A 57,671-nucleotide genomic window follows, 5' to 3' on the forward strand; every position below is an offset into this window, starting at 1 on the left:
GTCGGCTATTTCAGCTTTGGATACATCGCGTGGATTTTCTTCAGCTGGTTTTTCCTCTACATGGCGCAGGTGCGCGGATTCGATCTGCATACGAGCGCGATGTTCACGATGCTGCCGTTTATCTCGATGACGGTATGCTGTCTGGCGGGCGGCCTGATCAGCGATCTGCTGCGTGAGAAATATGGATTACGCGCCGGCCGGAATGCTCTGGCCTCTGGAGCCATGCTGCTGACGGCAGTTTTTCTGCTGCTGGGTTCGCAGGCGCGCAGTCCTGAGCTTGCGGCGTTTATTCTCGCGGGTGGCGCGGGTGCGCTATATCTTTCACAGAGCTCGTTCTGGTCGGTGTCTGTAGATATTGCGGGCAATAGCTCGGGCGTGTTTTCGAGCATGGTAAATATGGGCGGCCAGATCGGCGGTGCGGTGACGGCTTCACTGACGCCGTGGATCGCGCAGCGGTTCGGCTGGACGACTTCGTTCGGATTATCGGCTGCGCTGGCGGTAGTCGGCGCGCTGTGCTGGATGACGGTGCATCCGGAGCGGCCGCTGGAGGTTTAATGAGGTCTGGTTGTCGCCGCAACACGGAGCAACGAACGAAGCGCAGGTGGGCGCAACCGGGAGTATGGCTCGTCATTGCATGCATGAATGTGACGGTGGTATGCGGCGTCGCTCGGCAGGCATGGGGAATTCCAAGAGCAAATCTCTCGCTTTCGGAGTATCAGAAGCAGGAATGGCAGGTAGAGGACGGCCTGCCAGCGAACAATGTCCGAGCGATTGCACAGCGCGCGGACGGATCGCTGGTGATAGCTACGTCAGCGGGCATTTCGTCTTTCGATGGCATTCATTTTCGCGCGGAGCCTATAGATGGAGCAGCAGCCGGCGATCCTGATCGCGACAATGAAGCGGTCAACGCTGTTTTGCCGGTTGGCGCTGACGAGATGTGGATCGGTACGGATGGCCGGGGCGTACTGCATCAGACAGCCTCAGGCACCGTGAACGTCAGCGAAGCTGCAGGAAGATATCACGAACGCATTCGTAATTTGTATCGTGATACGCACGGAGTGGTCTGGATCGCGACGCAGAATGGTGTGGAGCGTTTTGCGAACGGCAAACTGGAAGCTGTCAATGCCGGGGGGATGATCATTGGATCGATTGTCGCACCGTTTGCGGAAGGCAGCGATGGCGGCATGTTCTTTGTCACTTCGTCTGGACTGTATCGATGGAAGCATGGGGAGGTCGCACCGTACCTACTACACGAGATACAGAACGAGCCTGCTATTGCGCTCTATCGCGATGTGCAGGGGAATGTGTGGGTGGGCACATCGCATCATGTTGTGGAATTGACTCTGAAAAAGGCATTGCAGGAAAGCAGAGGCGGTCGTGAATATGACGAGGCTGTGAAAGCCTCAGTGCCGGATTCAGTGTCTGTCATGATTGGCGATGCCATGGGCAATCTCTGGATCGGCACACGACGTGCAGGCTTGTGGCGTCTTTCGAAGGAGGGACTGCAAGGTTGGAGTACGCATGACGGATTGGCAGACGATGCAATTCGTTCTCTGTTTCTTGATGACGAGCAGAACTTGTGGGTGGGAATGCTCTCGGGAGGATTGAGCCGATGGCGTAAGGGAGCTTTGGCTCCGTATGGCGATCCGGAAGGAATGCACGCTACCTACACTGCAAACGTGCTGGCCGACAGCCATGGCGACTTGTGGCTTGGCACATGGGACAAGGGATTGTTTCGCCGTCATGATGGACGGTTGATCCCTACGAGTCCGCCGGGCATGCCGATCTCGACGCCAATTCGCGCACTGGCTGAGGATCGCAAGCATCAGGTATGGGTGGGTACCTGGTACGACGGTATCTATCGCTACGACGGCAGCACATTTCACCACTATCACCTATCTAATGAATCGCCGGGTAACGCCGTGAGCGCGATTCTGACGGCAAAAGATGGCGGCCTGTGGATTGGCACTTACACGGGACTGCTCTATTTTGCGAAGGGCGAACCTTCCCGGTATGGCGGTGTTCTGTTTCTGGATTCGCAGCTCGTCACATGCCTGTTGGAGGATCGTGATGGATCTGTGCTGGTGGGTACCAACGCAGGACTTTATCGCGTGCGTAATGGCAAGACCCAGACAATCGACGGATTGGATCACGCGTATATTCTTTCGCTGACGATCGATAGCGGAGGTTATGTATGGGTCGGTACGAAGCGCGGCGGTTTAATGGCAATGGTCGGAGATCACGTCACAGCTGTGCCAGCAGGTGCCGGGTTTCCTGAGTTTCAGGTAAACACTGCAATCGAGGATAAGGATGCGCATCTCTGGTTCGGCACATCCCGGGGCATTGTGCGTGTTGCAGCAGCGGATCTGCATGCGGTGATGGAGGGCAGACGCAACACCCTGTCGGCAGTGATTCTGGACAAGGCCGATGGCATGCGATCAAGCGAGTGCAGCGGGCCTTCGTTGCCACTTGCGGCGCGTATGCCGGACGATACGCTGTGGTTTGCAACAACCAAAGGGTTTGTACATACGACCGATGCAGCAGAGATGCTCGGTGGTTCGCAGCCCGCAGCACGAATCATGGGCTGGACGCCCATGATTGATCCGAACTCTGCTGAGCTGGTTCCGACGACGTCGAAGAAGCTTGTGGATCTGGAGGCAGGCCATAGCGATCTGCTGCTCTTTTTTCACGCCAAGCTGCTTTCGAATCCTTCGCATCTGGAATTCCGCTATAGGCTGACGGGATACGACTCGTCCTGGACCACAACGCGGGCGCATGTGGCGCGATACAGGCATTTGCCGCCGGGGAACTATACGTTTGAAGTGCAGGCGCGCCGGAGTGGGGAAGACTGGTCGACACCTGTGGCGACGATCGCGGTAAAGCAATCGCCATTTATCTATCAGACCTGGTATTTTTACGCACTTCTGTTCTTGATTGCGGTGGCGGTGGTGATACAGATATTCCGCAGGCGGCTGCAGTTGATGAAAGGGCGCATGGGTATCGTGCTCGAAGAGCGGAGCCGCATTGCGCGAGAATGTCACGACACACTGATGGCGGGCTTTGCTGCAGTGTCGTGGCAGCTTGAGGCGACAGCAAAGTTGTTTCGCGATAGCAAGTCGGAAAGCACGCCGGCAGCGCAATCGTGCGCATTGGCACGAAGTATGGTGTCGCATTGTCAGGCCGAGGCCAGGCGCATTATCTGGGATTTGCGTGACACGGACGAAGTGACGAATGTGTTGTCGCATGCGCTGGCGCGCACGCTGTCGGCCAACGTGGCTCCGGAAACGATTGAAACGACGTTTGAAGTGGATGGAGATGAGCTTCCGCTGGCGCCTGGCTGCGTTCATCACCTGGTGTGCATCGGGCAGGAGGCCGTGTCGAACGCGATCAAGCATGCTGAAGCCCGGCATATTGCGATTCAACTGAGGTATGACGATGATGCCCTGGCGCTTTCAATCCGCGACGATGGGCGGGGTTTTCAACGCGGAGATGCGAAGGAAGGAAACAGCAAGCATTTCGGTATTTCTGTGATGGAGGAGCGAGCCCGCAAGGTTGGCGGCATGCTTCGTTTGCAGACTATGCCGGGTGTCGGCACAGAGGTAACTGTAGATGTGCCGTTCAATCCGCTGCTGCAGCCGCTGCGACGGGACCAGGAGCATCATGTTATTCGCTGGATTGGTATATGAAACAGATACGTGTTTTGTTGATTGAGGATCATTTTCTGGCCCGGATGGCCTTACATTCCGTTCTGTCGGGGCACGCACAGATTGAGATTGTGGGAGAGGCCAGCGATGGAGAGGCTGGGGTGGCTATGTATCGCAAGCTCAAGCCGGACGTTGCTGTGGTTGACCTGCGGCTGCCGCGCATCAGTGGATTTGATGTGATCGCGATGCTGAAGCGAGAGTTTTCGAACGCGCGCATGGTGGTGCTCTCGAATTATCACGGTAGCGAAGATATCTATCGCGCAGTACAGAATGGCGCGATGGCATACCTGACAAAAGATGCGAGCGGGGAAGAGCTGCTAAACGCGATCCAGAATGTACATAGAGGGCTACGGTATCTGCCGCACGTCGCATTGGACAGGCTGGCTGAGCGCATGCCTGCCGTCGAACTTACGCCGCGCGAGACAGAGGTGCTTTCGTGCATCACGAAGGGATTCAGCAATCGCGAGATAGCAGATGAGTTGGGGATTGCCGAGAAGACAGTGCGCATTCATGTGAGCGCGGTACTCGACAAGATGGGCGCGCGCGATCGTACGCAGGCTACGATTTTTGCCTTGCAGCGCGGGTTGGTACATCTAGACTGATCCGTTTTGAGTGTTCGGAAGATAAACGTTTTATCGACTGGCTCTGATTTCGCGGATCATCTCTCGACGTCTTCTCCTCGTCGCGGAAGTTATAGGATCTTCTTGCTTTAAGCGTGTTGGCGCGGCGTCTTAAAAACTCAGACACTGGGCTCCCGTATTTTTGCGCCTTCTTATGCCGGTAGGGCATTTGTCCTAGAAAAAGAACCGTCACCAGACCGATGACAGGTTTTTCATCTCGTAATCCAATCGTGACATTCAAGAAACATGTGCGTGCGCTGCCGCGTAATCGTCGCAGCGTAGTTCCGGTGTTCGATCGCGATAGCGCAAGAACTCCCTGGATGGCCAGGATTGTTAGGAGACCTCCCGTGAAGAAAGTATTCGTTTGTTGTCTCGCCCTCTTGCTGAGCCCGATGTTCCTGCGTTCTCAGGTGGCGAACAATACATCGCTGGTCGGCACTGTTACCGACTCGGCTGGAAGTGCGATCAGTAACGGACATGTGATCGCCGTGGAAGAAAGCACCAAGGTAAAGTCCGAGGCGCAAACCAATGGCGAAGGCTACTACGCAATTACGTATATTCTGCCGGGTACGTATGACGTCACAGTGGAAATGCAGGGCTTCAAAAAGCTGACGAAGACTGGCGTGGTAGTGCCGAACAATGAAGCAGTCCGGACTGATTTTGCGATGCAGGTTGGATCGGTTGATGCAACGGTTACGGTGAGCGCGAATACGCCTCCGATGTCTACGGATGATGCGACGCTGGGCGAAACGATTGCGTCCGATCAGGTGCAGGATCTTCCGGTTCAGGGGCATAACGCGCTGGAGGAAGCAGCCTTGACCTCCAATGTCATTATCGGAAGCAAAACGAGCTACTCCGGCAATCCTCCAGGCGTGGATTTTATCGGTGCTGGGCAGCGCGAGACGCAGAATGAGCAGACGCTCGATGGCGTCACGATCATGAACAACCTGGGCAATGTGACGGCTACGCGCCCCAGTGCAGACATGGTTTCGGAAGTTCAGATGCAGAGTGGAAACTACACGGCTCAGTACGGCGCCTATCTTGGCGTGCACGTGAACCTGGTAAGTAAGAACGGCACAAACCAACTTCACGGCACTGCGTACGACTACATCAAGAACACAGCTTTCGATTCGCACAACTTTTTCGATACGCCGGTCCAGGCGAAAACACCGCAGAACTATAACCAATACGGCGTTACGGTCGGCGGCCCCTTATGGATTCCGAAGGTTTATAATGGGCACGACAAGACCTTCTTCTTCGGCGCATACGAAAAAATCAACCAAAAGGTGACAACCGCAGGAACGACTACCGTGCTGACTCCTGCCATGGAAGGAAACGGGACGGCATATCCGGGAGAAGGTGACTTCTCAGCGCTAGGATCTTGGAATTTCGGCACTGATACTTGTGCGCCTCCCCCAGGGGCGCCGGCAACCCAAACCACGGGGATATGTATTAAAGATCCGAATACAGGTGCGTACTACGTTAACAACGTAATACCGGCGAGCGAACTGTCCACGGGCACCGCGGCCATAGCAAAGCTTTATGAAACAATGGTTCCGCAACCCAACGTTTCGGGGGTCAACAACAACATCTTCAACGTGCCCTTTGCCAATACGCTCTTTGTTCGGCAGACGCTGGAGCGCGTAGACGAAAACATCGGAGAGAAGATCAAGATTTTTGGGCGCTTCCACTGGCAGGACATGACGTATGCCAACGGAAACGAAGTTCCTGTCAGTGCTGGATATGGTCCGACCCATAGCCGTAATTACGCCTTCGGATACACGCATATAATCACGCCGAATTTGATCAATGACGCCCGCATCGGCGTGAACACATTTTTGACCGACGCAGTGAATTACTGGTATGAAAACGGGATCAAAGGTGCCGGCACGGCTCTAGGCATTCCTGGATTCAACTACGACACCACTCAGGGCCAGCCCGGCGTTCCCAACGTTCAGGTCACTTCCGCAAGCGGAATGAACATCGGAAACAATGGAACTAACTGGTTCCAGGATGATCGCGCCATCGATGCATACGACCAGATCAGTTACACGCATGGCAGACACAGCATCATGGGCGGCATCGAATTCCGAAAGCTGGAAACGGGACGCATCGCAACCAATGAGTCCCTGGGCGAGTTCACCTTCAATGGAACGGTCACTGGTTATGGCGCCGCCGATTTTGTTCTTGGCCTACCGAATAGCGTACAGACGCCTCCTGACAGCATCAAGGGCTCGGTGGCAGAGTGGCGCGACGGCTTCTTTGCACTGGACAACTGGCAGGTGACTCCGAAGCTGACCGTCAACTACGGACTGCGCTATGATCTGCCTACGGTTCCGTACAGTTTGAACGGTTACACGCGCATCATGAGCGAAGACCAGACGGAACTGCTTCCCACCTCCTCGGCCAATTCAGCTGCGTCATGGGTTCCAGTCCCTGGCCTCAAGTTAGGTAGCGCTACTCACGACAACTGGGGACCGCGTCTCGGCTTTGCTTACCGGCCCTTCGAAAAGACGGTGGTGCGCGGTGGCGGCGGCTTCTTCTACAACGCCAACCAACTCAATAGCTTTACTTTGCTGACCAGCAATAACTATCCGTTTGGAGCAGTCTTTACTTTTAGCGACGCCCAAGGCACTCCAGGGAATCCATTGTCATTTACCAATCCCACGCCAGGCGCAGCAACAGCATCCGCAGTTACGGGAACCTGCGACCCGAAGTGCACCTATGGAAGCGCAGTAACCTACGATCCAAGAAACAAGACCCAGCGCAGTTATCAATGGAATGTTTCAGTCGGAGAGGAGTTATGGAAAGGAGCAGCAATCGAAGGGCAGTATGTAGGCTCTCATTCTCTGGATCTCGACATCAGCCAATACGACAACGAGCCTAACGAAATCACGCTCGGCACAGTCTTCAGTCAGCCGACCAAGGTGAATGTCAACAGCGCACAGGGGAGCTGCGGACAGGCAAATTGCCTTGTACGACCCAATCAGCTCTTCGGATCGATTCGTGATTTGAGAGATATTGCCTACTCTCACTACAACGGATTGAACGTAATCCTGCGGCAACGGATGTCCAATGGATTCTCTGGGCAATTCAGCTACACGTGGTCGCATGATCTGGATGTTTCAAGCGACTCAAACGGCGGCGGTACTGCCACGGATCCTTATGACATCTCCTACGATTACGGCAATTCAAACTGGGATATCCGGCATCGCTTCGTGGGTGTGTTCTCGTACACTTTGCCGCCTGTCACAGGTGTAAGCCGTCTGGTGCAGGAAGCGATCGGCGGATGGCAGATCAATGACGTTCTCAATCTACAGACAGGAATGCCATTTAACGTCACGCTTGGATACAACAGTGCAGGCTTAAGTACAGGCACGGAACGTCCAAGCTGGGTGCACAAGCCATTCTCAACCTGTAATCAGAAGAATGAACTCATTGCAGGTGCAGCGGCGAGTTGCATTGACAGCGATGCGTACATATTGCCGGTCGCTCAGCAGACAGTTACCCCAACTGGCACTATCTACAACTATGCCTATGGCAACGTGGCGAGGAACTACCTGCATGGACCGGGGTTCACATACGACAACTTCTCAATCTTCAAGAATTTTCCTATCGCGGAAAGAGCCAAATTTCAACTCCGCCTGGAGGCGGCCAATGTATTCAACCATCCGAGCGCTTCCAATCCAAATGCAACTCTGAGTGCGGCATCCGTTAACAGCACAGCCATCAGTTCGAGCAACTTTGGAACAATCACCAGCGTACAGACGATTCCTGGAGAACTGACTGGCGCTCGCGTGGTCTCATTTGCGGGCAAGTTCATCTTCTAGTGCACTATCCTTCCTCGCGGCCGGGAGAAATTCCGGCCGCGGTCTTTTCTCATTGCTCGAAAGAAGTGTTCCGGCATCTGGATGATGCGTTACATTGCAAGAGTTATGAAAAATAACCCTTCACTTCCAATGCGATTTCTCTTGAAGAGTTTAAGAATTCCCCGCGTGCGGCAGTCAGGAATCACCTTGCTTACGACAATCGTGGTCGTTGCTATTGCTCATCTGCTGTTTGCCAATGAGCCGCGTACAGCTGCGGAATATGCATCGGATCCAGCGGCATTGATCGAGGCCTACAAGCATGTGGAGGCTGCTTCGGTATCGGATGCGATCGAGCAGTTTTATCACGAGAAGCATTACATGTCGCATCGCATGCAATCTGTGTTTCCGACGAAGTTTGCCGGGACGGCGCTCACTGTGAAGTTGGTGAAGCAGGAGAATCACGATCCGGATGCGCTCTCAGGGATGCTGAGCGCGATCGATTCTGGCAGTTCCGGATCGGTGTATGTGATGCAGGTGGAGGATGGTGCGGATATCGCCGGCATGGGAGGCCTGATGGGCACTGCGATGGCTGCGCGTGGATTTTCAGGAGCTGTGATTGATGGCGGTGTGCGGGATATCCCGCAACTGAAGCGGATTGGATTTCCGGTGTATGCGACTGGGCCGGTGCCTTCGACTTCAGTGGGTCACTATCGCTTTGGCGGAAGCAATGTTCCGATTGATTGCGATGGAGTGAAGGTAAATCCGAACGATATTATTGTGGCGGATCAGGATGGTGTGGTTGTGGTTCCACGAGAACATGCAGCGGATGTGCTGGTGCGCGCACAGCAACTAGATAACAGCGAGCACTCCATGTATCCGTTTATCGAGAAGTACCGTTCTATCGTTGAAGCCGTGAAGAAGTTTGGAAGAATATAGAGCTGCAAAGATTAGATTGGGAAGGTGGCGCGCAGGATGCTTGCGCAAGGAGGCTTGAGGCGTGGGTATGTTTGGGAATGGTGAGCAAAGCCCGTTAACGCGCAGACGGTTTCTAGGCTGGTCGCAAGGACTGATGGCGGCGGTGAGTGCGGCGCCATGGATGAGCGCGCGCGCGGAGACAGAGCCTGAGCATCCTGCTGAGAACGAGGACTACTACGACAAGCTGGGCATCGACAAGATCATCAATGCTGCTGGAACATACACGTATTTGACGGCTGCTGTGATGCCGCCTGAGGTGCAACGGGCTGTGGCGAAAGCGGCGCTGCATCCGGTTGTATTGAAAGATCTACAGAAGGCTTCGGGTGAGTATCTGGCAAAGAAGCTTCGTTGTGAGGCAGCGTTGGTGTCCTCTGGAGCGTCTGCAGCGCTGACGCTGGCGACAGCCGCCTGCGTTGCCTCGGCGAATAATTTGAAGCCCGAGCAAATTCCGCAGGAAGTGGGCGGGATGAAGAACGAGGTCATCGTTCAGAAGGCACACCGATACGAGTATGACCACGCGATGCAGTTGTGCGGAGTGCGCATTGTGGAAGTGGTGACGGTGGAGGACTATCGCAACGCGTTCACGCGGAAGACAGTCATGACGAACTTCTTCAATGCCGCTGAGGCGGGAGAGATCGATCGCAAGACATGGCTTAATATTGCGCATCAGCACGGGGTGCCTTGTCATCTGGATGCGGCGGCGGATATGCCTCCGGTGGAGAATCTGTGGAAGTACACGGAGATGGGATTTGATCTGGTGTGCTTCTCGGGCGGTAAGGGAATTCGCGGACCGCAGAATGCGGGGCTTCTTCTGGGGAGGAAGAAGCTGATCGATCTTGCGGTACAAAATGACAATCCAAACTCCGATGCGGTCGGCCGCGGCATGAAGGTGGCGAAAGAGCAGATTGTCGGTATGGTGGCTGCAGTGGACTGGCTGCTCAGCCGCGATGAAGCGGCAGATCAGGCTGAATATCGGCGACGGGCTGATGTGATTGCCGCAGCGGTGAAAAATGTGCCGACGATGAAGAGTGAAATCTTTGTACCTGAAATTGCAAATCATGTTCCACATCTGATCCTGGCATACGATCCGGCAGTGGTGGGCATTAGTCCGACGGAAGTGCAGAAGAAGTTGCAGGCAGAAAAGCCTCGAATCGAACTGAATCCTGCGACAGGTTCGACAGGACGTCTGGGAACGCACTCGAATGAGAATACGATTGTGGTGGGCACGTGGATGCTGCAGCCGGGTGAGGCGGAGATTGTTGGCCGCAGGCTGCGAGAAGTATTGACGCATCCCCGAGCGTAGATAATTTGGCGAGATCAACTCGAACCGGCATAAGGAGCCATAGGATGCAGAAGCAATCGCGCAGAAATCTTTTGAAGAATGCAGCAACGGCAGCGGTAGCAGTAACGGGCGTGGCAATGGCAAGCAGTGCGGCTGAGGCACAGGTAACTGGAGCTTTGGAGAAAAAGTCTTATCCTGCTACTCCGAATGCGGATAACAAGAAGGGTGAGCCGCCTCTGTTTTCGAGCGTGGTCTCTTACGGCAATCTTGTATTTCTGGCTGGCGTTGGCGCGCACTTCCAGGGAACAATCGAAGAGCACACGAAGCATGTACTGGATGAGCTGGAGCAGAACCTGATTCGTGCGGGGTCGTCGATGGATAAGGTGCTGAAGGTGAACGTATATCTGAATGACATCAAGGACTGGGAACGGATGAACACGGTTTACAAGGGCCGCTGGGGTGCGGTTCCGCCAGTTCGAACGACGGTGGCTCCAGCGGGAGGTATTCCGGGCAATTCATTGGTAGAAATCGAACTGATCGCTTACAAGTAGGTACTAAAAAGTAGATCGGGGCAGGCCCTCCGCTCAAGCCTGGCGGCAGGATGACGCAACGCACGTTGATTCATACGAGAGAAAATCGGGAGAAATATGTCAAAGATTGGCGCCAGGCTATGGTCGCGCAGGCAGTTGTTGAAGAGTTCAGGAGTCATCTCCGCCGTGGGGGCCGCGGCGACGCTTGCACCGGGGACGGCGAGCGCGGCCGTAAATTCTGCGGAAGGCAGCGGCGTGCTGAGGCATCAGGGAACGGATGCGCATAATCTTTTCACTGAGATTGGTGTGCGGCCTCTCTTGAATGCGCGCGGTACGTACACCATCATCAGCGGGTCGCGCTCGCTGCCGGAAGTGAAGCAGGCGATGTACGACGCGTCGTTTTATTTTGTTCATCTGGACGAGATGATGGATGGCATCGGCAAAGAGCTGGGCCGACTAACGGGAGCCGAGTGGGGGATTGCGACGACAGGATGCGAAGCTGCCATCGCGCTGGCGACGGTAGCGTGCATCGCGGGAACGAATATCGAAAAATGCCAGGCACTTCCTTACATCGAACAGAAAAAGGAAGTCATCATTCCCCATCATTCCCGCAATCCGTATGACATGGGCATTCGCATGACGGGCGCGGAACTGGTGGAAGTAGCGTCGGAGGAAGAACTGCGAAGCAAGATATCCGACAGAACAGCGATGATTTACATTCTTTCGAGCCCCGCGGCGGAGAAGGGACCGCTGGGCATTCCAAATATCTGCTCGATTGCGAAAGAGAAGGGGATCCCGGTATTTGTGGACGCGGCTGCGGAGGAGCCTCTGTCGCCGAACATTCATATTCAGCATGGCGCGACGCTGGTGGGATACTCGGGCGGCAAGTGCATGCGCGGGCCTCAATCATCGGGCATGCTGATTGGGCAGAAGGATCTGTGTCAGTCAGCGTACTATCAGGCCGCTCCGCATCATTGTTATGGCCGCGCTTACAAATGCAGCAAAGAAGAGGCGATGGGGCTGCTGGCTGCGGTTCGACAGTGGTATAAACGCGACCACGAAGCCGAGCAGAAGATGTGGCTTTCGTGGCTTCAGCATATCGAGGGGAGTGTGAAAGGCTTGCCGTCGGTGAAGACCGAGTACGAGCAGCCAGAGGATCTATCGAACCGCGCGCCTACGTTGAAGATCAGCTGGGATGCGAATCAGCTGAAGATTACAGGCACGGAACTGGTGGCGAAGCTGGATGCGGGTACGCCGCGCATTCTTGTGCTTGGTGGCGGTGGAGTGCGGCCGAACAGGATGGAGAGTTCGATCGGGATCATGCCGTACATGATGGATCCAGGCGAAGACAAGATTGTGGCCGATGCAATTTATGAGGGGCTCACGAAGCCAGGACATTATGAGAGTCCTGTGGTTCCGAGTGGAGAGCCTGCAGAACTTGAGGGCAAGTGGGCTGTGACGATTCACTATTTGCGAGGGAAAGGCGAGCAGCAGTTCACTCTTTCGCGGTCGGGGAATGAAATAACCGGCAAGCATGATGGCGAGATCTACCACGCCGATTTGAAAGGCATGGTGCATGCGACGCAGGTGGAACTGCACAGTGTGATGGCTGTGAGCGGCAACGTGATTCCGTGGACCTTCAAGGGTGAGGTGCAAGGAAATTCGATGTCGGGATCGGTGCACATGGGCGAGTACGGGGAAGCGAAGTGGGAAGCCACGCGCGTTTGATCGAGTGACAGTGAGTTCTCGCTGACAAACGAAAACCGGCAGATAAGGCGCTTGCAGGTAACGAGGGGCGCGGAACAAGCGCGATACATGAGGTGTTTTGCGCTTTTTGAGGAGCAGTATGAGTATCTTTATCTTCAGGAACAATCGTCTTCGTCTGGCAATGGCGGCATTTGCATTGCTTGCGCTGACAGCGGTAAACGCGGGCGCCCAGGAAGGTACAGCGCCGAGACCAGCAAATTTGCCCTCGTACGATCTCATCCTGCAGGGTGGCCATGTGCTGGATAACAAGAACCACGTCGATGGCATTTTTGACGTTGCTATTAAAGACGGCAAAATTGCCAAGGTGGCGCCACATATTGCTTCTTCTGACGCATTGAAGACGGTGGATGCGAAAGGGCTGTATGTGACGCCGGGGCTGATCGACATCCACGTGCATGTGTACAACGGCACTGGCGAGCGCAACTCGTACGCCGGTGATTTAAGCGTGCCTCCGGATGGGTTTACATTCCGCGTAGGCGTGACTACGGTGGTGGATGCGGGCTGCTCTGGATGGAAGAACTTTGAAGACTTCAAGCAGCGCATCATCGATCGCTCGAAGACACGCGTCTTTGCACTGTTAAACATTGTTGGATCGGGCATGCGCGGGCCGAAGTTTGAGAACAACACGGCTGACATGGATGGCGAAGCGACGGCTGCGATGGCGTTGAAATATCCGGATACGGTCGTGGGTATCAAAACCGCGCATTATGCCGGGCCGGATTGGACGCCGGTGGAGCAGGCAGTGATTGCAGGGACGAAGGCCAATATTCCGGTGATGGTGGACTTTGGGGAAAATCATCCGGATACGCGGCCACTCTATGACCTGCTGACGAAAAAATTGCGGCCCGGCGACATCTACACGCACATGTATTCGGGACTGCGGAATGAGCAGGACCCAGATACGCTGGGGCCAAGCAAGGCGTTCATCGAGGGCCGCAAACGCGGCATCTATTTCGATGTGGGACATGGTGGCGGCAGTTTCAAGTGGTCACTGGCGGTGCCGATGATCAAGGATGGATTTATTCCTGATTCGATCTCGACCGACCTGCATGTGGGCAGCATGAACAGCGCCATGAAGGATGAGCTGAATACGGCGGACAAGATTCTCGCGTTGGGCGTGCCTTTGAAAGAAGTGGTTACAGAGATGACGTCGCATCCAGCGAAGGAGATCAAGCATGAGGAGCTGGGAAATCTTTCGGAGGGAGCGATTGCCGACGTTGCGGTGCTGCGTGTGGAGAAGGGCAACTTCGGGTTTACTGACATGGTGAACCTGCGTCACGAGGGATCAGAGAGACTGATCTGCGAACTGACAATCAAGGGTGGTAAGGTGGTCTATGATCTGAACGGGATCAGCTCCGACGCGTGGAATCAGCCACCAGGTAAATGGGCCAGCGAAGCGTGGCGCTATACATCGTTTGTGCCTACGCCGCATCGAAATCATGCAGCCGAAGAGGCTCACTGAGCACACGTAGCTATAAGGCAATCGCGCCGACTGGCTGCCGGCAGGGCTGGCGTGGCAGTATTGAGCCCATGAGTGATTTCATAACGGCTCGTCACGCGAATCTGGCTTCGCTCGCGAGTGTGGCCACCGGTGCGATTCTACTGACGGTTGCAAGTCCCTTGCTCGCTGGGCCGGGGCCGATCGCGAACACCGCTTTCGACGAATATGCGCAACAAGTAGAAGGCCGGTTGGTGATAGAGCATCGAGCGGCTACGACGTTTTTGGTTGTGAATACAGGTGACGAAGAAGCTCGGCTTCGTCACGGAGAAATGGTCGTAGAACGTCTCACTCCATCAAAAGAAATCCCCGATGCAATGCTGAATGATTGGCGTGGCACAGCCTTTGTTTCGGGCGCTACGGTGGCGGATTTCGAGCGGGTGATGCGCGACCTGGATGCCTATACAAAAACTTTCGCGCCCGAAGTTTTGCGTAGCCAGATGCTCTCGGCAAGTGGCGATGGGATGCGCACACGTATGCGTGTGCGGCAGCATCACGTAATCACTGTAGTGATGGATACCGATTACGATGTGCGCTTTGGCAGGCTCGACTCCAGACACGGCGATTGCGCGTCCACCAGTACGCGCATCGCTGAGATCGATTCGCCTGGAACCGCGAAAGAACGCGAACTGTCTTCAGGCGAAGAGCACGGTTTTCTATGGAGGCTTAACTCCTACTGGAGCTACGAGGAGCGTGATGGCGGGCTCTACATGCAAATCGAAGCGATATCGCTGACGCGCGCCGTACCACACGGCCTGGGCTGGGTGGTCGGGCCGTATGTGGACAGCATTCCACGCGAGTCGCTCGAGTTTACCCTGCAAGCCATGCGAACAGCGCTGAGTCGTCCGCATGGCAAAGTGTGACAATTCCGCTCGTGGGGATGGCCGTTGCCTTGAGCCTTTGTGCAAAGGCTTTGCGATTTGCGGCGATCAACGTGCAAGAGCCAAAGCCTTTCCCGGCTGTATGATGCGTGCAATGCACTTTGCTGTTTTTTGAGGAGCCTCGGATGCCTGGTTTAAAACGTTGCATGTCGATCCTGTTGTCTACAGCTCTCGCGTTGGGCGCCATCACGGCTGTTGCCCAGACGGGCGAAACTATTTCTCTCTCAGTAGATGCGACAAAAACACCGCAGAAGCTGCTGCGCGCTGAGGAGACGTTGCCTGTAAAGCCAGGTCCACTGACGCTGTATTACCCAAAGTGGATCCCGGGGGAACATGGACCGGATGGGCCGATTTCGAGCCTAACCGGATTGAAGTTCGAAGCCGATGGAAGAGTGATTCCGTGGATGCGTGATACGCTCGATGTATTCGCTTTTCACCTCGACGTACCCGCAGGCGTAACAACGCTGCACGCTTCGTATGACTACATTGAGCCCGAGGGCGGTTCGGCAACCGATACGCTTCTAGTACTTGAGTGGAACGAGGTGACTCTCTATCCAGATGGAGCTACGTCGGACAAGCTGATGTATGAGGCATCGCTGAAGCTGCCTGAAGGCTGGAAATTCGGCAGCTCTCTCTCGGTTGCAAGCTCGGCTGGCAATGAGACGCGATTCAAGCCGATCTCGTTCGAGCTGCTGGTAGATTCACCGGTGATCTCGGGCCAGTATTATCACGTGATTGATCTTACGCCGCCGGGTGAGCCGATTCATCACGAGCTCGATCTTGCCGCCGACAGTGAGGCTGCTCTCAACATCAGTCCGGAAGTGCAAAAGGGGCTCACGAATGTGGTGGCCGAGTCCGGCAAGCTGTTCGGGGCGCGGCACTATCGCGACTATCACTTTCTGCTGGCATTGAGCGATCATGTAGCGCATTTCGGTCTGGAACATCATGAGTCGAACGACAGCCGCCTGCCCGAGCGCGTGCTGATCTCACCGGGCGCAGCGTTTATGGTGGGCAGTCTTTTGCCACATGAATTTGTGCACTCGTGGAATGGCAAGTTCCGGCGTCCTGAGGATCTGACGACGCCCGATTTTGAAAAGCCGATGCAGGACGATCTGCTTTGGGGCTACGAAGGACTCACGGATTATCTTGGGCCGATGCTGGCCGCGCGGAGCGGGCTGTGGACGCCAGAGCAATATCGCGAATATCTCGCCAGCATCGCAGCTTCGCTTGGACCAGGAAGGCCAGGGCGCACATGGCGGCCGCTGCAGGATACAGCAACCGGCCTGCCGATGAGTGGCGGACGCGGTTGGCTCAATTGGCGGCGCAGCTCTGATTACTACGATGAAGGCGATCTGTTGTGGCTTGAAGTGGCGACGATCATCCATGACAGTACGCACGGCGAGAAATCAATCGACGACTTCTGTCATGCGTTTCATGGCGGAGCCAACAACGGTCCTGAAGTCAAGACCTACACCTTCGAGCAGCTTGTACAGTCGTTGAATGCAGTGGCTCCTTATAACTGGGCAGCGTTCCTGCGCAAGCGCCTGGATTCCACTTCATTCGAGGCGCCGATCGGCGGTATCGAGAACGGCGGCTGGAAGCTGGTGTACAACAGCCAACCGATCAAGCTTCCGGGGCGTAGAGGTGGCGCTGGTGATGCTTATTCGATAGGTCTCCAGATCGGTGAGGACGGCACAATTACAGATTCAATGGTCGGAGGGCCCGCTTTCGACGCTGGGATTACTTCAGGGATGAAGCTAGTTGGCGTGAATGGACGCGTCTACAAGCATGATCTGCTGGAAGATGCGATCAAGATCGGTGGATCGATGGATCTGATGGTAGTGATCGACGACTACTACCACACATTCACGGTGAAGTACGAGGGTGGCGAGCGGTATCCGCATCTGGAACGCAACGACAGTAAGACTGATTACCTGGATGAGCTAATCATGGCCAGGGTCTCGATGTAACAATCTGGGTATCACAAAACGCGAGCACAGCCCGGACTTTAAGCGGATTCCGGCCCTCAGTGTTCTACTTCGGCTCCGCGACGCTAGCGGGGACCAGCCGAGAGTCAGAGCGAAAGACATGATAGTCGACGAAGTTCGTCTCGTTCATGAAGGTTTTGATGATGCTGTCGGGCATCGCGGTATGATCCGACTCGGCATGAGTGGATGCCCTGCCGCTTAGGACTTCGGGGGCGTCAGCTTGCGAATCGAGATATGCGGCAGGGACCACTGCCACGGCGATGGTTACGCTACGAAGCGGGCAGATGTAGCGCGTGCCGCCGATGGTGACGGAACCGTAGTCGATGAGCATATCGGCGCGTTCGAGCGGGTGGGAGGGCTTGAGGCGAGGTTGTATGGTCAGGCGAAGGACGGAACCCGTGGCGGGGTCGATCGAGATTTCACCTCCGTATTCGGAGATCTGGCGATAGATTTCCGACCCCATTCCCAGATCGACGCAGCAGAACTGGACCTCATAGTGCGATTTTTCGCGTGGCACGGAGTAGTGGAAGACTGCGATGGAGCCAGACTGTTCGGTTTCCCAGTGATCCCAGGTGAGAGTGCTGTTGAGCGCATCCTTGAGCACGATACCGAGAAGTGGGCCGAATTCGCCCGAGGTATTCAGGCTGCCTCCAGTTGCGGCGGATAGCTCGCGGGTCTTGGCGCCAATGCTCGCGTCCACTACCTCACGGTCGCTGCGGAAAAACACTGTCGATGAGGATTCCCCGACGGCATGAACGGGCTGGTAGTTGTAAAAAGTACCATTGTCCTGCGATGGGGGAGAATCGGCAAACGAGCTAACTTTGCGTGTCGCAAAGAAATTGGGCAACTCGGCCAGTGTGACGGAAACGTAGTGGGAAACGGCCGCAATCCATTGCTGCTGAGCCGCTTCGCTGGGAGGTGGTTCCTGAGGCAGATCTCCGGCCGGAAGCGGTTGGAAGACGGACTCGTCGGAAAGGATGCGAAGTGCGCCCTTTGATTCATTCCCGCTGATCATAGCGTTGAGGCGTGCGAATGTCGCATCGTCGAGGCGTTCGGTGAGCTCCAGGCTAGTAAGGCGGCGGGCTAGCGCTGAGTCGGATCGAGACTGGGAAGAAGCCAGCAGCAGCTGCAACTGGCCGATAGTCATTTTGTTTTTGCCACCGAGGCTGTGTCGGGGCTTCTGTGGCTTTCGGGCTGAGTTGGTAGGAGTCGTTGGCGTGGAACTGGATCCGAGGGGTGGCGCCACCGAAAGATTAGCGGAGATGGTGGATGTGGTAGGGGTTGCAGTAGCAGAGCTCCCGGTGGCAGCGGGAGTAGCCGCAGCCGAAGTTCCCGTGGCAGGCTGCGCTGGGACCGACAGCGATCCGGAGGTTGCGAGGACCTCTGCGCGAGTTGGTTTGCTGTGCGCGATGGTAGCGGTGTAGTACCCGCTCCGCGCTTGGATCGTATACCCCTTTTTCTTGTCCGCGAACGCGACCTTGATGGTGTGAAAGCTGCCCTTATCTTTTACATCCTTTGGTGAGAAAGCAAGAATGTACCGCGGCGGAGGCGTCGTGAAAGCAGAAAGGCCAGATTGAAGGTCGTTATCGTTGTGAAAGAACTGACCGCCTGTGCCCTGAGCCAGTTCAGCCATCACATCATCGCCGGCAAACTCCTTTTGCGCATCCAGAGTGTGTCTGGCCTGAGCCGCACGTGTATCGGCTAGCGCGGTCGAGGAGTCGGAGGCATCTGTCTCCCGGACCATGGAGAAAAGTCCTTTTGGATTCAGCGAGTTGATGACGATCTGAGAACGAAGGCTGGTCTCGATAACATGGTCTAGCTTGAGTTGTTCACTTTGAGAAAGGAAGCCTGGCGACACGAAGACTATGGATCGTGTCCCCGGAGCCTGTGAGATGTAAGAAACGATACCGGCGAGCTGCTCGAGATTGCCAAGCGCTAGCATCTTGGATCGCTCAGAGATCTGCTGGGCAAGCCCTCGAATCAGTAACAATGCTTCAGGTGAAGGGGCCGTTACTCTGCCCCCTTGCGTCACTGATTGGCTGATGTGCGAGCAGACAGCATACTCGGTCAAGGCGGTGCGCCAGGCATCACTATCGAGATCGTTGGTCTCGAGCAGCTGGAATGCCTCGAAGTCGGACAGGTCGGGGCATCCGCGGGCCCGTGAAGACGCGAGACTGTTGGATTGGAGCCGCAGTAAGGCAGTGTGAAGCTGGGCGGTGTCGGCTGTAAAGCTTGAAAGCATCTCTTTGGAGTTGAAGATCGCGATACGTTCTTCCGGAGGAATACCGGATGCGATGAGCGAAGAGAGTGCATCGCGTGCGTGAATCAGGTCGGCGGCAGGCGTATTGAGGTCATCGAAGTAGATGGCCACAAATCGCGGGTGTGGCGTGGCTGCCATTGAAGCGACAGTAGAAGGAGCCGTCGTCTGAGCAGAGGATGGCGTTGACGTGGCTGGGGATGCCTCTTCCTCAAATTGCGAAATGGTTTGCTGTTTGCCCTGATCGGAAAGCTTGAAGTCATTGCGAGTGAGACCTGTGACCGGACGCCCCTGTTTGTCGCGGACGACAACCGGAACCACGACAAGATTGCTGTCACTCTGAAAGTGGTATTCACCACTGGATTGTTGCGGTGTCTGCGCTTGAGCGATCGCTAAAGAGCAGAAGCAAAGCGGCAATGATACGAGGAGGTGAAGATGCTTAAAGGAGCCCGGAAAAATTAAAAGACGCGACATAGAGCAGCACCCGAACGCAGGAAGTGTAGCACTCGCATCAGAATTCCGGGCAAGCATTTGGCTGGTTCGATTCGCTCCGGGCGAAGTGAGACTACCAAGCGTTACACTCAAAGTATGGTCTTCGTTCTGGATAACTACGACTCGTTTACCTACAACCTTGTGCAGTACCTGGGGGAACTGGGTGCGGAGATACTGGTGCGCCGGAACGATGAGCTGACAGTGGATGAGGTAGAAGCGCTGAGGCCGGAGCGGATTCTGCTGTCGCCGGGCCCGTGTACGCCGTCGGACGCGGGGATTCTGGTGCCGCTCATTGAGCGCATGGCCGGGAAAGCTCCGATTCTCGGCGTTTGTCTCGGGCATCAGGCGATCGGCCAGGCTTTTGGCGGCAAGGTAGTGCGCGCGGCTGAGCTGATGCACGGCAAGACGAGCGCAGTGGAGCATGACGGCAAGGGCATTTTCGCCGGTCTGCCGACGCCGCTGACCTGCACGCGGTATCATTCGCTGATCGTGGCCGAAGAGGGATTGCCGAAGGATTTGGAGATCACAGCGCGGTCGGGCGCACATGAAGAAGAGGGATCGATCATCATGGGACTGCGCCATCGCTCTCTGCCGGTTGAAGGAGTGCAGTTTCATCCGGAGAGCGTGCTGACCGAAGGCGGCCGTCAGATGATCCGGAATTTTCTGGAGATGTAAGCCGGATGCGAGAACGCGGAGTTCGACGGACTTGGGCTAGGGGTTGGTCGATTGCGCGTTTTGGGTTTGCGGCGTGCTTGGCACTCGGCATTACCGGGGCGAGCCGGGGGCAGGAAGTGGCATCTCCCAAGCCGCCGGACACTCCTGCGGCGACACCTGAGACGCCCATTCCTGCTATCCCCGCCGCACCGGGCAAGGTCGATACATCGACGCCAATTGCAATCATTCCCAACGACAGCAAAGATCCGGCTTCGGCAGTGGAGATTCGTGGCGGCGTGGATATTTATCAGGGCAAAGCTGCGATTGAGTCGAGCGGAACGATCACGGCGGGCGAGAAGACGGTCGCGATTACGTTGCCGAGCCGCGGTCAGCTCCTACTGTGCGGTGCCAGCAAAGTTAGCCTGTCGATGGACAGCGAGCATCCGAGCAACGATCGTTCGGGGCTGATGATGGCGCTGGATCATGGTGCGCTCGAAGCCAACATGCGCACGGGTGAGAACTCAGACATAGTGCTGACGCCTGATTTTCGCATCCTGATCAGCGGTCCTGGCGTCGCAGCGGTGCGGGTACGCCTGGGTGCGGACGGTGACACCTGCGTGGACAATCATGGCGCGGATGCTCCGTATGTCACTGTGAATGGCTTATTCGATGGTGGCGTCTATCGCGTCCAAGCAGATCAACATGTGACGTTCCAGCACGGTAGCTTGAAGCAGGTAGTGGACAACGAGAAAGAGCCGTGCGGTTGCCCGGTGGAGACACCGGAAACTCTGGCCGCAGGCAATGCTTTCCCGGTCGCGCAGAGCGCAGGGCTGACAGGAGCTCCGCCGCCGCGTGAGAATCCGGCAGCGCCTGGGGTAGTGGGGCCGCAGGCGAATGCTACGTTGAACTACGACGGAGCAAAGCCGAAAGAGCCCGAAGCTAAGGTCGAGGTTGCGAAGCCAATTACGCCGGTGGTGACAGCGCCCGCACCCTCTACTCAAGAGAAGAAGCAGAAGGCAAAATCACACAATCTATTTGTGAAGATCGGGCACATGTTCCGCAATATCTTTGGCGGATAGAAAATTATCCGATTGCAGGAACGGCTATTTCTCTCGCAACACGGTTTCGTCCCGATACCTTGGCGCGATAGAGCGCGCGGTCGGCTCGCTGAATGAGTGCGTCAACATCGTCTGAAATCGCATCACTGAAAGTCGCGCATCCGATGCTGCAAGCGACGGGAATCTTATCTGGACCAAACTCAACAGGTGTTTGGGAAATCGCATCGCAGATTCGCTCGCCTGCCCGGACCGCGCCATCGATATTCGTCTCGGGCAACACGAGAAGGAACTCTTCCCCACCGTATCTGCCGACTGCATCCAGTGGACGGACGCTTGCACGCAACCTCGCCGCGACAATCCGCAAGACCTCGTCTCCCGCGGGATGACCGAAGGTATCGTTGATGGTTTTGAAGTGGTCGATGTCGATTATCAGAATGGAAGTGGACGATCCCGATGCGACGCGCAATTGCTCCGCAGCTATGATCTCGAGGATCGCACCGCGATTCCACGCGTGAGTAAGGACATCGATGCGCGCTTTCATTTCGAGTTCTTCGTTCGATAGCGCCAGAGCAGTTTGCGCCTCGGAAAGCGCTGCAACGTGCAGTTCACGTTCGGCAAGCTCAGCCAGATCGGACAAAGCTTCGAGATGTTCGGTGTCGAAATCACGAGGGCTGGTATCGCCGATGCAGAGGACGCCAACACGTTCATCCTCAAAGTGCAGCGGTACCCCGGCGTAGAAAACCCACGTATCCGCGTAGGAGCTGTCATGAACCCGCGGATCTCTGCGGGCATCAAGCACGATGCAGACTCCTTCATCAAGCACCGTGTAGTGGCAGTACGAGTCTTTCCGCAACCCCTCAATACCGTCGAAGCCCTGGACGCTCTTAAGCCAAGCCAGCTTTTCGCCTACGATATCGATGCAGGCCATGGGCACATTGAACATACGTTTGGCGAGCCGTGTGATCTTGTCAAAGCGCTCCTCTGCCGGCGTACCGAGCAGGCGTAGCTTTTGAACCGCAGCGAGGCGTCTTATTTCACCGGGGGAGATGGGGGCTGCTGGCATTTCTTCCTCTATCAACAGCGCAATATCTTCAAACTATCCATGGTGTTCGGGGCTAGTCACGGCCTGAACGCCAAATCCGACAATGAAATAGCGCGCGAAAGTCTTGTGCACCAATCTTCTCTACATAGCGGTTCTTTTGAAAATATCCATTTCCCGCTGAAGGTTTCCGGAAAGGTGACACACCTATCCGTATACCGATGGTAGCAATACTTTCATAGTGAAATCGTAAATATCCGCGAGAACAAGCGATCGTCAAACTTCGGGGCCGACGCCGTTTCAGGTGTGTACTTCGTACCTCTAAGCACCGCGGGCGCGGTCGATAGCCCGCAGGACAGCCTGAGCTTTGTTGAGGCATTCTTGGTGTTCCGATGCGGGGTCGGAATCGGCGACGATGCCGGCTCCAGCCTGGATGTGGCCTTTGCCGTTTTCGGCAACCAGCGAGCGGATGGTGATGCAGGAGTCGAGGTTGCCGGAGAAATCGGCATAGAGTACACAGCCGCCGTAAACACCACGACGTGAGGGCTCAAGCTCTTCGATAATCTCCATGGCGCGGACCTTCGGAGCGCCGCTCAGCGTGCCGGCAGGGAAGCAGGCTCGCAGGGCATCGACTGCCGTGAGCTCAGGCCGTAACTTGCCCTCAATGCGGCTGACCATGTGCATCACGTGGCTGTAGCGCTCGACAAACATGAGGCGATCGACCTTGACGCTGCCGTATTCGCTGACGCGACCAACGTCGTTACGGCCCAGATCGACGAGCATGACGTGCTCCGCGCGCTCCTTGGCGTCGGCCATCATCTCGACTTCGAGAGCGCGGTCAGCGGCTTCGTCGGCGCTTCGCTTGCGGGTGCCAGCGATGGGGCGATACTCGATCTTCTGGCCATCGAGCGTGCGGGTTACGCGAACCAGCATCTCGGGTGAGGAGCCAGCGATCTCCAACGGAGATGCCTTGGCGGAAGACTTCTTGCTCCTGGGGCTCGCAGTGGTGTCGTCGGGTGTCGTTCGCAGATAGAACATGTAGGGCGATGGATTGACGATGCGCAGGGCGCGGTAGACGGCGAAGGGGTCAATTTTCGCTTTGGAACCGGTCTTCGGATCGAGATCGACATCGATGCGCTGCGAGAGCACGGCCTGGAAGATGTCGCCTGCGCGGATGTACTCGCGGGTACGCTCGACAGCCGCCATGTAGTCTTTCTTTTTCGTGCGGTAGTTGAGCTTGAGCTTGCCTTTGCTCTTGGGTTTGGGCAGCTTGGGCAGAGGCTTTGCGAGGCTCTTTTCCAGGCGGGCCAGGCGCTTCACCGCGCCGTCATAAGCGGCGGAAGCGGGCTGCAGTGTGACATCCGCGGTGACAACGAGGTGAATTTCCTTGCGCACGTGATCGAAAGCGAGCACCTCGTCGAAGAAGAGCAGGCAGGCGTCGGGAACCTGCAGTTCATCGGCTGCGGTTGCAGGTAGGCGCTCGATCTGGCGAACGGCATCGTAGCTGAGGAAGCCGACAGCTCCAGCGGTGAACGGCGGCAGACCCGGAACGCGCGCCGGCGTATGGCCGCTGAGCGCGTCGCGCAGCGTGGCGAAGATATCGCCCTCGACGCTGACGGTTTTCTTGCCTTCAGTAATGGTAAGGCTGCGTCCGCGCGCGGTGATGCGTTTATACGGATTGAGGCCAATGAAGGTGTAGCGGCCGATCTGTTCGCCGTTTTCGACCGATTCGAGCAGGAAGCATTCGGGGCTTTCCCAAGCGGCGCGCAGGAATGCCGAGACCGGGGTTTCAAGGTCTGCGGTGAGGGTGCGGAAGACAGGGACAAGGGTGTGGTCCTTGGCTAGCGACAGGAAATCCTTGCGGCTGGGTTGGATCTGCTCTGGCATGACAGATCAGTTTAAATGGTGAGACTTGCAGTAATGCTCAGTGTCAGATCGGGAACTGGGCCGCTATTGACACTCGGGCACAACAAGTGACCTCCACCAATTCTTGCCGAGCGAATCATCGGTTATGTGCGAGTCAGCCCAATCGTAATAGAGCCCTTGTCGCATCTCAATCCGAACCGCATATCCAACAATCGTAGATCTGCGAACTGGCCAAACGGCCACATCGAAATGGTGAAATCCGTATTCACCTTCAAGTTGATACTGAGCGAACGAGACGAGCTGTTTCAATGCCGGGTCATTCGTCGGATCAAGGCTCTCAAAACTAATCACGCCTATTGCATTTCCCTCTCGCTCGTTTAATTTGCCTGTGTAAGCGAGCGTGCATGCAAGTCTCATATTTCGCTTAGAGGCGGGCCAACGACTCATCACGTGAGAGCCAGCAGTTCGCTGCATTTCCCGAAGCTTTTTGGCAATATCATTCGCTACTCGATTAGCTTGCTTTTTCTCTGTTGAAGATAGCGTGTCGTGTTGCACCGCAATCTGCGCGATTATTTTGGGCGACAACGAGAATAGAAGCGGGCATACGATAAAAAGTAATTTCGGAATCTTTAAGATGTTTTGTTGTATAGCCATCTACCAGCTCGGTTTCACAGTTCGTAGTCATAATTTACGTGCCGATGTAGCAAGTTTTCAACCGAATAGCGAGCCGTGTCTAAGAGATGGTGTCTTGTTTTGTTAGGCTGGGTCGATGAGGACAACCATTCAGTTTGCGTGTCTCCTTGCGATTGCAGTTTTCTCTTCATCGACTGGTTTGGTCTGCTTTGCGCAGAGTGGCTCAAAGCCAGTTACCGCAAGTGAAGCCATCGACCAGATCATCAAAGCCACTGGCGCAGAGCCTCCACCAAACACGGTGGACACAATCAAGGAAGGCGACCCGGCCACGGTGGTGACAGGCATTGTGACCACGTTTTCGCCGACGATGGAAGTTTTGCGCAAGGCAGTGGCCGACGGCGACAACCTGATCGTTTCGCATGAGCCTACCTTCTATAACCATCTCGACGAGCGCACGCTGTTTGTCGATGATCCGGTGTACAAGGAGAAGCTGGCTTATATCCGCGAACATCACCTTGTCATCTGGAGGTTCCATGACACGTGGCATCGACGGCGCCCTGATGGTATCGCCGAGGGCTTCGTGGATCAGTTGGGGTGGAAGAAGTACGAGAACCCCGGTCCTGCTGGTGATGCGGGGTTCTTCTTCACCGTGCCTCCCACGACCGTGAAGAGCCTCGCAGCCGACCTGAAACGAAAGCTGCATGCAAGTGTCGTGCGAGTGGTAGGCGATCCAAACCTTATGGTGAGCAAGATTGCGTATGCGCCGGGTGCCGCGGGTGAGGCAACCCAGGTGAAGGCTCTCGAACGTGACGATGTTGAAGTACTGCTGGTTGGCGAGATTCCTGAGTGGGAGACGATCCTCTACGCTCGCGACGCATCGCAGCAGGGGCGCAAGAAAGTGCTGGTTCTTCTCGGTCATGTAACTTCAGAAGAACCCGGTATGGAAAACTGCGCGAAGTGGCTGAAGACAATCTTCCCTGGAATGCGAGTCGATTTCATTCCCGCAGGCGAACCGTACTGGCCGGCTGGCAGTGAGCAGTGAACGGTAGTTAGTGGCCAGGGGTCAGTGAAGGGCTGATGTGTTGCAGTGCAGTCTTTGCAGCGTAATAGCCGCACATGCCATGCACTCCACCGCCGGGAGGTGTACTGGCGCTGCACAGATAGAGGCCTTTCAGGGGCGTGCGATATTGCCAGATGGTAGGCCGGAAAAGCAGCTGCGAAGGTGTTATTGCTCCGCCCGAGACGTCGCCGCCAATAAGGTTGGGATTCCAGGCTTCGAGTTGTGCCGGCGTGCTGATTCTGCGGGCGAGGATGCAGTCGCGGAAGCCGGGAGCGAATCGCTCGATCTGCGACTCGATCGCGTCCTGCATGTCTTCGTCAAAGCCGTTTGGAACATGGCAGTAGCCCCACGCGACATGGCGACCTTCCGGGGCTCGCGTGGGATCGAAGAGACTGGGTTGCGTGACCAGGACAAATGGCTGTTGAGACGCTCGGCCTTTCCATGGAGCGCTTTCGGCTGCAGTGATCTCTTCGAGGGTTCCTCCGACGTGAACAGTGGCTGCGCGCAGGCATTCGCGGGCCTTCCAGGGGATCGATTCCGAGAGAGCCCAGTCGATTTTGAATGCTCCAGGGCCAGGGCGGAAGCGTTTGAGCTGATGGATGTGCGCCGCTGGAAGCAGGTCGCCAGCCAATTCAACCAATTGGCGCGGGGCAACGTCGCACAGGACGAGATCGAAATTGCCGTTGAGTTCGGCAAGTGACCCGACACGATGACCTGTTACGATCTTGCCGCCAAGAGATTCAAGATAAGCCGCCAGCGCAATGCTGATGGATTGCGCTCCTCCGGCGGCCGCGGGCCAGCCGGTTGTGTGAGCGGCCGCTCCGAAGACGAGGGCAATCGCCGAAGTGAATGGATGACTGAGGGGCAGAACGGCATGGGAGGCATTGCCAGCGAGAAGGGCGCGTGCCCGCGCACCGCGGAAACGCGAGCGAGCGAGAACAGAAACCGGCAGCGCGCCATCTGTGCCGAAGCGTGCCAGCAGCAATGGATGCTTCGGCACATGCAGCAATGGCCCGAAGGCTTCGCTGAAGAGTTCCGGCCATTGACGAATGAAGGGCTGCATCAATCGCGCATACGCAGCGGAGTCTGCAGGATCGAGGTTCGCAGCGGTGGCGGCCGGATCGTGCTCCAGAATGACTGCGGTGCCATCATCCAGCGGATGGGCCATTGCTGCGTCGGGTTGAACCCAGCGCAGACCAAACTGCTCCAGTGGCAGGGAATTGAAAAAGGGGCTAGCGACGCCCATCGGAAAGATGGAGGCGCCAAGATCGTGACGGAAGCCTGGGAGGGTAATTTCTGCGGTGGAACAGGCACCGCCGATGGTATCTAGTGCTTCGTAAACGGTGACTTCCACACCAGCTCGCGCAAGCGTAACGGCGGCGCTGAGGCCGTTGGGTCCGCTCCCGATGATGGCTGCCCTGGGCATGGCTACAAGATTAGATGAACTAGAGTTGAAACGCAGCAAACAAGCACTGCACGAATAATTACGGAATCTTTGCGTAGATGCCGATTCATCTTTCGGATACTGAAGGGGTTGAACGAGATGGTTCCGTACCGGAAGGTGGGATACGGGAACGACCAATGTGGGGTTGACTGACCTGTTTCGGGCGACCTAGACTCAATCCGGTTTGGCTTGGAGTAAGCGGTTCCCAGGCAGGACAGGTGCAACATTGCGGTTTTTCTGTTTTCGGGATCGGTGGCGCGGATACAGCGTTGGGCCGGTACGAGGGTCGGGAGACAGGCGCAGTGCCACATCACCGAACCGCCGTACTGTCCGGCTGATTGCAGCGGACTCTCAAACGGCCAGAGAAGGCCGATGAGATTGCTGGAAGGGCAGCGCGTCAAATCAGGTATGCCGGGGTTGAAATCCTTAGGCATCTTCCCCGCCGACAGGCGAGGAGCGCGCACGGACTTGGAGACTAATCGAATGGCAACAGCTATTTCGCTCGAGCAGGAAATCAATCCTTGGGAAGCTCAGAGCGCTCGATTTGATTTTGCAGCACGCAAGTTGAACCTCGATCCTGGAATCTGGAAGGTTCTCAGTTCTCCTTCGCGCGAGATTATCGTACATTTCCCCGTACAGATGGATGATGGACGGTTTGAAGTGTTCACCGGCTACCGGGTGCAGCACTCGCAGGCGCGCGGACCGGGTAAGGGCGGCATTCGTTACTCTCCGGACGTCACATTGGACGAAGTGCGAGCACTGGCAAGCTGGATGACGTGGAAGTGTGCGGTGGTGAATATTCCTTTTGGCGGCGCGAAGGGCGGAGTGATCTGCGATCCGCGTAAGCTGAGCCAGGGAGAGCTGGAGCGCATCACACGGCGGTACACGTCGGAGATCATTGATTTCATCGGGCCTGAAAAAGATGTGCCCGCGCCAGACGTGAATACCAACGAGCAGACCATGGCATGGATCATGGATACCTACTCGATGCACATGCGGCAGACGGTAACGAGTGTCGTTACAGGCAAGCCGATCAACATAGGCGGCTCGCGCGGGCGTACCGAAGCGACCGGACGCGGCGTGATGGTGATGTGCAATGAGAGCCTGCGCTATCTCAAGATGCCCCGCGAAGGATGCAGGGTGGTGATTCAGGGCTTCGGCAACGTAGGTTCCAATGCTGCGCGGCTTCTCTTCGAGAATGGCTACAAGATTGTCGGTATCGCCGAGTATGACGGCGGACTCTACAACCCGACGGGCATCGATATTCACCAATTGCTCGGCTACAAGGAGCGCAACGGCACTGTGCTAGGCTTCCGCAATGCTGAAGCCATGCCCAGCGAAGAGGTACTTCTGAACGAGTGCGAAATCCTGATTCCGGCAGCGACGGAAAATGTCATTACCAGCCGTAACGCCGATCGCATTCAGGCAAAGATTCTCATTGAGGGCGCCAATGGTCCAACAACTGCGGTTGCCGACGAAATCCTCGCAGAAAAACGCATCTTTGTCGTGCCGGATATCCTTGCCAACTCAGGAGGAGTGACAGCGAGTTACTTCGAGTGGGTGCAGGATCGCCAGGGATACTTCTGGAAGGAAGCGATTGTCATCGAACAATTGGAGACGATCCTGCGTGATGCGTTCGAAGATGTTGTCCGCTACTCAGAGGCACATAACGTCAACAACCGCATCGCCGCGTATATGCTTGCGATCGATCGAGTTGCTTTCACCATCAAACAGCGTGGCATCTACGCTTGAGCGGCAAATTTCTTTGCGCCTCGGAAGAGCAATGCCGTATCATCCGCGTTTGAGTGCGGCAAGGATCCCGTCTATTGGCTGTAGTCGCAAACCAGCAAAGTGAGATCGTCATCCCGCGTAGGTGACCATCGCTGGACCGCCGCAAGCAAATGATCCGCGGCTGCCGCGGGCGAGAGCGCGGTGGTCTGCTGCAACGCGGAAGAGAGCCGGGAAAAGCCAAAGAGTTCACCGTGCGCGTCAGCGTTTTCAACCAAGCCATCCGTATAGAGCAGGATGCGGTCGCCGGGCTGCAGCGTGTGCTTCGCCGTAGTGAAGGAAGCTTGCGGGTGCGCGGCAAGTATAAGTCCGTTCTCTGCAATCTCGGTAACTTGCCCATTGCGCAACAGCATCATCGGTGGATGACCTGCAGCGGAGTAATGCAGGCTGCCGGAGTCGGCATCGAGATGGAGGCAAGCAGCGGTGACATATTGATCACGGGTGTGACCGCAGAGCGCGGCATTCATCGCGGTTAGAATGCGGCCGGGTTCGGCTGCATGTTCGCGTTGCGAGAGCGCGGCCATTTTTACCATGGATGCGATGAGCGCGGCGGCAACGCCGTGTCCGGTGACATCGGCGATGAAGAGCGCAGCTTCGCGTTCGCCGGTCACAAGAAAATCGTAGAAATCACCAGCGACCGCCAGCATCGGAACATACCGGGCAGCGACGCGGAACGCGCCAGTTTCGGGGAACGCTTCGGGCAAAATCGAGAGCTGAATGCGGCGCGCAAGGTCGAGTTCCTGTTGCAAGGCGTTCAACTCTTCTTCCTGCTGGAAGGTCCGCCGCGCGGCTACGTAGCCTAGAGAGATAAGGAAGGCGGCAAATCCGTAGGGCTCGATCTTGGTCGGAATCCAGTTATCCGCGATGTTGTCCCAGAGCGCCGTTACAACGAAACAGAGCAGGCCAATGTACACCGCAGTGGATTCAGTGGTTTTGGCGGGCGGCTGCAAAATGGATCGCAGCAGAACGACGACCAGTGCAAGGATCACCAGCACATCATTGATCCGTTCGAAGATATGCAGCGGACCGAAGAGGAAGGTTCCGATGGTCAGCAGAAAGAAGCAAATGCTAAGGAACCAGACGGAAAATTTGCCCGGCTTGCCCAGGAATCCGGCGATGTAGAAGAAGATGAAGGCGGGAACGGGAACCAGGTAGTTGGAGGCGGCGCGTAGGGTGTGGAAGAAAACATTACCGTGCAGCGAGATGCGGAGGACCTCGGAGTTCAACCACAGCCTCTGCCCATAGAGGTACGCAAAGAGAGCGAGGCAGATGAGCAGCCCGTCCCAACGGCGGCGTAGAACGCAAAAGCCCATGGCGATGAGTGCAACGGTAGCGAAGGCCGCGCCCAGAAAAAGATAAGGCTCGTCGTAACGAAAAGCGGCCAGCACCTGATTTGTGGTCAGTTGTCCCTCGACAAGCATCATTCGGACGATGGTACAGGATGGAACATCGCAGAGCGGAATCGCGACGAAGTTTAGTCCACCTCAACTCGCCAAAAGTCGAGGCCGCCTGACTTCATGAGCTGTGCCTTGCCATCGACAACATGATGAAACTCGACTGTATCCGGCATCCATGGGACATCCGAGACACGGAACAGCCGGTCGCCAAGCGGCACAAGCGGAGTGCCGTCAAGCATAAGCCGCCCATTTAGTACGTATACACGCGCATCGCCACCCCATGCACTGTCGCTGCGATAGTGCCCAGCAAACGCGTCAGCAAACGGCAGTGTTGCGTAAACGCGCGGACCATCCCAATCCTTGTTCACGTAAAGATCCGACCCATACGCCACCTGCACAACGAGCGGCAGCGGAGCTGTGCCCTCACCCTCCCCGGCGTCATTGTGCTTGCGACCAAAGGCAAACATGTATTTGGAGTAAACCCCCGGAATCGTTGAGATGAACTGATCCCCACCCTGGTGCTGCAACGGAATCGTCTTCCCTTCAGCGACAAGGGAGAGCCGCTTGCCTTGTACCGCAAAGCTGAGCTGTTTGCCGGCAGGCGTCGAAAAGCTGCCGGCATAATCCGCTGCGTTTTCCGCTTCCAATGGATCGGGAATGTCAGCTGCATCCGGCAATGGCTTTGATTCCTGCTGTGCTCTCAGAAGCTGCACCGCGTACTCAGTAACAGCGGTGGGACGATAGCCCTGCATCGCATTGATCGAGGCGAATGCGGCTACCCCTCCATCCAGATCTACATGAATCGACGACGCAAAGGCCACCATGCCGCCCGTGTGACGCAGAATCTTATGCCCATCCAGCGTATCAACGGCAATGCCGTAGCCATACGATGCGGTTGGGCTGAAATCGTCGGCCTTAATGTAGGGCGTGGAGAAGAGCGTGAAGCTTTCTTCTGACGCGATGCGGCCACCGGCGTGCTTGCCATGGTTGAGTAGCATACGCGTGTAGGTCGCCATATCGCCGGGCGTCGATGCGATGCAGCCGGCCGTGTCGTCCATAACCAGCCATGGAGCCGCAGTCAGCCTGCCTTGTCGCGGATAGACCTCATCATCCCAGAAAGGCTCGTAGCCGACAGCGAAGCGGTCGCGATCAGCCGTCGTGACGATCGGACGCGTATCGTGCATGCCAAGCGGCTTCAGGATGCGTTCCGTGACACATTCACGCCACGACCGGCGATCCAGCGTGGCAGCAAGCTTGCCCAGAATGTCGAATCCGGCATTGCAATAGTGAAAGTGCTCTCCTGGCGTAAATCCTTGCGCCAGCCGTGCTGCTGGGTCGCTGGAGAAGATGCTCTGGTTATCCGGTAGTCCTGACGTGTGCGTTAGCAGATGATGTGGAGTAATCACACCAAACGGCTCAGTGATAGGCAGCCACGGCAGGTAAGCCAGGATGGGCTTTTGCAACTCCAGCTTTCCCTCGTCGCGCATCTGCATCAGAACCAGCGCAACAAACGACTTGGTAATGGAGCCGATCTGAAACAGATGATCTGTCGTGACCGGCGTCTTCCTGTCGGTGTCCGCAAAGCCATATCCAACAGTGCGCAGCGTCGCCTCCGCACTGGTCAGGCCGAGTGTAAGTCCCGGCGCGTTCATAGCCGGCATGTATCGGGCAATGTACGCATCGAGCTTCGCGTCCAGTGGCGAGCCCGCGTCCGGCATGGGCATGGTCGCGCGCGCAGTTGGTGTCCAGAAGGGGGTAGTGTTCACAGCGGCAGCGGCAAGCACACTGCGTGAGAGGAAGTTGCGTCGGGTCAACGAGTTCATGGCCATCCGAGTGGGCTGAGTCTACCATGATGAAGTTGATACAGATGAGTGAATTGCGCCTCGTTGACGAATTCAGCGTCGAACGAACTTCAACATTGTTCGAGCCTGTATTCCGCTTATGGTACCGATACCGTAGATGTCCTTGACGGCTCGACCCAGCTAAAGTCGATGCGCATATAATGCGTTAAAAGGCCCGGATGCCGGTATCTGGCTGCGCCTTTTATTCTTCATGAATCTCAATCTGCCCAATGCGATCACGCTGAGCCGGATATTGATGATTCCGCTTTTTCTGTGGATACTGTCTCCCTATTTTTCATGGCACGATGTGAGCGGGTCACAGGAACTGGCGGCATCGCTGCTCTTCATCTTGGCTTCTATTACCGATGGCGTCGATGGATATCTGGCGCGCAAGCGCGGCCAGATCACTACCATGGGCATCTTGCTCGATCCGCTGGCAGACAAGATTATGGTCACGGCAGCTTTCATCCAACTCGTGGCATACAACTCAGAGGTCGTGAAGGTGTGGATCGCCGTGGTGATCATTGGCCGCGAGTTCTTGATCTCGGGCCTGCGTTCGATTGCTGCCTCTGAGGGATTCACGATTCAAGCCAGCGATCTCGGCAAACTCAAAACCGTGATCCAGATCGTCGCCGTGGTTTCCGCTATTCTCGCCCATCGCTGGTTCCAGTGGGAGTTCGGTCCGGTCATCATTCCCGTCAAGTGGACCGCGATAACTGCCATCTACTTTGCGACGTTGGTTTCGATAATTTCAGCCGTCGACTACTTCATCGGCTTCTGGAAAAAGATCGACCATGCGGCGGCGGATCGCCGCAAATCCCTTATCATGGCCCGCAAGGGTGGCCGCAGTATTTCTCCGGCAGAGTAGACCGGTTTAGGTGGTCAGGTTCAGCACATACAAAGTTCAGAGCACAAAAGCCCCGGTCAGACCGGGGCTTTTGTGCGTTGTGAAGCAGATTAGACCGTAGCCAACACGACCTCTGCCGGAACGGCCTCACGCAGTGGAGCGGTTGCCGTAGCAGCCGTAGCGGGGGCATGCGCTGGCGCGTGGACGCCGCGGGTGAGGCGATGAACGAAGTGATACGGTGGCCACGGTCCAGAGAGCTGCATCTGGCACTCACGCATCATGACGCTCGTGGAGGCAAACTTGTTCTGATAGCGCTCCACACATTTGCGATCGATCAGGTGGGCGATATCCAGAAGCATTTTGCCGCTCTCTGTCATGCGGCAGCTGACTTCTTCATCCAGAGGTGCGAACATCCGGTGCATCTGGAAAGTCACGGCACGGGCGCGTGTCTGTCGTTCGCGCTGGCGCGCCGCATTCTCACGCAAGTTGGAGAGATATTCCTTGCCTACGCCTTCCAAAGGCAGATGACGCTCCAGATCCTTGCCGCAGCACGCGTCCACATGGATCTTGAGGTGCATCTCTGTCTTGCCGTGCAACCGCTCCAGATTGCCCATGAACAGGCGCTGGTTCGAGCGGATGGATTTGCGGAGGGTTTCATCGTCCTGAAAAATCGTTCCAAACCGGAACGGCAGAACAGTCGATTGTTTGAAGCAGTCGGCGATCACACGTGCGTGATCCACGCCAGCCTTCTGGCTTAGCTGGTCTTTGGGGCTATGTTCGCTGACGATAATGGCTAGATCACTGGCTGGGTAAAGAAAGACCTGATTGCCGCCGACTCCAAGTACGGATTCGAGGGGGATTGGTTTGCGATGTCTGGCTAATTCTGGAAAAGCTTGTTTTTCTCCGATGCAATAGGCATACCATGCCATAACGTGCGCGCTCCTGAGACGGCGGCTGTTTTGCGCCGTCTTGCGTTTTCTGTTTACATCGTCGGCTCAATTTACGAAGCCATGCGGACCTGCATGACTTGGTGAGCAGTCTGGTTCCGCTGTTTCGTCAGGAACTGAACTGTTGCGAATAGTAGTCGCTCAAAAATACGACTGGCAATGACTCACTTAAGGAAAACCGGTTTCGGAAGCATAAAATCGTAACAAATGTTTATATTGCGGTATAAACATTTGCTTACATGGAAAAATCGTCGACACAGGGAAAATAATGCCTGAAAAAGGGAAACCGTTACAGCCTGCGTTCCGATCCAAGAAGAACGTAGGCGTGTAGAGCGCGAGGGAGAGGAGATTTTTGCGCCACTCGATCAAACCCGGCGCATAGAAGATCGGGGCGATTCGGGCTGCACAGCGCTCCCGAAGGTCTGATTGAAGCCAGACTGCGGTTTAGCGCAGGATGTGCTGAATCTGGAAGATCAGGTAGACATTGACTACCAGTGAGAGAACCAGCAGCACCACAACAGCGACAACAAAGGTAGTAATCTTATTGCCGACCGCGCGGAGATCCTCTGCCAACTCCTGCTGTTCTAATGTGTTACGGTCAGTAGCCTCGCGAACGCGCTCGAGCTGGTCTTCCACTTTCTTCATCGATACAACTTGCTCTTGAACCTGCGCCTTCAACTCCCGGTGGCTCGTCCGAACCTCGCTAATCGCACGCTCGACAGGTTCCAGATCGACATGAACCTGCGGCGGAGGAGCCGGCTGCGGATGATGAGAGACAACCGGCGCCAGCAACGAAGTGACTGCGGTAACGAAATTGCCATCTAGCAGCGGCAGCAACTTTTGTGCGACCGGTATAGCCGATTTGACCGCATTGATGGCGCGTAAAATGCCCGATTTAGGCGAATTGGGGTCGTTGGGATCCATGGCAGCCTCCGAGCCGATTGGTGCGGCGGATGGCGGCACGCTCCACTGCGGCGGGGTTGAGGAGGATGCCGAGGGTCGTGGTTCGGATCCGGTGGGGGAAACCGGGTTTGGGACGCTCGAAGCTGGCGGAACGTTTTCCCAGGGAGAGAAAGAAGATGCGGCTGGCTGCGTTGAAGATGGCACTTGTGATGGTGCAGGCGCTGAAGGCTGGGCAGAAAATGGCCGGAATGCAGATCCGGTGTATGGCGGGCCGGACGATGGACCGGCTGGCTGCTGTATAGGTGTTTGCGGAACCGAGGCAGGCGTTGCCGCGGGAGCCGGATCGGGAACAGGCTCGTATGGTGGAATGATGCGCCCGTTGGATGATGTGGAGTTCGTGGAAGCGCCGGGGCCCTGATACGGACGCAGGCGCGGATCGGGCGCTGGATCGCTCAGTGCCTGAACGCGCTGGCCTAATTCTCCCAAGCCCAAATGTTGTGAATCCGCCATTACAAACCTTTCCACTTCAATATATAGGCAATGGTGGTTACCGAATAGCTTCCATGGACCACCCCCTCACAGCCGGGACCTGCATGCACAACTCCGGTTGATTTCTAATGGCGGCGAATTTGCATGTGAGCCTGTATTTAGCGGCAACGCTCTAGTGTTTCGAGGCAGCCGGATGCTCGTTTGCACCGTGGGGGTGTTGCAGGGCATAGAGCACCACGCGCAGCATGTCAGCCTCGGGAGCAGGTTTGCCCGTCCACAATTCAAACTGTCTCGCGCCCTGGTGAACAAACATTTCCACTCCCTGGATCGTAGCGATGCGGCGTTCGCGCGCGAGTTTGAGTAGCGGAGTATCCAGTGGGTTGTACACCAGATCGAAGACCAGCCGCGCTTTCCACGCTTCCGGCTCCAGAGGCAGCGGGTGAGGATTACCGTGCATCCCGCACGGAGTGGCGTTGATCAGAACATCGAATTCAGAAGCCGCGATTTCAAGCCGGCTGATCACTTGCACAGGAATCGGCAATGAGCCATTCAGCGGAGCCGAGGCCGACGCGGCAAGCTCCTTGGCCGCCGCCTCTTTTCTGCTCCACAGAAATACCTGCGCACCCTTTTCCGCTAGTCCGTAGACGGCAGCCCGCGCCGCGCCACCGGCACCGAGTACCAGAACGCGGGCGTTGCGCAAAGACATGCGCTTTTCCAGTGGACGAACGATTCCAGCCACGTCCGTATTGAATCCGTAAAAGCGTCCGTCCGCTCCCGTCCGGATCGTATTGCATGCTCCCAGGCGTGCCGTCAGCGGATCGACATTTGCCAGGTAAGGCAGGATCGCGTGCTTATGCGGCATCGTGATGCTCAGGCCGCTCAATGGCAGTTGCCGCGCGATATTGAGCAAATCCTCGATCGACTCTGTTTTCAACGGTAGATAAACGGCGTTCAGCCGCTCCCGATGAAAGGCAGTATTCTGCATCAGCGGCGAGAGCGAATGCGCCACCGGATTGCCCGCGACTCCGTAAATCCGCGTCGCCTGGTCAAGCTGCTCAATGTTGAAAAGCTCCTTGAGCGTCCGCGCGTTGATTTGCCCTGGAGCGGTCTCGACGCCTTCCGACGCCGCGGCATACGTGAAAGCCGACCCGGCTCTCAGGCTCAGAATCCTGCTGATGATCCCGAATTCACCCATGGAAATGCCTACAATTTGCACATCCGCAGAGCACCGCTTCATCCACTGCAATAGCTTGACGCTGTGTGTCAGCGAGTGAGCGGTATTTACCACTTTGACGTAGTCCGGCTCAAACCGTTGAATGCGGGCAAGCACCGCATCAGGATCGACCGCATTCTCAAAGTCATGGAAACTGATTAATAACGCCGCGTCGCTGTTGCGAAGCGTATCCAGCTCAAATGCCGAGGCTTCCTCCGCGGCTTCAATCTCGAGATCGAGAATGCCAAATCCGGCCTCCGAAGCTGCGGCCAGCACGTTCAGTTCATCCAGTTGTGTCCCGCCAAATTTGCCGCCATGCTGTTTGCGGCGGCAGGTTGCCATGGCAACGATCTCTCGATGCTCGGCCAGAAATTTGCCAATTTCCTTAACGGCAGCAGCGGGCTTGTCCAGATAATCCAGCCGGAACTCGAGAAACTGCGAGTCCGCCAGAGCTATTTGAGCGCGCGAGAGCATTTCCCGCACCGTGGACGCCTGCACGGCGATACAGATACGTCCAGCCCGGGAGCGAAGGTAAGAGGCAGCGGAGATGGAGGAAGAAAAAGGCATGTCGCAATTGCGGCATCTTAAAACGCCCAAGCCCGCAAAGCAAGCTCCAAAGGAACGAGGTAAGTGGTTCTGTACCGTGGACTTCCCGGTTCCGCTCGGATGCAGCATAGCGGAAACCGAAAACCTATCGCATTTGCAGCCGGATTCAGTAAAAATCAAAGCTGTAGACAATCTACATCCGCTAGAAGTAGAGTGCCTACAGCATTACATGCCATTCGTAACGCTATCGGTGTCTTTTCTGAGATTTGCGGGGGCAGGCATGAAATTCCGGAAACCCGGATTCGAGCGGCGCAAGGAAGAGTTGCAAGAAGAGATCCAGGCGCATCTGCAGATGGACGTTGCTGCACGGATGGAGCGGGGAGCAACGCGTGAGGAAGCCGAAGCGGCATCGCGGCGGGAGTTTGGCAATGCAGCCCTCGTTCGGGATGTAACCCACGGCGTCTGGCGCTGGAACCAGATCGAGCGGCTGCTCAGCGATCTCCGCTACATCCTCCGCGTCCTTCGCCGCTCGCCAGCTTTTTCGCTGGCAGTTATCCTCACCCTCGCTGTCGGGATCGGTGCCGCCTGCGCCATGTTCACCGTCGTGGATCGGGTGTTGCTGCGCCATCTGCCCTACGAGAACCCTCAGCAGCTCATCCAGATTCGTGAGTCAACATGGAACGCCGCTCCCTGGCTCGATATCCAACAATGGCAGGATCGAGCCCGTGCCGTCCGCAGCGTTGCCTATTACGACTACATGTCGAAGACCACCACCTTCCTCGACACCGGAGCCGGCACCGCCCACGTGCGAGCACCCGCTGTCAGCGGCAATCTCTTCCCCACGTTGGGAGTCCATCCAGCCCTTGGCCGCGAATTCCGCGAAGACAAAAAGACAGGCGCGGTTGATCTTCAGGACGCGCATAGCGTTATGCTGAGCGACGCCGTTTGGCATGCGGCGTTCGGTGGCGACGCAGCAATCCTGGGCAAGACAATCCGGCTGAGCGGCGAGAGCCTCACCGTCATCGGTGTCATGCCGCGTGGCTTTGCCTTTCCCATGAACGTCGATCTGCCGCTGGTATGGCGTCCGCTGGTTCTTGGCAGCGCAGACCAGACGCGTGTTCACAATCAATCCCCGAACTATGAAGTCATAGCCCGGCTGCAACCGGGTGCAACGCTCAGTCAGGCGAACGCAGAGCTGAAAGCAATCCAGATCGACGTTGCAAAGTCCTACACCAACGAGGACGACCGCGAAGGCGTGAAAAGCATCTCCGCCGAGCGCTATGGCGATACGCTGGTCGATGCCCAGGTAAAGAAAGCTTTGGGAGCACTCATGGCTGCCTCCGCGCTCCTATGGCTGATCGCCTGTGTCAATGTCACCAGCCTGATGCTCGTGCGCGCCACAAGCCGCCAGCGTGAGATGGCCGTGCGCGGAGCGCTCGGCGCCAGCCGCGTTCAGATCATGCAGCAATTGCTTATCGAAGGATTGTTGCTGAGTGGTTGCGGCTCGTTGCTTGGCCTCGGTCTTGCCGCCGCCATGTTGAAGATCTTCGAGCACGCACTGGTAACGCAGTTCAAGATATTCGAGCACCTCACGCCCAATTTGCCTGTGCTCGCAGTTCTGCTGGTGTTCACTATCGCCAGCGCGGCATTGATCGCAATCTGGCCAGCAATCGGCGCAGGACGCAGGCCCATCGAGCAGGCGCTGCGGCAGGGTGCGCCACAGCAAGGCACAGGCCGCGTGCAGCAGCGAATGCGCCAATCGCTTGTGATGGCAGAGATAGCCATGTCGCTCACGCTGCTGGTAGGGTGCGGGCTTCTCCTTAAGACAATCTACGCTCTCCAGCATGTTCCCCTTGGCTTCCATTCTGAGCACATTGTCGTCGCCGACATGGCTGTGCCGTCCTACCGGTTTGCGGGTCAGAACATGACAACCGATCTATATCTGCCACTGATCGACAAAGTGAAACATCTGCCCGGAGTGGAAGCCGCATCGCTGATGAGCCAGGTGCCAATGGGCAACTCGCTCCGCATGGCGTTCAGCCTGGGCCGCGTCGGCAATAGTACCGACGATATCCGCAGGAGCAACATGCGAGCAGAATTTCGCGTCGTCGGCCCAGAGATGCAGCAAGTCTTTGGCTTTCCGATGGTGCGCGGACGCTTCTTTAACGAGCAGGATACAACTGCCTCGCAAGCTGTCGTGCTGGTCAATCGCGCATTTGTCCGCGACTACTTCGGCGACGAACGCGATCCACAGAACATTCTCGGCGTACACCTGCTTAGTCTCGACTCGAAACGGCAGACTGTCATCGTCGGCGTCATCGCTGATGAGCATCAGGTTTCGGCAGCAGCACCACCTCGGCCAGAAGTTGAAGTTTGCCTTGCGCAGGTGACCCCGGAGACTGGTTTCTACAAGGGCGCTGAGGGCGTAGCGATGGATCTTGCCGTGCGTACGGATCTCAAGCCGGAAGCGATTCTGCCTGCGCTGCGCGAAGCAATGCGCCAGGCCAACCCTGACCTCGCCGACAGTAAATTCACCACCATGGATCAGATAGTCGAAGACTCCTACGGTAGCCAGCGGCTGGCGGCGGAACTGCTTGAGATCTTCGCCGGTTCGGCATTGCTGCTGTGCGTTGCCGGTATCTATGGGCTCCTGGCCTATCTCGTCTCACAGCGCACGCGCGAGATGGGCGTCCGCATCGCTCTCGGAGCCCAGCGCTGGAATGTGATGAGCCTCATCCTGCGTCAGGCCACGTGGATGCTTGCCAGCGGCCTTGCACTCGGCCTCGCCCTTGCGTGGATAACAAGCCGTGGCTTGCGATCGTTCCTCTACGATGTCAAGCCAAACGATCCCTGGACGATGGCCGCGGTCACGATCCTGTTGCTGGCCAGCGGTCTGGCCGCGGCATACTGGCCCGCACGTAAGGCATCGCGCGTCGATCCGATGGAAGCCTTGCGCGCAGAATAAAAATACTCTGAGTGGAAACACGTTCGGTGCTCGAAAGCGTCTTGTCTATGGTGTAGAAAAATGGCGGTGTAGAAAACGGCATCGGGGTGACCGTTTTGGTGATTAAGAACTCGATATACAGGGCAGGCTTCGCATGCGTATGGATTGCCATGTCCACTCTTTGTTTTGGGCAGGCGTCACAGCCATCTGCTGAGCCGCAATCAGCAACGCAACAGCCAACCGGACAGCCCGCCGGTCAACCAGCAAAGCCCCACCCCGGCGATCTCTACAAGCAGGCAATGCAGCCGCTTGAGATCGTTCGCAGCTCGCTCGATAACTGGTCCGATGCCGAACTTGCCGCGCTTACAGAGGGCATGCACCAGGCGCGGCAAGAGTGTGGTGAATCTAAATCGGAAGACTACACTGGCGACGATCTCTACGATCTGGCCCGTCTCTGCGCACTCGGGCAGGACTGGAACTCCACGCTAACCATCGCGCAAAAATACCTCGCCAGCGGTGAAACCGCGCATCGTGCGCGTGCCTATGCAACTGCGGTCAATGCCCTGGTGCAGATGCGCAATCTGGATCAGGCCGTCAAGGTCACCGAAGAGATGCTGCGCGTGCTCCCATTCGATGCTGTCGTCGCAGAGACGTGCGGCTCCGTGATCAATTATCTTCAACTGGCCCTTGATCCAAATGCGCTTAAATTGGCTCTTGAGTTGCGGCCGCCACTGCTCGATGCACTCAACAAAGCCACGTCGCTCGTCGAGACTAACGGCAATGATGCTCTGGGCATCGGTGATCTCTATGAAGAGGGGATGCAGATCGCTTTCCTGCAGAGCTATGCCGGTAAAGACTCCGCGCCGACCGTTGCCGAGTTAAAGGCGGCGCTTTCGAAGTCAACGACCATAACTTCAGGGGACCAGAAGCTCATTGAGGCAGCCGATGCGCGGTACGGAATGCTCGGAGCCGGCTTAATAGACGTTCCTGGAATCAAGCCACTGACTAAACCTCCGGCGAAAGCATCCATCGGTCCGGTGGAAGGTCTGCCGAGTGTCTGGATTCTCTTTCCGCAATGGTGCCCGCAGTGCAGAAAGATGATGAAGCCGATGATCGCCCTCGCACACCAACCGGGCGCGGTAAAGTTTTCCGTCTACGGTTTGATCATGCAGGACACCCATGAAGATGCCGGTAGCACTCCGCTTGTGGATCAATTCGCCGACCTGCGAGGCATGCCCGTTCTCCTGATTCCACCCTCAACGGCGCAGATCTTCGGAGCAACCAAGTACCCCTTCGTCGTCGTCGCAGACAAGACAGCCAAAATCTGCTATCTCGGCCCCATCTCGTCCAATGCCTTCGAGCCCCACGGCCTAATCGAAGAGATCATCCGCCGCTCTCCCTCCGGGAAGATTCTGCTCGTCCAATAAATTTTCCGGTTGCGGCAAGCATTGGCCATCCGACCGAGCGAGCGCATCCATCGCATTCTCTCCACGGCGCCCTTAGCCTCCCCCTGGCCTGATGTGGCACCCTAATCTTGAGGGAGAAAACGAGATATGAGCGTTGTCACCACCGCTGTCGATTCGATCCTGGAACCAACCACAGCAATCCATGCTTGGGAAGCGGCTTCGGGAACCGCTTTGACCGCCGAGGAGCTGACTGGCTGGGTTTCTGGCCGACTGGCTGCCCATGAGGCTGCGATTGCCCAGTTGCTGGGCGTCGAAGGCAAGCGGACTCCGGAAAATTCGCTGCGGCTTTATGACGTGGCCGTCGAGCAGCTCAGCATGGCCGGTGCGCAGGCCGGGGTGCTCAACTCCGTCGCTCCCGATAAGGCCGTTCGGGATCAGGCTCAACTTGAGGCGCAGCGGGTCGCGCTGGCGGGTACAGCTCTGAGCCTCAACCGCGACGTCTACGACGCGCTCGCGGCAATCGACCTCACCGGAGCCAGCGCCGCGACAAAGCATTACGTCGAACGCACACTGCTGCAGTACCGTCTCGCAGGTGTAGACAAAGACGACGCCACCCGCGACCACCTGCGCCAGTTGCACGAGAAAGCCACGCGTCTCTCGCTCGAGTTTGGCCGTAACATTCAGGAAGGCGGCAAGACCGTCGAGGTCGAGCATTCTGAAGAAATGGAAGGCCTGCCCGCCGATTATCTGGCGCGGCACACGCCGAATTGCGACGGCCTCTACGTTCTCTCAACCGACCAGCCCGACATGCAGCCGGTCATGACTTTCGCTAAGAGTGATGCCCTGCGTGAGCGCATGTTCCTGGCCTACAACACGCGCGCGTATCCGGCCAATGGTGCGATTCTGCTAGATCTCTTGAAGGCGCGGCAGGAGATCGCCACCGTGCTTGGTTTTCGTAGCTGGGCCGATCTGGCAACTGCAGACCAGATGATGGGCTCGGCAGCCAACGTGCGCAGCTTCATTGGCAAACTCGAAGAAGCCAGCCGCGCAGGTGCAAAGCAGGAGTTCGAGATGGTACAGGCCTTCGTCAAGCGCCAGAAGCCTGAGCTGACGACGCTCAATGCAGCCAGCCGCGGCTACTGGTATGAGCAATATCGCCGTGAAGCCTACAATTTTGATTCGCAGTCAGTGCGTCCATACTTTCCGTACCTGCAGGTCGAGCAGGGCGTGCTGGAGACAGCCTCCAAACTCTTCGGCGTTCGTTTCCGTAAGTCCGCTGCGCCCGGCTGGGATGCCGATGTGACGGTCTACGACGTGTTCGATGTCGACGGCGAAACTCGCGTAGGCCGCTTCTATCTCGACATGCACCCGCGCGATGGGAAGGACAAGTGGTTTTCAGCGACGCCGGTGGTGACAGGCGTGAAAGGCCGCTATCTGCCTGAGGCTGGACTCATCTGCAACTTCCCCCGGCCTGAAATCGACGCATCTGGCAAGGTGATCGATCCCGGCCTGATGCAGTACAGCGACGTCGTCACATACTTCCACGAGTTCGGCCACCTGATGCATGCAATCCTCGGTGGGCAAACAGAGTGGGCAGGGCTTTCCGGCTTCGCCACCGAAGGCGACTTTATCGAGGTCCCCTCCCAGATGCTCGAAGAGTTCTTCCGCGACGTTTGCCTCTTGCAGAGCTTTGCAAAACACTACGAGACCGGCGAGGTGCTCCCAGCAGAATTGATCCAGAAGATGAAGCTTGCTGGAGCCTTCGGCCGGGCCGACTGGGTGCGTTCGCAGCTTTACTACACCACCCTTTCGCTCGACCTGCATGATCAGGACCCCGCGGGTATCGATCTCGACCGCATCACCAAGTCTCTCTACGAGAGCCTGCAGCCTTGGCAATGGATCGACGGCAACCGCATGTACGCAAGCTTCGGTCACTTGACTGGCTACTCATCCAACTACTACACCTACGCCTTCGACAAGGTGATCGCCCTCGACTTCTTCGCGCAGTTCGATCCAGAAAACCTGCTCGCCTGCCCAGCGGCCGCAAAATACCGCAAGTCCGTCATCGAGCAGGGCGGCTCACGCCCCGGCAGACAAATGGTTCGCGACTTCCTCGGCCGCGACGAGGAGTTTGAAGCCTTCCGTAAATGGCTGAATGAAGAGTTCGAGGCAACAGCGAACAGTGGGCGCTAACATTGTTCAGGGCGGCCACCTGCAGAAGAATTGACTGAGAAACTGCAGCAGACCAAGTGTTCGGTATGCTGCAGTTTCTACTTGCCCAAAGTCCGTCTCAGCTACTTTTTGACTTTACCGTTCTTGGCTGCATCTAGAGAAACTGCCAAAATGAATGGCAATCCGTTTGGCTCACCGTAGCCGGTAACGTTGTCCCATCCCCGCGTGACGGTGAGCGACGAATCCGTCCCGAAGCTCAACACCGCGGTATCCTCTGAGTCAAAAGGCCAGATGGCCGCTGGGAATTGTGTCTGGGAGTAGAGGAAACCGCTGAACAACTCAGGAGTGGTGTAATCGGTGGTTCCGTTCGAATCTGTCACGGAACCAGCCGGGTTGTGTGCGTTGAGTGGACTGACAGGAACAACATCGGTGATCTCACCCTGTTTGAGCCGCGCCACCGCTGGGGAAGCGAAGCCCAGTGGGTGTCCGTTAAATTGATCGGCGATAGCCCATATTGCCGTGAAGATAGGGCTCGCGAGGCTCGTGCCGCCCACCCCGGCCTCGAAATACTGGACGCCTTCTGATGTGAAGACGATTGCAAAACCGGTATAAGGGTCAGCCAGCGCAGATACATCTGGAACTTGCCGCCAACTGCCCGGCAGACCTTCTTGCCAGGTTGGTTTGGCAAAATACTGACTCTGACCACCACCGGCTCCGCCCGAGAAGCCGAGAGCGACCGGTGGATCCAGAGGGCCTCCCGAAGCGATGTACCCAACATTATTGCCCCACCCTGCAGACACATCACCAAGGCTTACCGGATCATTCAAAATACTGGTTCCACCCACGGCTACAGCCCAAGGCGCATCTGAGGGTACTTCGACTGCTCCCACCGGAGTTCCTAGACCGAGGTCGCCGTTGTCGCCGGTGGAAAACTGGAAAGAGATTCCCGAAGCCGCGCCTTTCTTGAGCACAGAATTGAAGGCGTCCAACTCCGCTGGGCCGGCGATCATTTCGTCATCGTTTTCCCAACTGCTCGATACAGCATTGGCCAGGTGGTGTTTGATGATGTAGTTCAGTGAGGCGATCTGGTCCTCGTCATCCTGCCCGGCTGAGGCTACCACAAGAATTTTGGCTCCGGGAGCGATGGCGTGTGCAGACTGGATGTCGAGCGCAATTTCTCCAGTCCAGTTTGTAAGGTCCGCTGCGTTGGGGTTGAGAGGCTTTCCTTCGGGATAGACAACCTGGAACGTGCTGTTGGTAAACAACGGCAGGCCGAAGATCTGAGCAGCAGCATTGGCATCGGACTCGGCATCCGCATATCCGTAGCCTTCAACCAAAGCGATGGTCTGCCCTTTACCGTTGTAGCCTTCTTCAATAAGTGGGGTCAGTCCGTAGTGGGTCTGCAGCTCCTGAGGAGTGTAGGACACTATCCGGGTAGGATCGATAGCGTAAACCGTGCCTCTGTAGGTGGCGGAGATGTTTGGATCTGTGAGCGAGTAGTTGAAGGTCTGTGGGTATGACAATGGAATACCTGTGATCAGGCCCAGAAGGCCGCCTGTATCCTTGGCTTTGGCAAGCGGTTCCTTGAAGAGCGGTTGACCAGTACGGAAGTTTTTTGCGACGGCAATTTGCGGCCTCGCCTGATGCCGTTCGAGGCCGGCAACAGAATCCACAAAATCGTTTGCGGAGCCAGTCAACTTCGCATCGTGAATATGTGCATCAAAGGTTTTTCCCCTGAAGGTAAAGGAGTGGATCTCTGTCTGAAAAGCGCTTTCAGCGCTGCCTATCGTTCCATGTACGCGAATCGAGAAGCGATGTGGATCGGAATCTACGACAGAAAACCCGGCGTTGACGAGCTCCAGCTTGACCGCTTCGAATTCCTGTTGCGTCGGCGCGTATTTCAAAAAGTCTTCTTCTTTGAACCACTGGTGAAACGTAGGGGACGCGGGATCGTATAGAGCTTCAACGGCTTTGTCGTATGCGGCCTGATTATGGAGTTTGAGGACTACCGTCAGATTGATTTCGTTGGTGGGATTCACTCGGCCACGATCGGTGGCCAGTTCAACTGCCTTGGGAACGTTGTGGCTCGGGAGAGCCGTGGAGACACTACTGGTTGAGAGCCAAGTCAAAGCAACGGAAAGCGCCGTGACGCTGATACCAGAAAGAGAAACTTTCATAACTTCTCCTTGGACTGCAATAGTCCGGTGATGCACGCTGGATGGCCGACAGTGAGCGTGGTGCAGGCAGAAATCTCTACGCACAGAGAGGCCGCAACTCCCACTGCAAAATAATCAATTGGGATGAGTTAGCTATGCCTCAAAAGGAGGGAGGAATGCACTGGACGCGAGAGCAGACAGAGAAACAGACAACAATTGGGTCACTAACCTATCAACACACTGCGAACATAGATACGGCAGTTTTCTCAGGCATAGCTAGATCGGGAAGGTGCTTGCCTGAGGCAATGCGGAAGCTATATTTCGGGGTAAATGAAAAAAAGAAACTTAACAAAAGATTGGATTGCAATCTAACGGAGCCATGGAAATGTTAGTTTGCATGCCACTAGGGGGAACATAGTTGCAAGTCAACACACTGTCAACGAGAAGAGAGAATTAAACTTCACGAAATAGAAATCCGTGATGGCCATGTGCAAGTCAATACAATAGAGAACAGGACGAAAAATAATCTGTAAATTAGTTCTGGTTGTTGATCGCACGCGAGATGCTTGGTCCCTTCCTGCTTGTTTCCGCCTTTTTCGAGGTTCTCCCGATAAGTAAGCCGGGCATCGAATCGTCTATCATTCCTCGCATGGCAAGTGTGCGAAGTTTTCGAGGGAAATGGGCGCTTGTGACCGGTGCGAGCGCTGGAATCGGTGTGGCGTTGGCCCGGGAGCTGGCGCGTCATGGAGCAAAGCTGATCCTGACGGCGCGACGTCGCGAGCGGCTTGAGGCGTTAGCAAATGAGCTGACCGTGCAGGGCACGGAAGTGCGCATCATTTCGGCCGATCTCACGCAGCCTCAGGACCGGCAGGCGATCTACGATCAGACCGTCGGTGCCGGACTAGATATTGAAATACTGGTCAATAACGCCGGTCTCGGGCAATACGGCGAGTTTGCCACCCTCGACCTGAATCAGGAACTCGAGCAGGTCCGCGTCAATTGTGAAGCCGTAGTGCATCTGACGCGTCTGTTCGTGCCAGAGATGGTCAAGCGGCGCCGCGGTTGGATCATGGTGCTCTCCTCGGTGGCGAGCTTCCAGCCGATTCCGTACCTCACGACCTATGCAGCCACCAAAGGCTTCGACCGCTTCTTCGCTCTCGGCCTGGCCGAGGAGTTGGCTCCCTTTGGCATCAAGGTCAGTGCACTCTGTCCCGGACCAACCGAAAGCGAATTCTTCGCCGTAGCCAAGGTCCACCGGGAGTCAGGAGCGGGAGCGATGTCAGGCCGCCCCCGCCAGCCCGCCGAAGAAGTCGCGCGTATCGGCTTGAAGGCATTGGCCCATGGCAAGCGCACAAAGATTCCATGCACTGCCGGAGAATTTACAGCGCTTGCAGTTCGCCTGTTGCCGGTCGGCTTGATCACCTTTGCGATCGCCAAAGCGATGCGGCCGAAGAAACAGGCATAGCCGCGAATCCACGATCTTGCCGACAACTACTGAGTAGCGGGCGGCAACGTTTCGGGAATCTGAGTGTTGCTCGCGATAGTAAATGAATTGAAGAAGTGAGTAACGTCTTGCTCATGGCGTCCTGCGGCTGACGGAGCCGTCGCAATCAGCATGTAGAGCCGGGTGCCCGCGTAGATAAACCGCGCGTCCAAAATGCCTCCGCCGGCATTGTGGGCGACAACATCACGCCCCGGATAACCCTGAGGGTTGCTGCGGCTTTCGCTGACAAGGGTGGTCGAGGTGCGGGCCAGAGCACCATCGCGGGCCTGATCCAGAGTTTTATCTGGAATCAAATCGTTGATTCGGGCGACGGGTGGTTTATCGGCCCATGCCACCGCGAAAGTGTGGTTCGCGTCGGCTTTAACCGTGATCATGTTGACCGGCTCGATGAATCCGACCTCGTTGCTTGATTGCACCACCGTTTGAGTAGGCGTGCCTGGCAGGTCCACATGAAAGCCCTGCGCAGTCTCATCGACGGGTTGCCACGCCAGTGGAGAGCCACTGCTGGTGTCGACCACTCCGTCTTGGGAGCGGGTAGGTAGCCATTCGTGGAGGAATGCAGAAGCGCCCCGATGTTCCCACACCAGAAAAAGAGCCAGCGCAACAACAGCTCCCCCCAAGTATAGGTACATTCGCTTCATAATATTGAGCTTGGCGGTTGCCCTCCGAATGGTGCAAGGGGCGAATTATCAAAGTAGTAAAGGGGGTGCCTATTTTGAAAAGGGGTAACCATTCTTTCCAGGCTTGGTCTCATATTGTGAAAAATTCCGCAGGTTACCAGGACAACTTTTTCGTCGAGATCGCATCTGAGTAAATAACTAGCAGAGGCAGCCACTTAAGTAATCCCCGCCAAAGCACTTAGTTCTGCGAAAAGGTCCGGCAACGGACTCCCTTCCCCAGAGCCTCACTATTCTCCCATCTAAAATGCCTCTCGAGCGGGCCCGTCGGAAGGCGGGCCCAATGCTCGTCTGGAGAAGACTTCCGGCAAATCGATCCCGGCGTCAGACTCTACAATCACCATATATGCAGTCTGATTCTCGAACTTCCCAGCCGGTTATGACTATCCCCGATGGATTGATCACGGTGCCTGGTGGTGTGGCGTATATTAATGTTTCTCAATGGGATACAGCCGCCCCATGGCTATGGCACGGCTTCAGCACGCGGCGGGCGGGAGTGAGTACGGCATATTCAGGCGATTCACCTGGGAACAATATGCAGGGCGAGTTGAATCTCGGATTTACAGCAGCCGATCCGCGAGAAAACGTACAGGAAAACCGCAGCCGATTTGTAGAAGCCATCACAGGCAGCCGGCGTACCCCGTTGATCACTTTGCGGCAAATCCACTCAAATCGCAGTTTCATTGTCGACGATATGGTGGCCCAACTAGCGGCGACGGGAACCACACAAGCGCACGAGGCTGATGGATTGATTACGTCGCAGACCGGTGTGCTGATCGGCATTCAGACAGCGGATTGCATTCCCGTTCTGGTGGCTGACAGAAAGCACCGGGTTGTCGGTGCCTTTCACGCCGGATGGCGCGGGACCGTGCGGCGCATTGTTGAACTCGGTGTGGCGCGGATGCGACACGATTTCAATGCCGATCCGGCAGAGATGATCGCAGCAATTGGCCCGGGCATCAGCGCCTGCTGCTACAGCGTCGGTGATGAGGTGCGGAAGGAGTTCAGGGAGCAGTTTGGGTACGCCGATGGCCTGTTTGTAAAACCAGTCTCGCCTGAAGCGGGCGAATTGCGGCTGAATTTGATCGAGGCGAACCGCAGGCAGCTACTTGATGCCGGATTGAGCAGTGGAAGCATCGCAATCGTTGGTGGATGCACAGGCTGTCAGCAGGCATGGTTCTATTCCCACCGAGCATCACACGGCCACACAGGCCGCATAATGGCGGTCATCGGAATCCACTGAATCGTTGAGATATCTTCTGAGGCGGAGAAGGTTAGCTGCCTGCTTCCTGAGGATTCACCAAGTCGCGCAATTCCTTGGAGGGTTTGAAATAGGGCACGCGTTTTGCTGGTACTTCAACGCGATCACCCGTTTTAGGATTACGCCCAATACGCGGATTCCGCTCGCGGATGCGGAAGGAGCCAAAGCCGCGAATCTCGATTTTGTCGCCCGACTGCAATGCACCGATTACCGAGTCGAAGATGGTTTCGACAATCACTTCGCCGTCGCGGCGGGTGAGGTCGCCCAGTTGGGTCACCTTTTCAACCAGGTCTGCTTTGGTCATGCCGATTCGCCTCCGTAGTCAAGAATAACCGGATTCCGGTCATACTCCAGCAAAAATTGGTCTTTCCTGTGCAAATTGAATGGTTTGGCGTCCAAATGGAATCCTGTTGCAAGGAATTCAGGATCAAGGACAGGCGAAGAGAAAACTACGCCACCTTCGGTATGATGACAGAGGACCAGAGACGGGATGTGTGCCATAGCGGGCGCGAGTGCTGAATCACCACAGCAGGATTCTGCAGAAACCTTTAGTCCGTTAGTGCATCCAAAACTACTCGTTGCATCCAAAACGCAGAAGATCCTTCGGAACCCTGGCGATGTGAGGTTTGCAGCAGACAGAGCCCCGAGAATCAGTTAATTGACAGGCGAAGGCCTTCGATTTTAGTTGTCAGAAAGGTTTCCTGATCGTGCCGGCCTTTCCGCTTATCAGCATCGTCATACCTGCGTATAACGAAAGCGCGCGTATTGGCGCGACGTTGCAGCAGGTGATTGCCTGTGTTCGTGAGCAGGGCTGGAATGCGGAGGTGATCGTGGTCAACGACGGTTCGACGGATACCACCTCCCGTATTGTGCTGGATTTTGCCATGCACTCGCCGGAAGTGCGGCTTCTGGAAAACCCTGGCAACCGCGGCAAAGGCTACTCCGTGCGCAGCGGCTTGCTGCAGGCGCGTGGCGAGATTGTCATGTTCACCGATGCCGATCTTTCGGCCCCAATTGCCGAGGCTGAGCGGCTCTTTGCCGCAATCCGAAATGGTGCGGATATTGCTATCGGTTCACGATGGCTCGAGCGCAGCCGCCAGACTCATCGGCAACCGTTGTACCGGCAGTTCTTTGGGCGTTGTTTCAACCTGATCACACGTATGGTGATGGGCTTGCCGTTCCATGACACTCAATGCGGATTCAAGGCATTTACCCGTGATGCGGCGCAGACTGTCTTCCAGCTTCAGACAATTGAGCGCTGGGGCTTCGATCCGGAGATTCTCTTCATCGCTATCAAGCGGCATCTGCGCATCGATGAAGTGCCAGTCACATGGGGGCACGACGAGCGCTCCCGCATAAGCTATCTCAAAGATGGTCTGCACATGTTGCGCGAGATCACGATTATCCGCTGGAATGCTCTGTTAGGGCGGTACAACGGCCCTGTCATTCCGATTGCCCGATAGTCCGCCAGCAGTCAATCGCGCTGCTGTGGCGCTCTCGTGATGGCTTCTCGAATGGCTGCCATTGATGCATGAGAATCGAAGACGGCACCGTCAGATCCGTGAGCCACGCCCAGTTCTTTCCAGAACTTTGGCAGATCGACAGGCGAAGGCGACTGGCTCCATTGCTTGTACTGCTCTGTGAGCACATGAGTACCGGTCGCTTGATCGCCAATCGAGAGCGCCTGCGGCAACGTCCAGTCGTGATCTATAGTGCCGCCGCTGGCAATGATGGCCCGCAGCGCGTCCTGCAGGCCCTTGCGGTTGCTGGTTTGCCTGCGAATTTCGACGTCGGCGACAAGGCAGAAGAGCGCACCACCCCAATACGTGCGGCCCCATGTGTGCGTGCGGTCAAGGCCCTGATCGCCTGGCTGCGGCTCGCCCTTGGGCATGCCATCCAGCATGTCGTTCCATATCTGCGCTGCCGTGAGTTCACCTGCCTGAACACGGGCGATTGGCTCGATGTAGGTCGCGAGGCCCTCTTCCATCCAGTGCTGGTCGTCGGGCATGGAAGGAAAGGCCATGTGGTCAAGCTCGTGCGTCATCATCCAGTCTTCGTTCAGATCCTGAACAGTTGTGTGCTGGCCTAATCGGACGCGCGTGAAGCCGGGAACACCGTGCATGTCGCCCCAGGTTGTGCCCTGCATCACGCCTTTACGATCAGCTACCGGAAGGATGAGCACGCGAGCGCGTGAGACAGGAAAGCGGCCGTAATAGACCGTAATAGCGCGAACGGCGCGTTGCACCCAGGGCAGGATCTGGGCCGGCGTGAGATCGAGCGCGCCCGCTGCGAAGTCAACCTGAATTTCGGCACCGCCGGCGTGGATGGTCTCTGTGGAAGCGATTGATGGTGCCCACCATGGGCCATGATGTTGCTCTGGTGAAGGGCCGGGTGAGCTTTGCGGAGTCGCGTGCGGTTCCATCAGGAACAGGAGTGAGCCGAGCGCGATGGATGCCGCAAGTTTCCAGTGCATGTGTGGTTCCGGGAAGCCGGTTGATATTGCTGTGCACTTATTTAGACGCGAGAATCTCAACTTTCTCAATGTTCGGCGGAATGGCTAGTAACTCGTCTGCCTTTGCGATAAGCGCTTTGGCAATTTCGCCATTGAGGTGAGCTTGACGCGCCTCTTCGTCAGCGAAGGTATCGAAAATGCCGAAGACGTTGGGAGCAATTTTAAGCGCATACCAGCCGATGGTGCCTTCTTCAGCCTGCGCCAGCGGCAGCGCCGACTTCAGGAAATTCTCAAGCTCCTTTTCTTTTCCGGGCTTGGCTTCGAGCCGCGCAAGCAGGGTGAACTTTTCCATGAATGAATCCTCCAGCAGGGAATTTGGATTGTGAAGACGGATGAACCCTGCCATGTGACGGGATTTACGCGCAGGAGTTTCAAAGAACTGTGCCGTTTTGCAGGGTTGTGGCGGGAAATTTTTCTTGACACGCAAATATAGCTGTCTATATATAGCTGTCTACGTATGAAAAAACCCGACGCTTTGCAAGGTTCGCTCGATTTGCTGGTACTGAAGATTCTGGAGCGCCGTCCGCGCACTCATGGCTACGGCATCATGACGGCTGTGAAGGATGCCTCGGACGACCTGCTGCGGATTGAAGAAGGATCGCTCTATCCGGCGCTTTACCGGATGGAGGAAGCGGGGTGGATTCGCGCGGAGTGGATCAAAAACGACACCGGCCGAAGAGCGCGCGTTTACGAACTCACCGCAGCAGGCCGCAAGCAGCTGGGTCTGGAAGAGTCGCGCTGGCATGCGGCTACTGCTGCAATCAACCAGGTGCTGAGGACGGTGTGAGATGTCAGTCTGGACGCGCATCGTCAACGTCTTTCGCAGCGATCGTGTGAATTGCGAGATTGCGGAAGAGTTTGAGACGCATATTGAAGAGGCTGTTGCTGCGGGGCGTAACGAGCGTGAGGCGCGGCGCGCGCTGGGAACCTACGTTCGTCATCGCAAAGAAGGCCACCAGGTGCGTGTCATTGGATGGCTCGATTCACTGCGGGCCGATGCGATCTTTGGCTGGCGTCAGTTGTGGAAGCACAAGACAACAAGCGTGGCGGCTGTGCTGTCGCTTGCGCTGGGCATCGGCGCGTGTGGCGCTGCCTTTCGGTTGGTTAACGCGCTATTTCTTCGGCCACTGCCGATTCAGAATTCGGAGCGGCTCTATGCGGTTCGGCTGGATGGAGTCACTTTTCAAGGCAAGCCGTTCATCTGGGACACGATGTCGTATCCAGTGTTCATGAAGATGCGTGCGGCGGTTGCGGGACAGGCGGAGCTGATTGCGATGGAGCCTGCGCACCGGAATGACATCACCTTTAGCTCAGACGCGGAAATGGAAAAGGCCTATGTGCAGCATGTTTCCGGCTGGATGTTTGCCGCGTTCGGGCTGAGGCCGGCGCTCGGGCGATTGCTGACCGAGGATGATGATCGCGTGCAAGGGGCTGAACCATATGCGGTGATTTCGTATGGATATTGGTCGAGCCGGTTTGGACGAGATCCGGGAGTGATTGGCAAGAGTTTTCGCATGGGGGACGATCTCTATCGGATCGTGGGCGTTTCGGATCGCGGATTTACGGGGACGGAACCGGGAAAGATGCCGGATGTTTTTGTTCCGACAGCAATGAATGTGCAGGGAGTGCGAGAGGCCGGCGATGGGTGGCTTAGGGTTTTTGTGCTACCCAGGTCAGGAATAGCCATTGAGCCGGTACGTCAGCAGATGTATGCGGTTTATCGCGCCTTTGAGCAGGAGCGGGCGAAGGCGTGGACGAACATTCCGAAAGAACTACTCATAGGCTATCCGCGAGAGAAGCTGCTGTTGAGGCCTGCTGGCACAGGCGTTTCGCAGATGCAGGACGATTATCGAGTTCCATTGACGGTGCTCGGTCTGCTGGTAGTACTGATGCTGCTGATTGCATGCGCGAATGTGGCGAATCTGATTGCAGCGCGCTCGTCAGCGCGTTCGCGAGAGATGGCGCTGCGGATTTCAATTGGCTCCGGAAGACTGCGCCTGGCGCAGATGATTCTGGCGGAAAGCGCAATCTTAGCTGGGCTGGCCACAGTGGCAGGTGCGCTCTTTGCGTTCTGGGCTGCGCCCTTTGTGGTTCGCAGCATCGGCCACGCGGACGATCCGGTGCGTCTGGTGTTTGGCGGAGGTTGGAACGTGTTGGCGTTTGGATCGTTCTTGGCGCTTGGCACAACACTATTGTTTGGGCTGGGACCGGCCTTCCGTGCTTCAAAGATCAAACCAGCAAGCGCACTCAAGGGCGGCGACGATCCAATGGCACGACGTCGAGGAATGTATCTGGTGATTGGCGCGCAGACGGCTTTCTGCTTTGTGGTGCTCTTTCTCAGCTTTCTCTTCGTGACGACCTTCCGCCGATTGTCGGAGCGACCGTTGGGGTTTGCTCCGGAGCGCGTGTTGCTACTGAATACCTTAAAGAAAGACAACAAGCACGTGATTGATTGGCAGCCTCTGCTGGAGCGAATAAAGGCTCAGCCCGGGGTTGAGTTGGTAGCTCTGGAGGGATGGCCGCTGCTTGGCGGAATGAACGACAACGAGCTGATTTCGATGAAGGGTGCACCGCCGACGAATGTTTCGTCGAACTTTCTCGGCATATCACCGGGCTGGATTAAGACGATGAAGATCGCGTTGCTGGATGGGCGTGATTTGCAGGCCGAGGATGCAAGAGCGCACGCCGTGCTGGTGAATCGTGCATTTGCTCAACAGTACTTTGGCGGACGCGATCCAGTGGGCCAGTGGTTTACAACGCTCGGATTCAACGGTACGCCCGATCGACATGAGATTGTAGGTTGGGTCGCGGACGTTGCCGCCAAAAATGTGCATGAGCCGATGTCGCCGGCAGTCTACCTTCCGCTGCACACTGATGCATTGGGATCGTCGTGGGACAGTGCAACATTGGTCGTTCGCACATCGGTTACCGATCCTTCAGTGCTGACGGCGACCCTGCGACACACAGTGGAACAGAGCGAGCCTGAGCTGCGCGTCGGCGACGTGGAAACACAGATGGAACTCGTCCGCGCGCAGACAATTCGTGAGCGGCTCCTGGCAAATCTTGCAGCATTTTTTGCAGTAGTTGCTCTGCTTCTGGCAGCCGTTGGGCTCTATGGCGTGCTGAGCTACTCGGTGCTGCAGCGAGAGCGAGAGATAGGCGTGCGCATCGCGCTCGGGGCGAGGCTTGGCCATGTCACGCGGATTGTGACGGCTCAGATCTTCGCGATGGTGGCCACAGGAGCACTAGCAGGTTGTGCGCTCGGACTGATCGCGGCACGATATGTGCAGTCTCTCTTGTATGGCGTGAAGGGAAGCGATCCGATCACGATGGCCGCGCCTGCTCTGGTGCTTTTTGCAGCGGTTTTGTTGTCGGCTTTGCCGGCAGTGTTGAGGGCCACGCGCATCGATCCGGCGACGATGCTGCGGGCTGAATAAAACATAAGCCGGAAGTTGTCTCTTTGTTTTGTCCTGTGGATGGGAGAGTGAACATGTCGTTATGGTCGCGAGTTGCGAATGTTTTCCGCGGGGATCGGTTGAATCGCGAGATTTCCGAAGAGTTCGAGTCGCATGTTGCAGAGGCTGTTGCTTCGGGGCGTAGTGAGCGCGAGGCACGGCGTGCGCTGGGTACGTATGCGCGGCATCGCGAAGAAGGCCATCAGGCGCGCGTGATCGGATGGCTCGATTCACTGTGCGCTGACGCAATCTTCGGCTGGCGCCAGTTGATGAAGCGCAAGGTGACGACGGGCGCGGCGATACTTTCTCTCGCGCTGGCGATCGGAGCTTGTACGTCAGCGTTCCGGCTGGTGGATGCGATGTTTTTGCGTCCGATGCCGGTAAGCGCCCCGGCGAGCCTCTATGCGATTTCGTACCATGGCTTCGATGCCAAGACGAAGGCCCCGGAGAGCTGGGACAGCAACTCCTATCCCATGTTCCGGGAGATGCGCAAGGCGGTGATGGAGCAGGCAGATCTGTCAGCCGTGTCATACGTGAGCCATGTCGATTTGACGTATGGTTCGGACGCGGAGATGGAGAAGGCATATCGTCAATCCGTATCCGGCAGCCTATTTTCGAACCTTGGACTGCGACCGGTTCTCGGCAGGCTGCTCGCGGAAGACGATGATCGAGTACCAGGGGCTGAGCCTTATGCGGTGCTCTCGTATGACTACTGGACGCGACGCTTCGGGAAGGATTCACAGGTGATTGGGCGTCGGCTCCACATGGACGGCGCAGTCTATGAAATTGTCGGGGTGGCGTCGAAGGGATTCACCGGCACAGAGCCCGGCACGATGACCGACATGTTTGTGCCGACCATGATGGAAGCTGGATCAGTCAACAACGCCAACTCCTTCTGGTTGCGGATATTTGTACGAGTGAAGCCGTGTGTGGATGTCCGGAGCCTGGCCGGCAAGATGGACGCAGTTTTTCGCGTGTGGGAGAAGAATCGAGCGAAGACATTTATCAATTTTCCGAAATACCTGCTCGATACATTCCCGCGGGAGCATCTGGTGTTGAAGTCCGCAGCGGAAGGGGCTTCAAGTATGCAAGCCGATTACGGTTCTGCGTTGACTGTGCTCTGCGTGCTGGTGGGAATGGTACTGCTGATTGCCTGTGCGAATGTAGCTAATCTCATGTCGGCGCAAGCGGCGGCGCGTGCACGCGAGATGGCGTTGCGTGTCTCGATTGGCTCGGGACGCTGGCGGCTCGTTCAAATGGTGATGGTAGAGAGCGCGATGCTGGGGCTGATTGCGGCGGGTCTTGGGCTTCTGTTCGCGTGGCGGGCTACGCCGTTCGTAGTAAGCAAAATCAATCCGCCAGACAATCCGGCAAGGCTGGTGCTACCGGCGGACTGGATGGTGATTGGTTTCGGGCTGGCGATGGCGATCGGCGTGACACTGCTGTTTGGCCTGCTGCCAGCTCTTCGCGCCTCGGGTGTGAAACCAGTGCATGCACTAAAAGGCGGAGACGAGCCGGTTGCGAAGAAGAGATCCATGTATGCGTTGATCGCAGCGCAAGTAGCGTTCTGTTTTGTTGTGCTGTTCGTCGCGGGACTATTTGCGACGACATTGAGCAAGTTGACGAAGCAGCCGATCGGGTTTTCGCCCAGACGGGTGCTGGTGCTTGATACCGTCACGCAGCATCCTGAGCCGCCCGTGAAGTGGGACCAGATGGCTGCAGCTTTGCGGACTGTGCCGGGAGTCGAGACAACAGCGCTTGAGGATTGGCCACTGATGAGCGGCACGATGCGCAACGATCACATCTCAGTCAACGGTGCTGCGCCGAGTGACGTACTCGCCTTTTTTCTGCGGGTTTCGCCGGGGTGGCTGGAAACGATGCGTATTCCAATGGTCGCCGGCAGAGACTTCCGCGATAGCGATACAAGCCCGAGTGTAGCGATCGTGAATGAAGCCTTTGCGAAGCAGTACTTCAACGGAGCCAATCCAGTGGGGCGCACGTTCGAGACGAGAGGTCCGGACAGAGTGAATGCGCAGTATGAGATTGTGGGCCTTGC

41 protein-coding genes (2 of these 41 cut by a window edge) are annotated in these 57,671 nt (G+C 56.6%); 26 read left to right on the top strand and 15 right to left on the bottom strand.

All coding sequences use genetic code 11. From position 1 onward, the window contains the following. The 11 genes from OHL22_RS18705 to OHL22_RS18755 all read left to right on the top strand — a co-directional run. Positions 1–555: the 3' portion of an MFS transporter gene (locus OHL22_RS18705; RefSeq protein ID WP_263340803.1), read on the top strand. 732 nt of this gene lie to the left of the window's left edge; 555 of the gene's 1,287 nt are visible here — the last part of the coding sequence; the start codon falls outside the window, past its left edge; it ends in the stop codon at positions 553–555. Continuing rightward, positions 555–3,686, top strand: a complete 3,132-nt coding sequence (locus OHL22_RS18710; RefSeq protein ID WP_263340805.1) for a sensor histidine kinase — start codon at positions 555–557, stop codon at positions 3,684–3,686. The genes OHL22_RS18705 and OHL22_RS18710 overlap by 1 nt, the downstream gene beginning before the upstream one ends. Continuing rightward, complete coding sequence (locus OHL22_RS18715) at positions 3,683–4,306, top strand: response regulator (RefSeq protein ID WP_263340807.1); 624 nt, start codon at positions 3,683–3,685, stop codon at positions 4,304–4,306. Before OHL22_RS18710 ends, OHL22_RS18715 begins: the two co-directional genes overlap by 4 nt. A 365-nt stretch (positions 4,307–4,671) precedes the next feature. Then, on the top strand, positions 4,672–8,154 hold the full coding sequence (locus tag OHL22_RS18720; protein ID WP_263340810.1) for a TonB-dependent receptor: 3,483 nt from the start codon (positions 4,672–4,674) through the stop codon (positions 8,152–8,154). A 186-nt stretch (positions 8,155–8,340) separates the two neighbouring features. Further along, positions 8,341–9,069 (top strand): RraA family protein, encoded by a 729-nt coding sequence (locus OHL22_RS18725; RefSeq protein ID WP_263340812.1) that lies wholly within the window; start codon positions 8,341–8,343, stop codon positions 9,067–9,069. A 67-nt stretch (positions 9,070–9,136) separates the two neighbouring features. Beyond that, positions 9,137–10,411 (top strand): selenocysteine synthase, encoded by a 1,275-nt coding sequence (locus tag OHL22_RS18730; protein WP_263341198.1) that lies wholly within the window; start codon positions 9,137–9,139, stop codon positions 10,409–10,411. 44 nt (positions 10,412–10,455) lie between these two features. Beyond that, complete coding sequence (locus OHL22_RS18735; protein ID WP_263340814.1) at positions 10,456–10,941, top strand: RidA family protein; 486 nt, start codon at positions 10,456–10,458, stop codon at positions 10,939–10,941. A 96-nt stretch (positions 10,942–11,037) separates the two neighbouring features. After that, on the top strand, positions 11,038–12,648 hold the full coding sequence (locus tag OHL22_RS18740) for a PLP-dependent transferase (RefSeq protein WP_263340818.1): 1,611 nt from the start codon (positions 11,038–11,040) through the stop codon (positions 12,646–12,648). 118 nt (positions 12,649–12,766) lie between these two features. Continuing rightward, positions 12,767–14,149, top strand: a complete 1,383-nt coding sequence (locus OHL22_RS18745; protein WP_263340821.1) for an amidohydrolase/deacetylase family metallohydrolase — start codon at positions 12,767–12,769, stop codon at positions 14,147–14,149. Positions 14,150–14,217: 68 nt separating this feature from the next. After that, positions 14,218–15,048, top strand: a complete 831-nt coding sequence (locus tag OHL22_RS18750; protein WP_263340823.1) for a hypothetical protein — start codon at positions 14,218–14,220, stop codon at positions 15,046–15,048. A 143-nt stretch (positions 15,049–15,191) separates the two neighbouring features. Next, positions 15,192–17,036, top strand: a complete 1,845-nt coding sequence (locus OHL22_RS18755) for a M61 family metallopeptidase (RefSeq protein WP_263340826.1) — start codon at positions 15,192–15,194, stop codon at positions 17,034–17,036. Positions 17,037–17,100: 64 nt separating this feature from the next. On the opposite strand, the gene OHL22_RS18760 is transcribed toward OHL22_RS18755, so the two are convergent. Further along, positions 17,101–19,785, bottom strand: a complete 2,685-nt coding sequence (locus tag OHL22_RS18760) for a VWA domain-containing protein (RefSeq protein ID WP_263340828.1) — start codon at positions 19,783–19,785, stop codon at positions 17,101–17,103. Between the two features lie 114 nt (positions 19,786–19,899). Between OHL22_RS18760 and OHL22_RS18765 the strand changes: the two genes are divergently transcribed. Then, the gene (locus OHL22_RS18765) at positions 19,900–20,478 is read left to right on the top strand and encodes an anthranilate synthase component II (protein ID WP_263340830.1); all 579 of its coding nucleotides are present in this window, start codon (positions 19,900–19,902) and stop codon (positions 20,476–20,478) included. Positions 20,479–20,483: 5 nt separating this feature from the next. Then, complete coding sequence (locus tag OHL22_RS18770; RefSeq protein ID WP_263340831.1) at positions 20,484–21,536, top strand: hypothetical protein; 1,053 nt, start codon at positions 20,484–20,486, stop codon at positions 21,534–21,536. 4 nt (positions 21,537–21,540) lie between these two features. Here OHL22_RS18770 and OHL22_RS18775 read toward each other — a convergent pair whose 3' ends face one another. From OHL22_RS18775 to OHL22_RS18785, 3 genes are all read right to left on the bottom strand, one after another. Then, positions 21,541–22,578 (bottom strand): GGDEF domain-containing protein, encoded by a 1,038-nt coding sequence (locus OHL22_RS18775; protein WP_263340832.1) that lies wholly within the window; start codon positions 22,576–22,578, stop codon positions 21,541–21,543. A gap of 297 nt (positions 22,579–22,875) precedes the next feature. Continuing rightward, complete coding sequence (gene trpE / locus OHL22_RS18780) at positions 22,876–24,441, bottom strand: anthranilate synthase component I (protein WP_263340834.1); 1,566 nt, start codon at positions 24,439–24,441, stop codon at positions 22,876–22,878. Positions 24,442–24,504: 63 nt separating this feature from the next. Then, positions 24,505–25,074, bottom strand: coding sequence for a hypothetical protein (locus OHL22_RS18785; RefSeq protein ID WP_263340836.1), 570 nt, complete (start codon positions 25,072–25,074; stop codon positions 24,505–24,507). 115 nt (positions 25,075–25,189) lie between these two features. Between OHL22_RS18785 and OHL22_RS18790 the strand changes: the two genes are divergently transcribed. After that, complete coding sequence (locus OHL22_RS18790) at positions 25,190–26,095, top strand: Nif3-like dinuclear metal center hexameric protein (RefSeq protein WP_263340838.1); 906 nt, start codon at positions 25,190–25,192, stop codon at positions 26,093–26,095. Between the two features lie 7 nt (positions 26,096–26,102). On the opposite strand, the gene OHL22_RS18795 is transcribed toward OHL22_RS18790, so the two are convergent. Continuing rightward, on the bottom strand, positions 26,103–27,539 hold the full coding sequence (locus OHL22_RS18795) for a phytoene desaturase family protein (protein WP_263340840.1): 1,437 nt from the start codon (positions 27,537–27,539) through the stop codon (positions 26,103–26,105). A gap of 501 nt (positions 27,540–28,040) precedes the next feature. Between OHL22_RS18795 and OHL22_RS18800 the strand changes: the two genes are divergently transcribed. Further along, positions 28,041–29,309 (top strand): Glu/Leu/Phe/Val family dehydrogenase, encoded by a 1,269-nt coding sequence (locus OHL22_RS18800; RefSeq protein WP_263340842.1) that lies wholly within the window; start codon positions 28,041–28,043, stop codon positions 29,307–29,309. Positions 29,310–29,380: 71 nt separating this feature from the next. Here the strand turns inward: OHL22_RS18800 and OHL22_RS18805 are convergent, their stop codons facing one another. Together OHL22_RS18805 and OHL22_RS18810 are read right to left on the bottom strand one after the other, a co-directional pair. Further along, positions 29,381–30,769, bottom strand: a complete 1,389-nt coding sequence (locus OHL22_RS18805) for a PP2C family protein-serine/threonine phosphatase (protein ID WP_263340844.1) — start codon at positions 30,767–30,769, stop codon at positions 29,381–29,383. Positions 30,770–30,819: 50 nt separating this feature from the next. Then, on the bottom strand, positions 30,820–32,565 hold the full coding sequence (locus tag OHL22_RS18810) for a serine hydrolase domain-containing protein (protein ID WP_263340846.1): 1,746 nt from the start codon (positions 32,563–32,565) through the stop codon (positions 30,820–30,822). A 229-nt stretch (positions 32,566–32,794) separates the two neighbouring features. Between OHL22_RS18810 and pgsA the strand changes: the two genes are divergently transcribed. Beyond that, entirely contained in the window at positions 32,795–33,451 is a 657-nt protein-coding gene (pgsA, locus tag OHL22_RS18815) for a CDP-diacylglycerol--glycerol-3-phosphate 3-phosphatidyltransferase (protein WP_263340848.1), read from the top strand. Between the two features lie 89 nt (positions 33,452–33,540). On the opposite strand, the gene OHL22_RS18820 is transcribed toward pgsA, so the two are convergent. Continuing rightward, positions 33,541–34,359 (bottom strand): GvpL/GvpF family gas vesicle protein, encoded by an 819-nt coding sequence (locus OHL22_RS18820; protein WP_263340851.1) that lies wholly within the window; start codon positions 34,357–34,359, stop codon positions 33,541–33,543. A 462-nt stretch (positions 34,360–34,821) separates the two neighbouring features. Further along, positions 34,822–35,301: a hypothetical protein gene (locus OHL22_RS18825; protein ID WP_263340855.1), complete on the bottom strand. Its 480-nt coding sequence runs from the start codon at positions 35,299–35,301 to the stop codon at positions 34,822–34,824. Here OHL22_RS18825 and OHL22_RS18830 point away from each other — a divergent pair. Further along, complete coding sequence (locus OHL22_RS18830; RefSeq protein ID WP_263340858.1) at positions 35,300–35,698, top strand: hypothetical protein; 399 nt, start codon at positions 35,300–35,302, stop codon at positions 35,696–35,698. The genes OHL22_RS18825 and OHL22_RS18830 overlap by 2 nt on opposite strands. 243 nt (positions 35,699–35,941) lie before the next feature. Here OHL22_RS18830 and aroE read toward each other — a convergent pair whose 3' ends face one another. Then, complete coding sequence (aroE, locus tag OHL22_RS18835; protein WP_263340862.1) at positions 35,942–37,549, bottom strand: shikimate dehydrogenase; 1,608 nt, start codon at positions 37,547–37,549, stop codon at positions 35,942–35,944. A gap of 259 nt (positions 37,550–37,808) precedes the next feature. Between aroE and OHL22_RS18840 the strand changes: the two genes are divergently transcribed. The 3 genes from OHL22_RS18840 (at position 37,809) to OHL22_RS18850 (ending at position 44,071) form a co-directional block, all read left to right on the top strand. Then, positions 37,809–40,493 (top strand): ABC transporter permease, encoded by a 2,685-nt coding sequence (locus OHL22_RS18840; RefSeq protein ID WP_263340865.1) that lies wholly within the window; start codon positions 37,809–37,811, stop codon positions 40,491–40,493. Between the two features lie 149 nt (positions 40,494–40,642). Next, on the top strand, positions 40,643–41,899 hold the full coding sequence (locus OHL22_RS18845; protein ID WP_263340867.1) for a TlpA family protein disulfide reductase: 1,257 nt from the start codon (positions 40,643–40,645) through the stop codon (positions 41,897–41,899). Between the two features lie 126 nt (positions 41,900–42,025). Then, positions 42,026–44,071 carry a M3 family metallopeptidase gene (locus OHL22_RS18850; protein WP_263340871.1) on the top strand — a complete coding sequence of 682 codons (2,046 nt, stop codon included), beginning with the start codon at positions 42,026–42,028 and terminating at the stop codon, positions 44,069–44,071. A gap of 101 nt (positions 44,072–44,172) precedes the next feature. Here the strand turns inward: OHL22_RS18850 and OHL22_RS18855 are convergent, their stop codons facing one another. Then, the gene (locus tag OHL22_RS18855; protein ID WP_263340874.1) at positions 44,173–46,227 is read right to left on the bottom strand and encodes a S53 family peptidase; all 2,055 of its coding nucleotides are present in this window, start codon (positions 46,225–46,227) and stop codon (positions 44,173–44,175) included. Between the two features lie 667 nt (positions 46,228–46,894). On the opposite strand from OHL22_RS18855, the gene OHL22_RS18860 reads away from it, so the two are divergent. Then, positions 46,895–47,671, top strand: a complete 777-nt coding sequence (locus OHL22_RS18860) for an SDR family NAD(P)-dependent oxidoreductase (protein ID WP_263340876.1) — start codon at positions 46,895–46,897, stop codon at positions 47,669–47,671. A gap of 26 nt (positions 47,672–47,697) precedes the next feature. Here OHL22_RS18860 and OHL22_RS18865 read toward each other — a convergent pair whose 3' ends face one another. Next, positions 47,698–48,342 carry a hypothetical protein gene (locus OHL22_RS18865; RefSeq protein WP_263340878.1) on the bottom strand — a complete coding sequence of 215 codons (645 nt, stop codon included), beginning with the start codon at positions 48,340–48,342 and terminating at the stop codon, positions 47,698–47,700. A gap of 424 nt (positions 48,343–48,766) precedes the next feature. Between OHL22_RS18865 and pgeF the strand changes: the two genes are divergently transcribed. Continuing rightward, positions 48,767–49,630: a peptidoglycan editing factor PgeF gene (gene pgeF / locus OHL22_RS18870; RefSeq protein ID WP_263340881.1), complete on the top strand. Its 864-nt coding sequence runs from the start codon at positions 48,767–48,769 to the stop codon at positions 49,628–49,630. Positions 49,631–49,661: 31 nt separating this feature from the next. Here the strand turns inward: pgeF and OHL22_RS18875 are convergent, their stop codons facing one another. After that, positions 49,662–49,952 carry an integration host factor subunit beta gene (locus tag OHL22_RS18875; protein ID WP_263340884.1) on the bottom strand — a complete coding sequence of 97 codons (291 nt, stop codon included), beginning with the start codon at positions 49,950–49,952 and terminating at the stop codon, positions 49,662–49,664. 403 nt (positions 49,953–50,355) lie between these two features. Between OHL22_RS18875 and OHL22_RS18880 the strand changes: the two genes are divergently transcribed. Then, positions 50,356–51,111, top strand: a complete 756-nt coding sequence (locus OHL22_RS18880) for a dolichyl-phosphate beta-glucosyltransferase (RefSeq protein WP_377819783.1) — start codon at positions 50,356–50,358, stop codon at positions 51,109–51,111. A gap of 11 nt (positions 51,112–51,122) precedes the next feature. On the opposite strand, the gene OHL22_RS18885 is transcribed toward OHL22_RS18880, so the two are convergent. After that, entirely contained in the window at positions 51,123–52,121 is a 999-nt protein-coding gene (locus OHL22_RS18885; protein ID WP_263340886.1) for a gluzincin family metallopeptidase, read from the bottom strand. Between the two features lie 37 nt (positions 52,122–52,158). After that, on the bottom strand, positions 52,159–52,452 hold the full coding sequence (locus OHL22_RS18890; RefSeq protein WP_263340888.1) for a putative quinol monooxygenase: 294 nt from the start codon (positions 52,450–52,452) through the stop codon (positions 52,159–52,161). Between the two features lie 165 nt (positions 52,453–52,617). Here OHL22_RS18890 and OHL22_RS18895 point away from each other — a divergent pair, with 165 nt between their 5' ends. The 3 genes in view from OHL22_RS18895 to OHL22_RS18905 are tightly spaced (at most 53 nt apart) and all read left to right on the top strand, a layout consistent with a single transcriptional unit that may run on beyond the window. After that, on the top strand, positions 52,618–52,947 hold the full coding sequence (locus OHL22_RS18895; protein WP_263340891.1) for a PadR family transcriptional regulator: 330 nt from the start codon (positions 52,618–52,620) through the stop codon (positions 52,945–52,947). Position 52,948: 1 nt separating this feature from the next. Further along, complete coding sequence (locus OHL22_RS18900) at positions 52,949–55,597, top strand: ADOP family duplicated permease (RefSeq protein ID WP_263340897.1); 2,649 nt, start codon at positions 52,949–52,951, stop codon at positions 55,595–55,597. A 53-nt stretch (positions 55,598–55,650) separates the two neighbouring features. After that, positions 55,651–57,671, top strand: partial view of an ABC transporter permease gene (locus OHL22_RS18905; protein ID WP_263340900.1) — the 5' portion only. 679 nt of this gene lie beyond the right edge of the window; the window shows 2,021 of its 2,700 coding nt (coding positions 1–2,021); its start codon is at positions 55,651–55,653; the stop codon falls past the right edge of the window.

This window comes from Acidicapsa dinghuensis (assembly GCF_025685685.1).
Classification (GTDB): domain Bacteria; phylum Acidobacteriota; class Terriglobia; order Terriglobales; family Acidobacteriaceae; genus Acidicapsa; species Acidicapsa dinghuensis.

Excerpts from the sequence above, each read along its gene's own strand:
- OHL22_RS18775 (WP_263340832.1), bottom strand. The coding sequence starts at position 22,578 with ATGCCAGCAGCCCCCATCTCCCCCGGTGAAATAAGACGCCTCGCTGCG.
- OHL22_RS18830 (WP_263340858.1), top strand. The coding sequence starts at position 35,300 with ATGGCAGCCTCCGAGCCGATTGGTGCGGCGGATGGCGGCACGCTCCAC.
- aroE (WP_263340862.1), bottom strand. The coding sequence starts at position 37,549 with ATGCCTTTTTCTTCCTCCATCTCCGCTGCCTCTTACCTTCGCTCCCGG.
- OHL22_RS18810 (WP_263340846.1), bottom strand. The coding sequence starts at position 32,565 with ATGAACTCGTTGACCCGACGCAACTTCCTCTCACGCAGTGTGCTTGCC.
- pgsA (WP_263340848.1), top strand. The coding sequence starts at position 32,795 with ATGAATCTCAATCTGCCCAATGCGATCACGCTGAGCCGGATATTGATG.
- OHL22_RS18790 (WP_263340838.1), top strand. The coding sequence starts at position 25,190 with ATGAGGACAACCATTCAGTTTGCGTGTCTCCTTGCGATTGCAGTTTTC.
- trpE (WP_263340834.1), bottom strand. The coding sequence starts at position 24,441 with ATGCCAGAGCAGATCCAACCCAGCCGCAAGGATTTCCTGTCGCTAGCC.
- OHL22_RS18760 (WP_263340828.1), bottom strand. The coding sequence starts at position 19,785 with ATGTCGCGTCTTTTAATTTTTCCGGGCTCCTTTAAGCATCTTCACCTC.
- OHL22_RS18840 (WP_263340865.1), top strand. The coding sequence starts at position 37,809 with ATGAAATTCCGGAAACCCGGATTCGAGCGGCGCAAGGAAGAGTTGCAA.
- OHL22_RS18885 (WP_263340886.1), bottom strand. The coding sequence starts at position 52,121 with ATGCACTGGAAACTTGCGGCATCCATCGCGCTCGGCTCACTCCTGTTC.
- OHL22_RS18805 (WP_263340844.1), bottom strand. The coding sequence starts at position 30,769 with ATGATGCTTGTCGAGGGACAACTGACCACAAATCAGGTGCTGGCCGCT.
- OHL22_RS18715 (WP_263340807.1), top strand. The coding sequence starts at position 3,683 with ATGAAACAGATACGTGTTTTGTTGATTGAGGATCATTTTCTGGCCCGG.
- OHL22_RS18745 (WP_263340821.1), top strand. The coding sequence starts at position 12,767 with ATGAGTATCTTTATCTTCAGGAACAATCGTCTTCGTCTGGCAATGGCG.
- OHL22_RS18730 (WP_263341198.1), top strand. The coding sequence starts at position 9,137 with ATGTTTGGGAATGGTGAGCAAAGCCCGTTAACGCGCAGACGGTTTCTA.
- OHL22_RS18850 (WP_263340871.1), top strand. The coding sequence starts at position 42,026 with ATGAGCGTTGTCACCACCGCTGTCGATTCGATCCTGGAACCAACCACA.
- OHL22_RS18820 (WP_263340851.1), bottom strand. The coding sequence starts at position 34,359 with ATGGCATGGTATGCCTATTGCATCGGAGAAAAACAAGCTTTTCCAGAA.
- OHL22_RS18825 (WP_263340855.1), bottom strand. The coding sequence starts at position 35,301 with ATGGATCCCAACGACCCCAATTCGCCTAAATCGGGCATTTTACGCGCC.
- OHL22_RS18890 (WP_263340888.1), bottom strand. The coding sequence starts at position 52,452 with ATGGAAAAGTTCACCCTGCTTGCGCGGCTCGAAGCCAAGCCCGGAAAA.
- OHL22_RS18770 (WP_263340831.1), top strand. The coding sequence starts at position 20,484 with ATGCGAGAACGCGGAGTTCGACGGACTTGGGCTAGGGGTTGGTCGATT.
- OHL22_RS18755 (WP_263340826.1), top strand. The coding sequence starts at position 15,192 with ATGCCTGGTTTAAAACGTTGCATGTCGATCCTGTTGTCTACAGCTCTC.
- OHL22_RS18740 (WP_263340818.1), top strand. The coding sequence starts at position 11,038 with ATGTCAAAGATTGGCGCCAGGCTATGGTCGCGCAGGCAGTTGTTGAAG.
- OHL22_RS18735 (WP_263340814.1), top strand. The coding sequence starts at position 10,456 with ATGCAGAAGCAATCGCGCAGAAATCTTTTGAAGAATGCAGCAACGGCA.
- OHL22_RS18750 (WP_263340823.1), top strand. The coding sequence starts at position 14,218 with ATGAGTGATTTCATAACGGCTCGTCACGCGAATCTGGCTTCGCTCGCG.
- OHL22_RS18855 (WP_263340874.1), bottom strand. The coding sequence starts at position 46,227 with ATGAAAGTTTCTCTTTCTGGTATCAGCGTCACGGCGCTTTCCGTTGCT.
- OHL22_RS18765 (WP_263340830.1), top strand. The coding sequence starts at position 19,900 with ATGGTCTTCGTTCTGGATAACTACGACTCGTTTACCTACAACCTTGTG.
- OHL22_RS18875 (WP_263340884.1), bottom strand. The coding sequence starts at position 49,952 with ATGACCAAAGCAGACCTGGTTGAAAAGGTGACCCAACTGGGCGACCTC.
- OHL22_RS18795 (WP_263340840.1), bottom strand. The coding sequence starts at position 27,539 with ATGCCCAGGGCAGCCATCATCGGGAGCGGACCCAACGGCCTCAGCGCC.
- OHL22_RS18845 (WP_263340867.1), top strand. The coding sequence starts at position 40,643 with ATGTCCACTCTTTGTTTTGGGCAGGCGTCACAGCCATCTGCTGAGCCG.
- OHL22_RS18710 (WP_263340805.1), top strand. The coding sequence starts at position 555 with ATGAGGTCTGGTTGTCGCCGCAACACGGAGCAACGAACGAAGCGCAGG.
- pgeF (WP_263340881.1), top strand. The coding sequence starts at position 48,767 with ATGACTATCCCCGATGGATTGATCACGGTGCCTGGTGGTGTGGCGTAT.
- OHL22_RS18865 (WP_263340878.1), bottom strand. The coding sequence starts at position 48,342 with ATGTACCTATACTTGGGGGGAGCTGTTGTTGCGCTGGCTCTTTTTCTG.
- OHL22_RS18895 (WP_263340891.1), top strand. The coding sequence starts at position 52,618 with ATGAAAAAACCCGACGCTTTGCAAGGTTCGCTCGATTTGCTGGTACTG.
- OHL22_RS18785 (WP_263340836.1), bottom strand. The coding sequence starts at position 25,074 with ATGGCTATACAACAAAACATCTTAAAGATTCCGAAATTACTTTTTATC.
- OHL22_RS18900 (WP_263340897.1), top strand. The coding sequence starts at position 52,949 with ATGTCAGTCTGGACGCGCATCGTCAACGTCTTTCGCAGCGATCGTGTG.
- OHL22_RS18800 (WP_263340842.1), top strand. The coding sequence starts at position 28,041 with ATGGCAACAGCTATTTCGCTCGAGCAGGAAATCAATCCTTGGGAAGCT.